This is a genomic window from Lysobacter sp. yr284 (assembly GCF_900107375.1).
Classification (GTDB): Bacteria; Pseudomonadota; Gammaproteobacteria; order Xanthomonadales; family Xanthomonadaceae; genus Lysobacter.
In genome coordinates, this window is the sequence record NZ_FNPT01000001.1 from 341127 (window position 1) to 396959 (window position 55833).

Consider the following 55833-nt stretch of genomic DNA (forward strand, 5'->3'; position numbering starts at 1 on the left):
TCGATGAACGGCGCGAAAACGTCGAGCATCAGCGCCCCGCTCTCGGCCAGGGCCGCGCCGACCTCGCCGTCCATGCAGGAATTGATGACCACCGGGCGCACCCCGTAGGCCACCGCCGCCTCGCGGATCTTGCCCGCGACCTCCTGCGCCCGCTCCACCGTATCCACGAACGCGATGCGGTCGGTGACGAAGCGGGTCTCGGTGAACTGCGTCAGCAAGCTGTGCCCGATGGTCTCGGCGGTGATGCCGGTGCCGTCGGAAATGTAGAAGACCGGGCGGGTTGCTGCCATCGATAACCTCGTCTAAGAAAACGGTGCCAGTCGGAAAAAGCCCGGGGGCCAGTACAAAAAGCCCGCCGGATCAAGCTTGTATGCCCCGGACGCACGGGCGATCATATCGTCTTGGCCGCGCCCTGATGCGTCCCAGTCCCCCTCGGAGATAGTGTGTCTTGAACGAGAACATCCTCTGGCTGCACGCGCTGCGCCTCCACGACCTGGCCCGCGTCGGCGGCAAGAACTCCTCGCTTGGCGAGATGATCGGCAACCTGGCCAACCTGGGCGTCTCGGTCCCGGGCGGCTACGCCACCACCGCCGAGGCCTTCAAGGCCTTCATCGCCCACAACGACCTGCACCAGCGCATCTACGACCGCCTCGCCACGCTCGACGTGGAAGACGTGCCGGCGCTGACCCGGGCCGGCGGCGAAATCCGCGGCTGGGTGATCGACGCGCCGCTGCAGCCGGACCTGGACCAGGACATCCGCACGGCCTACCGCACGCTGTGCGACGAGAACGGCGGCGGCGACGTCGCCGTCGCGGTGCGCTCCTCGGCCACCGCCGAAGACCTGCCCGACGCCTCCTTCGCCGGCCAGCAGGAGACCTTCCTCAACGTGACCGGCGAAGACGACGTCGTGCGCAAGGTCAAGGAAGTCTTCGCCAGCCTCTACAACGACCGCGCCATCGCCTACCGCGTGCACCACGGCTTCAAGCACGAGGACGTGTTCCTGTCCGCCGGCGTGCAGCTGATGGTCCGCTCCGACGTCGGCGCTTCCGGCGTGCTGTTCACCCTGGATACCGAGTCGGGCTTCCGCGAGGTGGTGTTCATCACGTCCAGCTACGGCCTCGGCGAGATGGTCGTGCAGGGCGCGGTGAACCCCGACGAGTTCTACGTCTACAAGCCCACCCTGGCCCAGGGCAAGCCGGCGATCCTGCGCCGCAGCGTCGGCGCCAAGCAGCTGCGCATGGTCTATTCCAGCCAGCCCGGCGAGCGCGTGCGCACCGAGGACACCCCGGCCGAGCTGCGCGCCAAGTTCTCGATCACCGACGAGGACGTGCACGAGCTGGCCAAGCAGGCGTTGGTGATCGAAAAGCATTACGGCCGTCCGATGGACGTGGAATGGGCCAAGGACGGCGTCAGCGGCAAGCTGTTCATCGTCCAGGCGCGCCCGGAAACGGTGAAGTCGCGGGCCAAGGCCACCCAGATCGAGCGCTACCAGCTCGGCCAGCGCGGCCCGGTGATCGCCGAAGGCCGCGCCATCGGCCAGAAGATCGGCAGCGGCGTGGCGCGCGTGGTGCGCAGCCTCGACGACATGGCGCGGGTGCAGCCCGGCGACGTGCTCGTCGCCGACATGACCGATCCCGACTGGGAGCCGGTGATGAAGCGCTCGGCCGCGATCGTCACCAACCGTGGCGGCCGCACCTGCCACGCCGCGATCATCGCCCGCGAGCTCGGCGTGCCGGCCGTGGTCGGCACCGGCAACGCGCTGGACACGATCAAGGACGGCGAGACCATCACCGTCAGCTGCGCCGAGGGCGACACCGGCTTCATCTACGACGGCGCGCTGCCGTTCGAGCGCCACGTCGCCGACCTCGACAAGATGCCGCCGGCGCCGCTGAAGGTGATGATGAACGTCGCCAACCCCGAGCGCGCGTTCGACTTCGCCATGCTGCCCAACGCCGGCGTCGGCCTGGCGCGGCTGGAGATGATCATCGCCAGCCACATCGGCATCCATCCCAAGGCGCTGCTGGAATACGCCTCGCAGGACGCGGCGACCAAGAAGAAGATCGACGAGAAGATCGCCGGCTACGGCGACGACCCGGTGCAGTTCTACGTGGACCGCCTGGCCGAGGGCATCGCCACCATCACCGCCTCGTTCGCGCCGCATCCGGTGATCGTGCGCCTGTCGGACTTCAAGTCCAACGAATACGCCAACCTGATCGGCGGCTCGCGCTACGAACCGCACGAAGAGAACCCGATGATCGGCTTCCGCGGCGCCAGCCGCTACGTCGATCCGTCGTTCTCCGACGCCTTCGCCCTGGAATGCCAGGCGGTGCTGAAGGTGCGCGAGCAGATGGGCCTGACCAACTGCTGGATCATGATCCCGTTCGTGCGCACGCTCGACGAAGGCCGCCGGGTGATCGAGGTGCTGGAGAAGAACGGCCTGCGCAAGGGCGAGAACGGCCTGCAGGTGATCATGATGTGCGAGGTTCCCTCCAACGCGCTGCTGGCCGACGAGTTCCTGGAGATCTTCGACGGCTTCTCGATCGGCTCCAACGACCTGACCCAGCTCAGCCTCGGCCTGGACCGCGACTCGGCCATCGTCGCCCAGCTGTTCGACGAACGCGATCCTGCGGTCAAGAAGCTGCTGGCGATGGCGATCTCGGCCGCGCGCGCCAAGGGCAAGTACGTCGGCATCTGCGGCCAGGGCCCGAGCGACCATCCGGACCTGGCCGAGTGGCTGATGCAGCAAGGCATCGAGTCGGTGTCGCTGAATCCCGACACCGTGGTCGACACCTGGTTGCGCCTGGCCAAGGCCAAGGCCAAGGGCTGAGTCCGGGCATGGCGAAAACCGACGCGTCCCAGGCCGCTGCCAAGGCCGCCGCCGCCAAGGCGCAGGCGTCCGAGCCCGTGATGGGGCTCGGCGCCGGCTTCGACTTCGACAAGCTGATGGGCTGGGCCCAGACCCAGGGCCTGAAGCTGCTGGCCGCGCTGGCGATCCTGCTGATCGGGCTGTGGATCGCCAAGCGCCTGTCGCGCGCGCTGGAGCGGGTCATGACCCGCGCCAACATGGAAGTCACCCTGCGCGGCTTCCTGCGCAACATCGCCTATGCGGTGATGGTGGTGGTGGTCGCGGTGGCCGCGCTGCAGGCGCTCGGCGTGCCGACGACCTCGGTGCTGGCGGTGCTCGGCGCCGCCGGCCTGGCGATCGGCTTGGCGCTGAAGGACTCGCTGTCCAACATCGCCTCCGGGGTGATGCTGATCGTGCTGCGCCCGTTCCGCGCCGGCGACTACGTGCAGGCCGCCGGCGTCGAGGGCACGGTCGAGCAGATCCGGGTGTTCCAGACCCGCCTGCGCACCATCGACAACCGGGTGATCGTGCTGCCCAACAGCCTGATCACCACCGCGGTCATCGTCAATTTCACCGCCAATCCCCGGCGCCGCATCGACCTCACCGTCGGCGTGGGCTACGACGACGATCTGAAGGTCGCCAAGGACACCCTGCTGGCGCTGGCCGCGGCGCATCCCAAGGTGCTCAAGGACCCGCCGCCGGAGGTGCTGGTGACCGCGCTGGCCGAGAGCAGCGTCAACCTGGAGCTGCGCGCCTGGGCCAAGACCGGCGACCTGGTCCACACCAAGAGCGACCTGGTCGAGGGCATCCGCAACGAGCTGATCGGCAAGGGGCTCAACATCCCGTATCCGCAGCGCGACCTGCACGTGTACCACCACGATGCCGATGGCCGGCCGATCGGCGAGGTGCTGGCCAAGTCGGTGGCCGACGACGGCGACATCCCGGCGCCTGCGGTCAAGCCGAAGGCTTGAGCGATTCCACGCAGGGCGCCATGCGCCCTCGCCTTTGCCGCGAATGTGGGTATCCCGCTGTAGCAGCTGCGCGAGCTGCGACCCACGCAGCGGTGTACGCGAGCGCAGTTCGTCGAAGCCGCGCCGCGCAGGTTTTCCGTTTCGATACGCCGCTCAAAGCGCCGGCCGACTGCCAAGGGCTTCGGCGAACCGCGCTCGCGTACATCGCTGCGGTGGGTCGCAGCTCGCGCAGCTCCTACAGTGGCTGCGTTGCGGTCCCGCGCGAGACCGAGGCCAAGACTCAGCCCGCGAGCCCGCCGAGCTTGCCCATGAACCCGCGGTAATGCCGCAGCTCGGCGATCGAGTCGTGCACGTCGCTCAGCGCGGTGTGCTTGCTGTCCTTGTGCATCCCGGCGAGCACCTCCGGCGACCAGCGCCGCGCCAGTTCCTTGACCGTGCTGACGTCGAGGTTGCGGTAGTGGAAGTACTTCTCCAGCTTCGGCATGCAGCGGTGCAGGAAGCGGCGGTCCTGGCAGATCGAGTTGCCGCAGATCGGCGAGGCGTTCGGCGCGACCCACTTGGCCAGGAACTCCAGGGTCGACCGCTCGGCGTCGGCCATCTCCACGCCCTGCTCGACCACCCGCTTCCACAGCCCGGACTTGCCGTGCTGGTTGCGGTTCCACTCGTCCATCGCCTCCAGCCGTTGCAGCGGATGGGCGATGGCCAGTTCCGGGCCTTCGGCGAGCACGTTGAGTTGGGCGTCGGTGACCACCGTGGCGATCTCCAGGATCGAGTCGCGGTCGGTGTCCAGCCCGGTCATTTCCAGGTCGATCCAGATCAACCGGTGTTCGTGTCCGTGCTCGTGTCCGGGGTGTCCGCTCATGGCCTCGCCGTAGGGTTGCAGGTCGCGGCATCATAGCCCACCCGACCCCGATGGCCGCGCCGCGATGACCGCCAACGCCCCCGACGTCCACTACGCGATCCTGACCGCGATGCTGGCGCCCGCGTTCTTCCTGACCGCGACCGCCTCGCTGCTGCTGTCGGCCAACAACCGCCTGGCCCGGGTCATCGACCGCGCGCGGGTCCTGCTCAAGGAACTGGCCGAGACCGAGGACGCCGAAGAGCGCGAACTGATCGAACGCCACATCCTGCGCCAGAAGAAGCGCAGCCGGATCATCCTGCGCGGCAGCCAGCTGCTGTACACCGCGATCAGCTTCTTCGTCGGCACCAGCCTGACCGTGGCCGGCGACGCCGTGCTCGGCTATCGCCTGGGCCTGGTGCCGACCGTGCTGGCCGCGCTCGGGGTGCTGTCGATGTTCGCCGCCAGCCTGCTGCTGGCGCGCGAATCCTCGCTGGCGGTGGAGGCGGTCAACGAGGAGATGGACCACGGCCACGCCAGCGCGGTCAAGCGTTGGGCCAAGCCGCGCAGCTGAGCGGCCGGCGGCCCCACCCGCGCCGGATCGGCTTCGCCCGGTGGGAGGGCCTTCAGGCCCGACGCTTTTCGATCCGCCGCCGCGACCCCATACCGCGCTGCGAGCCGGCCGAAACGCGTCCCACCATCGCGCCTGGCGCCGCCGCTTCCGGCTTGCGGCATGATGGAGGCCCGCGCCGTTCCGCCGCCCCGCTCCACGCCATGGCCATGCCCGATCCGTTGCAGCTGAGTTCGCACTACGCCGTGGTCTCGGCGATGATCACGCCGGCGTTCTTCCTCACCGCCACCGCCTCGCTGCTGGTGTCGTCGAACAACCGCCTGGCGCGCGTGGTCGACCGCATGCGCCAGCAACTGGCGACGCTGGAGGACACCGTCGACGAGCACGCGCGGCAGTACCTGGAGGCGCGCATCATCCTGCACCGCCGGCGCGTGCGCCTGATCCTGACCTGCCTGCAGTTGCTGTACGGCGCGATGACCGCGTTCGTCGGCACCAGCCTGGCCATCGGCATCGACCAGTTCGCCGACTACCGCCTGCGCGGCGTGCCGACCGCGCTGGCGATGTGCGGCGTGCTGCTGGTGCTGGCCGCCTGCATCAACATGGGCCGCGAAGCGCGCATGAGCGTGAGCATGCTCGACGCCGAAGTGAAGCGCGAGTTCGATCGCGACAACGGGCGCAGGAAACGCGAGCGCGACTGACCGGCAACGCGCGCCGCTTCGCGGCGACTCGGCATTGCATCACAAAGCGCGATCGCGCCGGCGCCTTCGCGACGACCGCCGGCATGCGCACGCTTCATGCGCGCATGCGCAGGGCCGGGGCCCGTATCGCCACATCGCCGGCGCAGCGACGCGGCAGGCGATCCGCAGGCGATCCGCGGGCGATGAGCGCGAGCCGATCGACGCAGGTTTTCTGCCGCGCCCGCGCCGCGCATTGCGCATGCGCCCCGCTCCCGCCGGCGCAAGCGTATACGCGATACGGCCGCATCGGCGGCCACGCGCAGGACGCCGCCGTGTGTCGGCCAGCACATGCTGGGTAAGCCTTCCGCACAGTTCGCAAGGTTCGCCGGCGAGCGTGCGGCGACCGCGAATTCTTCTGCGACTGCACGCACGAACCGTCGGCGCGCGCTGCCGATAAGCTGCGCCCACGACCGGCCTGCAACCTGCGCTTGCGCGTGGCGCGCCGACCTTCCCGCCTCACGCGCGCAGCGCATCGGATCCACGGCAACCACCCGCACGCCACACCGTCGGTACGCCGGCCACGTTCGCAGACGCGCTCGCCGCGCCGCTGCGCAGGCCACGAACGCGTTGTGCGACAAAAAACGATGCCGCTATCTTCGGGCCGCCGTCCGGCCGTCGATGCGCATCGGGCAAGGAGCGCCCGCCGCATCGCCCGCGCCAATGCGCGGCTGCGGCCCGAACCGCCTTCATCAACGCGCTCCAGGGGAATGAATCCGATGTTTCTTCACTCGTTGCGGGTGCGCCTGCTGCTGCCCGTGCTGGCGCTGGTGCTGGTCGCGGTGACCGCATTGACCGTCGCGCTCGCCCTGGTCCAGGCGCGCCACGTGCGCGACGACGCCGCCCAGTCGATCGAACGCCGCACCCTGGCGCTGCAGAGCCTGTTCGGCGTCACCCGTTCGGTCATGCTCGAGCGCACCCACGACGCCATGCGCCTGCTGCGCAGCGAAGGCCGCCGGCTCGGCGCGGCCAGCCTGGGCGGGCGCGTCGTCGTCGGCGGGCGCATCGCCAACGACCTGGTGCTCGGCGGGGTGTCGCAGGCCAACAACTTCGCCCTGGTCGACAGCGTCACCGCCATCGCCCAAGGCACCGCGACCTTGTTCGCGCGCGACGGCGAGGACTTCGTCCGCGTCGCCACCAACGTGCGCAAGGACGACGGCAGCCGCGCCATCGGCACCCAGCTCGATCCGCTCGGCCAGGTGATCCCGCACATGCGCAAGGGCGAAAACTTCTACGGCGTGGTCGACATCCTCGGCACGCCCTACGTCACCGGCTACGAGCCGATCTTCGCCGACGCCGACGGCCGGCGCCCGATCGGCGTGTGGTACGTGGGCTACAAGACCGACCTGCAGGCGCTGTCGGAGGTCGTCGACGCCAGCCAGGTGCTCGACTCGGGTTTCATCGCGGTGTTCGACGGCAAGGACACGCTGCGCTTCTACTCCAAGACCGGCGCCACCACCGACCCTGCGCAAATCGTCCGCATCGCCGAGCAGGCCCCGGACGGTTGGGTGGTCAGTCGGCAGGAGGTGCCGAACTGGGGCTTCACCCTGGTCTCGGCCTATCCCAAGAGCGACGTGGACAAGGCGATCGCGCGCCAGTCGCTGTGGATCGGCGGTATCGGCCTGCTGGTGTGCGCGTTGATCCTGGGCCTGCAATGGGGCCTGATCTGGAGCCGCGTGCTCAAGCCGATCCAGCGCCTGACCACGGTCGCCGAGGAGCTGAGCGTGGGCCAGTGGGGCCACGCCATCGAGGAAACCGAACTCAAGGACGAGATCGGCAAGCTCGCCCGCGCCATCTCGCGCCTGTCCTACAGCGTGCGCGTGGCGATGGAGCGGTTGGCCAAGCTCTCGCGCTGATCCGCTCTTGCGCCGATCCGCTCCGCCCCGCCCCCGACAGCGCCCCAGGAAGCGTCGCATGAGCAATGAGTTCCGACCGCTGGTGCAGGTGCTGCGCGAGCTCAAGACGCTGGCGCACAAGCGCGTCTCGGGCTTCGCCTACATCGTCACCGAAGACAACCATTCCTGCATCGTGCGCGTGCACCAGGGCCAGGTGCAGGAAGTGGTGTACCGGATGCTGCGCAACGAAGAGGCGGTGCAGCGCCTGTCGATGGTGGCCGCGGCCAGGGTGCGCTTCGAGAACAGCGGCGTCGCCGCGCTGCCGGCCGGGCGCGCGCCGTTGAGCGAAGGCTCGGTGGAGTGGCTGCTCGGCGGGTTCGAACACGACCTGGGCGGCCAGCGGTATCAATACGCGCCGCCTTCGATGCCCGCGTCGGCGCCACGAGCGAACGGCGCAGGCGCAGGCGCGGCGCCCGCACCCGCGGCGCTGGCGGGCGCGGCGCCGGCGGGCGCGGCCAACCCGCGCGCGCGCCAGGCGCTGGAGCAGGTCGCGCTGAGCTATCTGGGGCCGATCGCCGGCCTGCTGTGCCAGGAAGCCCTGGACGCCAGCGGCGGCGATCCGCACAAGGCCATCGCGCAACTGGCCGGGCAGTTGTATTCGCAGCAGGAGGCGCAGCGCTTCAGCGAGCAGGCGCGCACGGCGCTGGCGGCGTTGCGCTGACGGGCGCGGGCGCGCGGGCGCGGCGCGGGTTTCGTCGTCGTCGGAATGTCGCGGTCGCGACTCGCGTCGCTCCTACAGGGCGAGGCCGCGGCAACGTCCTGCCTGCAGGAGCGACGCGAGTCGCGACCGCGGAGCCTGCCGATCGCCGCGAACCCGCAAACCCGCCCCGCTCACACCGACTTGCCGCGCTTGCGCCGGAAATACGCGCTCAGCCGCGCCCCGGCCTCGTCGCCGAGCACTCCGCCGAGCACCGCCACGCGGTGGTTGTGGCGCGGATCGGCGAGCAGGTCGAACACGCTGCCGGCGGCGCCGGTCTTGGGGTCGAAGGCGCCGAACACCACCCGCGCCACGCGCGCGTGCACCATCGCCATCGCGCACATCGCGCACGGCTCCAGGGTCACGTACAAGGTCGCGCCGACCAGACGGTGGTTGCCGATGCGCTGGCCGCCTTCGCGCATCGCCACGATCTCGGCGTGCGCGGACGGATCGTGCAGGCCGATGTTGCGGTTCCAGCCTTCGCCGAGCGGTTCGCCGGCTTCCGACACCAGCACCGCGCCGACCGGGATCTCGTCGTACTCGCGCTCGGCGCGCTCGGCCAGGTCCAGCGCGCGGCGCATCCAGTACAGATCGATCTCGGCTTGTTGTGGCTCGCTCACGTTCGCTCCCGCAGCGGCGCCGCAGCAACGCGGCGCCCGGGCGCGATTATGGTGCAGCCGCGCGGCGCGCGCATCCGCTGCGTCCGCCGCCGCGGATATGCGCCGCCGCGAACGCAGCGCGCCCGCGGCGGCGCGCGCGATCAGGCCGCGCCGCGCAGATAGTCCGTCTTGCCCAGCGGCACGCCGAGGTGGCGCAGGATGCCGTAGGCGGTGGTGAGGTGGAAATAGAAGTTCGGCAGCACGAAGCCGCGGATGTAGTCGCGGGCGAGGAAGCTCAGTTCGCGGCCGCCGGGACGGATCACGATCTCGCGCTCTTCCTGCCCGTCCATGCTGTCGGCGGGCACGCTGCGCAGGAAGTCCTGGGTCTTGGCGATGCGCTCGCGCAGTTCCTCCAGGGTGGTCTCGTTGTCGGGGAAGCTCGGCGGCGCGATGCCGGCCAGGCGCGCGGCGCCGAACTTGGCCGCGTCGCTGGCCGATTGCACCTGGCCGATCAGGGTGTACATGTCCGGCGCCAGCCGCCCGGCCAGCAGTTGCGCGGGGTCCTGGCCCTGGGCGCGGGCATGCGCGATGCCCTGGTCGAGCAGGTGCTGGAGCACGTCGAGGCCGCGCTGGAACGCGGGCACGGAGATGTCGTAGAGCGAGAGGCTCATGGGGTTTCCTGGGTGGCGTGGCGGGGAAACGAAACGCGCAGCGCCCACGCTGGCGCGGGCCGGACGAGTCTGAGCGCTTGCCCGGCGGGGGTCAACGAATTTAATATCGATCGTTATGAAATTCGGCGTTGCAAATCCGGAACCGTCCGGCGACGCGGGACTGGCCGCCTCGTCGCCCGATCCGGCGACCGGCGCGGACGCCGGCGCTGCAGCCGGCGCTGCAGCCGGCGCCGCCGCGGCCAAGCCGCGCCGCCCGCGTGGCCGCCCGCGCGGCTTCGATCGCGACCAGGCCCTGGAAACCGCGATGCGGATGTTCTGGCAACGCGGCTTCGAAGCGACCTCGATGAGCGAGCTGACCGCCGCCATCGGCGTCGCCGCGCCCAGCCTCTACGCCGCCTTCGGCAGCAAGGACGACCTGTTCCGCGCCGCCCTGCAACGCTACCTGGAGCAGTTCCGGCGCGGACACGGCAGCGTGCTGGCGGCGCCCGGGCTGCCGGCGCGCGAGGCGTTCGCGCGCCTGTTCGACGCCCTCGCCGAGGGCTTCGCCGCCTGCCCGACCCGCTCGGGCTGCATGCTGGTCGCCGCCGAGACCGGCGGCCTCGGCGGCGCGGCGCACCTGCGCGAGGAACTCGGCGCCCACCGCGCCGGCGTCGAGGCCGGCTTCCGCGCGCGCATCCAGCGCGGCCAGCGCGAAGGCGACGTGCCCGCCGGTGCGGATGCGGCCGCGCTGGCCAAGTTCCTGTCGACGGTGGTGCAAGGCCTGTCGATCCAGGCCCGCGACGGCGCCGACGCGGCGCAGTTGCGCGAGGTGCTGCGCACCGCCCTGCGCGCCTGGCCGGCGGCGTAGATCGCGCTTACGGCTGCAGATAGGGCTGCTGGGCGAACCCGACGAAGCCGCGGCGCGCCGCCGCGCGCGAAGCCGACGTCGCCGGCGGCCGCAGCGCGGCGCAGTGCGCGCTCGCCGGCATCGACAGCGCGCGCGGCGGCGCCATCGCCGCAGCCGCGGGCGGCTCGTGCCGGGCCGCGGCGATCGACAGCAGATGCGGCAGGGCCAGCAATGCGGCGGCCACGGGCAGATATCGCTCCATGCGTTTCTCCTGATCGGATTCGGATCGCCGGCCGCGGGGGATGGTTTCGGCCGGCTTCGATACGACGACGAACCGCAAGGCGCTGGATCGACATCGCCGCGGCGGCGGGCGCGCGATGCGCCGCGGCCGTCCGTGTGCCCATAGGCTACGGACCATTGCGGCCTGGAATTGTCCTAATTACGGCAATTGGCGCCGGCTGCGGCGATGGAGCGCAGGCTCGCGGCAGTGACGGCGGCGGCAACGGGCGCGTGCGGCCCGCACTCGCCGGCCAGCCGCGCAAGCGCGCGCCTCAGGCGGCGCGATGCGCAGGATGCGGGAACGCGCGACGGCATCGCCGCGCCGGCGCGGCCTCGCGCCGCGCCCGACGGCAAGGGGGCCGGTCGCCGCCCCCTTGCCGCGATACCGGGGTCAACAGCCCGGCGTGCAGATCGCCCAGCAACGCGAATCGGGCTGGCTCTCGTCGCAGCTGCTGCAGCACGGCCGCGCGAACGCGGACAGGCTGACGGTCAGGCCGAACGCGAACGCACAGCAGGTCAGGAACAGCTTGGCGCGGGACATCCTCTTCATGACGCACTCCTGTCTTCGGTGGCGAAGGCCGTGCGCGCGCATCCGGCGGCGCGCGGCGCGGACGCCGGCGGCGCAGGCCGTCCGGCAGCGGAACCGCGGCTCCGTCCGCGGCACGGCATCGCCGCCGCGAGGGCGTGCGATACGGTTGGTCGCGGCGGGGCGCGCGAGGTCGTGGAGCACGCCATTACGCCGGAGCGGCGCGTCGCCGCCGCACCCGCAGCTCGCAGGCGGGTGCGCGAACGAGGGCATCGGTACCGCGCGCTGGCGCACATGCGGGGCCTCCGGCGCCGCGGCGCAGACAGCTGCGCGCGGGCGAAGCCGCACCGTAACCGCCGCGCCCGCGCGGTAACGCGCCGCATATCACACAACGCGACGGCGGCCCGGCCGCTGCGCGGGCGCGCGCCGCCGCGCTCCCCACCGGCGGGCAAGCATCCGCCGCTGCGCGCACAGTTCGCGCGTTGGCCGCGGCCGGAGCCATGCCGCGTCGCACGGCATCATGCCGCCTGGTGCGGCGACGCGGCTGCGCCGCACTGCGGCCGGCGCAGCCGCGGTCGTTCACGCCTGCGGCACCCGCCTTGCCTGCACGGCTTCGCGCTGCCGCACGGGTATCGATCTCCAGCCTTCGTGCGCGTTCGAACGCAGGCGAACAGGCATCGCCAAACCGCTTCCGGCAGCGACGCGAGCGCCGCCGCCGAACCGCTCAGAACGCCAGCGCCAGCCGCGCCTGCACGCCGTCGATCTGCGGCCCCTCGCGCACGCTCAGGTCGCGGGTGTACTGCAGCTGCACCTGCACGCGCTCGTTGACCTGCTGCGCCCAGGTCAGCATGAGGTTGGTGTCGTTCTTCGACCCGAGCACGCGTTCGCCGTGCAAGCGCTCGCTGGCGCCGAAACTCTGGCGCAGGCTCACCGCGAACCGCGTCGCCGGCGTCGGGTTGTAGCTCAGGTGCGCGGTCGCGCGCAGCGTCGGGTCGCGCCGCACCCGGCTGGTGTCGTCGCGGGTATAGAACTCGGCCTGCCCCATCAGTTCCAGGCTCCAGCGCTCGGCCAGGCGGGTCATGTAGCCGCCCTGCAGTTCCAGCGCGTAGCGGTCCTCGCCGGTGATCAGCCCTTCGCCCGCGCGCGCCGAGGTCGGCAGGCTCAGGTACGCCGCCCAGGTCACGTAGCGGCCGGCGCTTTCGTCGGCGTGGGTCCACAGCGAGGAACCGACGATCAGGTTGCCCACGCCGCTGAGGCCGTCGCGATCGAAGGCATCGCGCTGGCGGTTGCCCGGCAGCACCAGTTCGAAGGTGGTGGTCTTGCCGCCGAGCGCGAAGAAGTGGACGTAGCGCGCCGCGGCCAGATCCACGCGCAGGTCGAGGTCGTCGAGCACGCGCTTGCCGTCGGCGTAGACGCGATCGCCGCGCAGGTGCTGGCCGTACAACAGCAGCACGTCCACGCCCGGCGGCGCCGGCTGGATGTCGCCGGGGTCCGGCGCGCTGATCGCCCAGGCCGCGCCGACCGGCCATGCCAGCGCCAAGGCCAACGCGGCCGGTCCGACGCGCCGGACGCGGCGGCGGTGATTGAGATTCGACATGGTCTTGCCCTCCCCTAGGATTGGAACGGCCGAATCCGGGCCGCACGGAACCGTGCGGGCGCGCGCCGGCGCCCGCGCGGCGAAGCGCTGGGATTCACACGCGTTCCAGGGTCTGGCCGAGGTTGCGGTAGAACTCGGCGCGGCATTGCCGCAGCCACAGCGCATAGGCGCCGCCGGCGATGGCGACGGCGGCTACGCTGGACGGAATGATCGCGACGAAGGATTCGTTGCCGCCGGCCAGCAGCGGCAGGCTGCGCCAGATCAGCGCGATCAGCCCCGACAGCGCCAGCGCCGCGGCCAGCGGCGCGATCACGGTCCGCCACGGCTGCCGCGGCAGCGGCCGCGACAGGAAGAAGAACGGCACCGCGACGCTGGCCAGCACCTGCACGGCGAGCATCGCGATCGAGGCGATCGCCGATCCCAGCGGCAGCACCGCCGCCATCGGATCGGCGCCGAACGCGGCGAACGCCAGGATGCACGCGGCCGAAATCCCGAACTGCAGCGCGCTGGCGGTCGACGGCGTGCGCTGGCGCGGATGCACGCGCGCCAGCCAGCGCCACAGCAGGCCTTCGCGGCCCAGCGCGAACAGATAGCGCGACACCGAGTTGTGCAGGCTCAGCAGCGCCGCGAACAGGCTGGTGATCATCAGCAGGTTCATCGCCGTGGCCAACGCCGGCGACACCAGGGTGCCCGCCAGCGAGAACCAGAAATTGCCGGGATCGGCCTGGGCCGCGGCGACGACGTTGGCCGGCCCGTACGCGACCGTGACCGCCCAGGTCGCCAGCGACAGGAACACGGTGATCGCGCCGAGCGCCACGTAGGTGGCGATGGCGACGCTGCGGCGCGGGTCGCGCGCTTCTTCGGCGTAGATCGCCGTGGTCTCGAAGCCGAAATACGAGCTGGCGACGAACACCAGCGAAACGCCCAGCCCCGCGGTGAACACCTGCGAAGGCAGCAGCGGCGCCAGCGTCAGGCCCTGCGGGCCGCCGCCGTGGAACAGCACCGCGGCCACGAACACCAGCACGATCCCGACCTCGCACGCCATCAGCATCATCAGCAGCTGGCCGCTGAATTCGATGTTGCGGTGCGCGCACACCCGCACCAGCACCGCCACCGCCAGCGCGTTGATCCACCACGGCGCGCCCGCGCCGAACCATTGCTGCTGGGCCTGTTCGAGGAAGAAGCCGATCATGCCGAAACAGGCCAGCTGGATGCCCATGTAGGCCGCCAGGGCGAGGAACGCCGCGACGATGCCGAAACCGCCGCCCAGCCCCGCGGTGACGTAGGAATAAAACGCGCCGGCATTGCCGATGTGCCGGCTCATCGCCACGAAGCCGATGCTGAAGAGCAGATACGCCAAACCGGCCAGCACGAACGCGCCGGTGGTGCCGGCGCCGTTGCCCAGCGCGATCGCCACCGGCACCGCGCCGACCAGCCCGATCAGCGGGCCATTGGTCGCGATCACAAAGAACACGATCTGCGCCCAGCCCAAGGCGTTGCCGCGCAGTTCCCCCGTTTCGGTCTTGCCGCTCACGTTCACCCCCAATTGCCGAAATTGCGGCCGCGCACCGCGTTCACAGCGCGCAGCCGATCGCATCGCCCACGATCCGCGTCCATGCCGCGACGCCCCCGTCCTCGCCCAACAAGTCCTGGCGCACTTCGATCGCCAGCCGGCGCAGCCCGAACGGCCGCGCATGGCGCTCGACCGTGTAGCCGTGCAGCCGGCGGCCGTCGTACGGCGCGTTGTCGCCGACCGGCGCCACCTCGCGGCGCAGCGCCGCCACTACCTGCGCCGCCGGCTCCGGCCGGTCCCAGATCACCGCCACCGGCGGCCGCGCGACGCCGTCGAGCGAGGCCGCGTAGCTGTGCACGGCCACCAGCAGCGGCGCGATGCCGGCGCGGCGTTTGGCCGCGACGGTCTCGCCGACCAGCGCGTGGAACGGCTCGAACACCAGCGCGGCGCGCGCGTGCCGGCCGTCGGCCGACAGCCCGGCGTTGCCGGGGATCGCGGTGCCGTCGGACACCGGCGCGATCCAGTCGGCCTCGAACGGCGCGCGGTTGCAGTCGACGAACAGGCGGCTGGTGGTGCACAGCACCGCCGGCGCATCCAGATGCAGGGCCAGGCCGCGGGTCAGTTCGGCCGCGCCGATGTCCACGGCGATGTGCCGGGCCAGTTCGCGCGGACTGCAGCCCAGATCGGCATAGCCCGGCGGAATGCGGTTGGAAGCGTGCTCGCACACCAGCACCAGCGGCGCGGCGCCGGCGGGGTTGAACACTTCGCCGGCCGGCCAGTGCGGATCGGCGCCGGCCAAGACGACGGACGCGGGCGCGCTCAAGACTGCCCCGCCCGGCGAACGTGCACGGATTTGCATTCGGTCCACTCGTCGAAGCTGGCGCTGCCGCCGATGCGGCCCAGGCCGGAGGCCTTGCTGCCGCCCCACGGCAGATACAGGTCGGCGTGGTCGCAGCGGTTGACGAACACCGTGCCGGCCTCGATCGCGCCGACCAGTTCCGCGGCCGCGTCGAGATCGCGCGTCCACACCGACGCGGTCAGGCCGTAGCGGCTGTCGTTGACCGCCGCCAGCGCCTGCGCGTCGCTCTCCACGGGGGCCAGCGCGACCACCGGGCCGAAGCTTTCCTCGTCGGCGATCGCCATCGGCGCGCGCACGTCGAGCAGGACCTCCGGCGACAGGTAAGCGCCGCGGCCGGCGAGTTCGCCGGCGCGATGGCCCGGCATCGCCGAACGCGCGCCGGCGGCGATCGCCGCGGCGATCTCGCCGCGGATGCGCTCGGCGGCGGCGACGCCGACCACCGGACCGAGGTCGGGCGCAGTGAGCGGATGGTCCAGGCGCAAGGCGCGCGCGCGGTCGACGAAGGCGTCGACGAAGCGCGGATAGACGCTGCGCTCGACGTAGATGCGCTCGACCGAGCAGCACGACTGCCCCGAATTCGAATACGCGCCTTCGACCAGTTGCTGCGCGGTCCAGTCCAGGTCGGCGTCGGCGCGCACATAGGCCGCGTCCTTGCCGCCCAGCTCCAGGCCGGCCGCGACCAGGCCGGCGCCGGCGGCCGCCAGCACCTGGCGCCCGCCGCGTTCGGAGCCGATGAATTGCACCGCGTGGAAGCGCCGCTGCGCCAGCAACCGCGCGACCGCCTCATGCGGCAGATGCAGCGCCTGGAACACGCCCTCGGGCAGGCCCGCCGCAGCGGCGGCGTCGGCCATCAGATCGGCGATCAGCGCGGTCTGCGGCGCGTGCTTGAGCACGAACGCGTTGCCCGCGGCCAGCGCCGTGGTCGCCATCTCCGCGGCCATCGCCACCGGATAGTTCCAGGCGCAGATGCCCAGCGCGATGCCCTTGGGCTCGCGCCGCAGCGTGCGGCGGATGCCGTCGCCGGCGGCCAGCTCGACATCGCCGAGCAACTGCGGCGCCAGCCGCCGGGTTTCGTCCCAACGCGCGCGCACCCGGCCGAGTTCGTCGGCGAACTGCTGCGGCCGGCCGATCTGCCACAGCACCCGCTCGGCGAATTCGGCGCGGCGCGCTTGCATTGCGACGACAAAGCCCTCCACCGCGGCCAGGCGTTGGTCCAGCGCGAGCCCGCGCCAGGCCGGCGCCGCCGCCTGCGCGCGCTGCAGCGCGCGCTCGGTTTCGGCCGCATTTGCGTAGGCAAGCGTCGCGAGCGTGCGCCCGTCGACCGGGGAGACGATGTCGAATGCGTGTGCGGAGGAAGGCATCGGCGCGGGCTCAGGCGAACTCGAAGAAACGGCGCAGTTCCACGTCGGTGACCAGCGCGGCGAATTCCTCGTCCTGGGCGCGCTTGGTCTCGACGTAGGCGTCGACGAAGCGGTCGCCGAACAGCTCGCGCGCCGGCGCCGACGCGTCGAAGCGTCCGATCGCCTCGCCGAAGCTGCGCGGGAAGCGGTGCTTGGGCGCGACCTTGTCGAGGTTCTCGTACACGTTCCAGGTCGATTCCTCGCCCGGCTCGATCTCGCGCTCCATACCCCACAGCCCCGCGCCGAGCACGCAGGCCAGGGCCAGATAGGGATTGGCGTCGGCGCCGGGAACCCGGCATTCGATCCGCTGCGAATGCGGCGAGCCGCCGATCAGGCGCAGCGCGCAGGTGCGGTTCTCCCAGCCCCAACTCGCCGCCACCGGCGAGAAGATCCACGGCTGGTAGCGGCGGAACGAATTCACCGTCGGCCCGAACAGGATCAGGAACTCCGGCAGCAAGGCCTGCAGGCCGCCGACGAAGTGGCGCATGCGCCGGCTCATGTTGCGCGGCTGGGACGGATCGTAGAACAGCGGATCGCCCTGCTCGTCGCGCAGCGAAACATGGATGTGCCCGCTCTGCCCGTCGGCCTGGTTGGACCAGCGCGCCATGAAGGTGATCAGCTTGTCGTGGCGCTGGGCGACGATCTTGGCCGCGGTCTTGAACAGCATCGCGTCGTCGGCCGCGCGCACGCCCTCGCGGTAGGCCAGCGCGGCCTCCATGAAGCCCGCGCCCATTTCCTCGTGCACGCCTTCCAGCGGGATGTCCAGGCATTTGCAGCTGTCCATCAGCGCGTTGTAGAAACCGCTGCCGACGCCCTGGCGCAGCATCAGGTGGTAGGAGCTGTCGAGCGTGGCCAGGCGCAGGTCGCGGTAGTCCTTCTCGCGGATCGAGCGCGGCGTTTCCTCGAACAGGGTGAATTCGTATTCGCTGGAGTGGAACGCGCGCAGGCCCTGGGCGCGCGCGCGGGCCAGCACCCGCAGGTAGAGGTTGCGCGACTGCAGCGGCCCCTCGGGCTCCTCGAAGTCGGCCAGGAACAGAAGATTGCGCGTCGGGCTCTCCCACGGGATCTCGCGCACGCTGTCGGGAACGATCTTGCACAGGCGGTCGCCGAACACCACGCCCTCGCCGGTGCTGACGCCGCGCGCCGGCCGCTGCACGTCGCCGTGGTCCAGCGCCAGCGCCGCGCCGGCGAAACACAGGCCTTTTTCCAGCGCGGCGAGGAAACGCTCGGTGGACACGTACTTGACCCGCAGCTGGCCCGGCATGTCGGCGAAGCCGACGTTGACGTGGTCGGGCTTGCGCGCGTGGATCAGGCGCACGACGTCCTCGACGGTGGCGATCGAACTCAGGCTCGGTCCGGACATTTCGGGATCGTTTCCTTTTAACTAACAATGTTTCCATATGGAAACGGTGCGTGATAGTTTTCGCTCATCCCGATCCGCGTGTCAAACCCCTCTCCGCCGCCCGCCCCGGCCCAGCCGACGGACGGCAGACCGAACCGGCAGCGCTCATCCATGAAAAGAACCTCGTCCGCGTGGGACTACATCGTCGTCGGCGCCGGCTCGGCGGGCAGCGTCCTCGCCCACCGCCTGTCCAGCGACCCGCAGGTGCGGGTGCTGCTGCTGGAAGCCGGGCCCGCCGACCTCTATCCCTATCTCCATGTACCGGCCGGAGAGGAAATGGCGCTGTCCAGCCGCAAGGTGGTCTGGCCCTACCGCACCGAGCCCGACCCCAGCCGCGACGGCCGCAGCGAGGACTGGCCGGCCGGCAAGGTGCTCGGCGGCAGCAGTTCGGTGAACGGGATGATCTATCTGCGCGGTTCGCGCGAGGACTACGACGACTGGGCGCGCGCCGGCAATCCGGGCTGGAGCTTCGACGAGGTGCTGCCGTGCTTCGTGCGCAGCGAGCGCAACTCGCGCGGCGCCGGACCGGGCCGCGGCGGCGACGGGTTGTTGAGCGTGGCCGACGTGCGCAGCCCGCATCCGCTCGCCGGCGCCTTCCTCGACGCGGCCGAAGAACTGGGCCTGCCGCGCAACGAAGACCTCAACGGCGGCGATTCGTACGGCGCCGGCCGCCTGCAGGCGACCCAGCGCCGCGGCTGGCGCCACAGCGCCGCGCGCGCGTTCCTGTGGCCGGCGCGGCGGCGGCGCAATCTCAGCGTGGTCACCGGCGCGCTGGTCGAACGCGTGCTGATCGCCGACGGCGCCGCGCAGGGCGTGGCCTATCGCCATCGCGGCGAGCGCCTGGTCGCGCACGCGCAGCGCGAGACGATCCTGTGCGCCGGCGCGCTGGCCTCGCCGAAGCTGCTGATGCTGTCCGGCATCGGCCCGGCGCAGGAGCTGGCGCGCCACGGCATCGCCGTCGTCCACGACAGCCCCGGCGTCGGCGCGAACCTGCAGGAACACCCCGGCGCGCTGATCGTCGCCGAGGTCAACGTGCCGACCTACAACGTCGAGACCGGCCCCTGGGCGGTGGTCCGCCACGGCCTGGATTTCCTGCTGCGCGGGCGCGGCCCCGGCACTACGCCGATCGGCCACGCGGTCGCGTTCGCCAAGAGCTCGCCCGCGCTCGAACGCCCCGACCTGCAGCTGGTGTTCACCCCGATCGGCTACAACACCGCCGGCGACGGCCCGACCCTGCTGCCGATGCCGGCGGTGGTGATCGCGGTCAACGTCTGCCGCCCGCGCGCGCGCGGCAGCGTGCGGCTGCGCTCGGCCGATCCGGCCGCGCTGCCGGAAATCCGCCTGGAAATGCTGGCCGACCCGCACGACCGCGAGCTGCTGCGCGAAGGCGCGAAGCTGGCGCGGCGGCTGTACGCCACCTCGGCGCTGGGCGCCTTCGTCGAGAACGAACTGCGGCCCGGCGCGGACGTGCGCAGCGACGCACAGTGGGATGCGTTCCTGCGCGCGCACGCGATGCGCTTCAGCCACCCGGCCGGCAGCTGCCGCATGGGTAGCGACGCGGCCGCGGTGGTCGCGCCGGACCTGCGCGTGCGCGGCGTGCGCGGCCTGCGCGTGGCCGACGCCTCGATCATGCCGACCCTGGTGAGCGCCAACACCAACGCCGCGGCGATCATGATCGGCGAGAAGGCGGCCGAGCTGATCCTGGGCGACGGGTCGGGCGCAACCGCCGCTGCCGCGCAACGAGGCTGACGCCTTGGGATGCCGGCCTTGCGCGCGCGCGGCCGTACGAACGCACGGAGCAGCGGCGCCGTTGCGCCCGCCTCAGCGCTTGCGCTTGGGCCGCAGCGCCGCGCTCGTGGCCGGATTCTGCACGCGCGCGCCTTCCGCGCCGACGGTGTTGGACATCAGCAGCACCGCCTCGCGGGTCACCGCGAAATAGGCGTGGCGGGTCTGCGCGTCGAACAGCACGCTGTCGCCGGCGGCCAGCACCAGCGGTTCGTAGGCCTCGGTGTGCAGCGCGACCTTGCCCTTGAGCACGTGCACGAATTCCTCACCGGGGTGCGATACGAACGCGTCCGCGCCGCCCGGCGGCTTGTCGCGCACCGTGACCCGCCAGAACAGGTTGGATTGCCCACTGAGTTCGCCGCACAGCATTTCGTAGGTGCGGTGGCTGTGTTCGAACTTGCGCCCGCCGTCGGCGCGGGTCACCGCGCGCCGCGCGCCGGTGCCGGCCGGGTCCGTGGGCGGACTGAGCAAGGTCGTGGCCGGCACCGCCAACGCCTCGGCCAGCACGATCAGCTCGGGATGGCGCAGGGTCGCCAATCCGTTCTCGACCTTGGACAGCTTGGCGATGGAGATCCCCGCCCGCGCGCTGAGATCGCGCAGCGAGAGCTGCGCTTTCTGCCGCGCTTGGCGAAGCTGGATTCCCAGGGACATGGACGGCCGCGGAGGCTGGACGAGGACGCCCCAAGGCTAGGTCAGGTCCGCGCGCGCGTCCACTGCGCGGCGGCCGGCCTGGGGCGCCCGAAACGACGCCGGCCCGCGAAACGCGGGCCGGCGTCAGGGGTTCATCGACGCGCCAGCGTCATTCCCACTCGATCGTCGCCGGCGGCTTGCCGCTGATGTCGTACACCACCCGCGACACGCCCGACAGCTCGTTGATGATCCGGTTCGACACCGTGCCGAGGAAGTCGTACGGCAGGTGCGCCCAGTGCGCGGTCATGAAGTCGATGGTCTCCACCGCGCGCAGCGCGATCACCCACTCGTAGGCGCGCGCGTCGCCGACCACGCCGACCGACTTGACCGGCAGGAACACCGCGAAGGCCTGGCTGGTCTTGTCGTACAGGCCGGCCTTGCGCAGTTCGTCGATGAAGATGTGGTCGGCGCGGGCCAGCAGGTCGGCGTAGTCGCGCTTGACCTCGCCGAGGATGCGCACGCCCAGGCCCGGGCCCGGGAACGGGTGGCGGTAGACCATCTCGCGCGGCAGGCCGAGTTCGACGCCCAGGCGCCGCACTTCGTCCTTGAACAGCTCGCGCAGCGGCTCGACCAGGCCGAGCTTCATGTGCTCGGGCAGGCCGCCGACGTTGTGGTGGCTCTTGATGACGTGGGCCTTGCCGGTCTTGCTGCCGGCCGACTCGATCACGTCCGGATAGATCGTGCCCTGCGCCAGCCACTTGGCGTTGGCCAGCTTGTTCGACTCCTCGTCGAAGATCTCGACGAACAGGTTGCCGATGATCTTGCGCTTGGCTTCCGGGTCGGCGACGCCTTCGAGCTTTTCGAAGTAGCGGTCGGCGGCGTTGACGCGCACGACCTTGACGCCCATGTGCTCGGCGAACATCGCCATCACCTGGTCGCCTTCGTTGTAGCGCAGCAGGCCGGTGTCGACGAACACGCAGGTCAGCTGCTCGCCGATGGCCTTGTGCAGCAGCGCGGCCACCACCGAGGAATCCACCCCGCCGGACAGGCCGAGGATGACCTCGTCGCTGCCGACCTGCTCGCGCACGCGCGCGATCTGGTCGTCGATGATGTTGGCCGCGGTCCACAGCGTCTGGCAGCCGCAGATGTCGACCACGAAGCGGCGCAGCAGGGTCTGGCCCTGCTTGGTGTGGGTCACTTCGGGGTGGAACTGCACGCCGTACCAGCGGCGCGCGTCGTCGGCGAACGCGGCGATCGGCACGCGATCGGTCTTGGCGGTGACCACGAAGCCTTCCGGCGCCTTCGACACGTGGTCGCCGTGGCTCATCCACACGTCCAGGCGCGGCGGCGAACCCGGGTGGTCCTTGAGCCCGTCGAACAGGTGGTCCTGCGCGACCAGTTGCACCTCGGCGTGGCCGAACTCGCGCTGGCCGGCGGCCTCGGTGTCGCCGCCGAGCTGCTTGGCCATGGTCTGCATGCCGTAGCAGATGCCCAGCAGCGGCAGGCCCGCGTCGAACACCTGCTGCGGCGCGCGCGGCGAGCCGTCTTCGGTGGTCGATTCCGGACCGCCGGACAGGATGATGCCCTTGGCGCCGTAGGCCTCGATCTCCGCCGGATCGTGGTCCCAGGCCCAGATCTCGCAGTAGACGCCGAGCTCGCGGATGCGGCGGGCGATCAGTTGGGTGTACTGCGCGCCGAAATCGAGGATCAGGATTTTGTCGCTATGGATGTCGGTCATGGAACCAGCAACGAATGAAGAGGAGGGGGAAACCGGGTAACGCAAGAACGGGGCCGCAATAGCCGAAGAGGAGCGGGACACGGGTTCCTCGCTCCTCTTCGCTGGTCGCCGGCCTCAGCCCGCCCGATAGTTCGGCGGTTCCTTGGTGATCTGCACGTCGTGCACGTGGCTCTCGCGCGAACCGGCGTTGGTGATGCGCACGAAGCTCGGCTTCTTGCGCATTTCCTCGATGGTCGCGCAGCCCACGTAGCCCATGGTGGCGCGCAGGCCGCCGGCGAGCTGGTGGACCACGCCGCGCAACGGGCCGCGGTACGGCACGCGGCCCTCGATGCCTTCGGGGACCAGCTTGTCGGCATCGGAGGCGTCCTGGAAATAGCGGTCCTTCGAGCCCAGTTCCATCGCGCCGATGCTGCCCATGCCGCGGTAGCTCTTGTAGCTGCGGCCCTGGAACAGTTCGACCTCGCCCGGCGCTTCCTCGGTGCCGGCGAACAGGCCGCCGACCATCACCGTCGACGCGCCGGCGACCAGCGCCTTGCCGATGTCGCCGGAATAGCGGATGCCGCCGTCGGCGATCAGCGGGATGCGGTCCTGCAGCGCCTCGGCGACCATCGCCACGGCGGTGATCTGCGGCACGCCGACGCCGGCGACCACGCGGGTGGTGCAGATCGAACCCGGGCCGACGCCGACCTTGACCGCGTCGGCGCCGTGGTCCATCAACGCCAGCGCGGCGTCGCCGGTGACGATGTTGCCGCCGATGACCTGCAGCTGCGGGAAGCGCTTCTTGACCCACTGCACGCGATCGAGCACGCCCTGCGAATGGCCGTGCGCGGTATCGACCACGATCACGTCCACGCCGGCCGCGGCGAGGGCTTCCACGCGCGCTTCGGTGTCGCCGCCGACGCCGACCGCGGCGCCGACCAGCAAGCGCTCGGCGCTGTCCTTGGCGGCGTTGGGGTTGTCGGTCTTCTTCTGGATGTCCTTGACCGTGATCAGCCCGCGCAGCTCGAAGCCGTCGTTGACCACCAGGACCTTCTCGATGCGGTGCCTGTGCAGCAGCTGCAGCACTTCCTCGTCGTTGGCGCCTTCGCGCACGGTGATCAGGCGCTCGCGCTTGGTCATGATGTGGCGGACCGGATCGTCGAGCTTCTTCTCGAAGCGCATGTCGCGGCTGGTGACGATGCCGACCAGCTGGCCGCCGTCGACCACCGGCACGCCGGAGATGTTGCGCGCGCGGGTCAGCTTGAGCACTTCGCCGATGGTGGTCTCGGGGCCGACGGTGAACGGCTCCTTGATCACGCCGGCCTCGAACTTCTTGACCTGGGCGACCTGCGCGGCCTGCGCCTCCAGGCTCATGTTCTTGTGGACGATGCTGATGCCGCCGAGCTGGGCCAGGGCAATGGCCAGGCGGGCCTCGCTGACGGTATCCATGGCCGCCGACAGGATCGGCAGGCGGATCGTCAGGTCGCGGGTCAGGCGGGTGGAGAGGTTTACGTCCTTAGGCAGGACGATCGAATGCGCGGGGACGAGAGACACATCGTCGTAAGTCAGCGCTTCAGCCTGGATGCGCAGCATAGGCGGGCCCGGGAGGATGAAGCGCGCCATTCTAACCCGAAACCGCCCCGCTCCGCTCGCCGCGCAGGCGGAAAGCGACGTTCCGCGGATGGGTCGCGCGGGGGCCGTTAAGGCTGGCGGAGCGGCCGCTGGCGGCTTGGCTGGTTCGGGCTCAGGCGGGCCTTTCAGGACACGGACGACAGGCGTCCGCCCCCTGCACGAGCGTCATCCCCGCGAAAGCGGGGATCCAGGGACTTCAGCCGGCCGTTTGCCGCAGGCCGCTCAGGCCCGACTTCCAGCGTTCTCGCCCGAAACGCCCTGGATTCCCGCGTTCGCGGGAATGACGGCGGGAAGATCCTCGACATGCCTCACTGGCGCCTTCAGCCCCGCCCGGCCGCCTTGTCCGCGGCCTCGGCCGCTTCCAGCGTGTTCTGCATCAGGGTGGCGACCGTCATCGGCCCGACCCCGCCCGGCACCGGCGTGATCCAGCTGGCGCGCTGCGCCGCGGCGTCGAAGCCGACGTCGCCGACCAGGCGGCCGTCGTCGAGGCGGTTGATGCCCACGTCGATCACCACCGCGCCCGGCTTGACCCATTCGCCCGGAATCAGCCGCGGCCGGCCGACCGCGACCACCAGGATGTCGGCGTTGCGCACCGACTGCTCCAGCACCGCCTGCGGGGTGAATTTGTGGCAACTGGTGACGGTGCAGCCGGCGATCATCAGCTCCAGCGCCATCGGCCGGCCGACGTGGTTGCTGACGCCGACGATGGTCGCGCTCTGCCCGCGCACCGGGCGGTCGGTATAGCCGAGCAAGGTGGTGATGCCGCGCGGCGTGCACGGGCGCAGGCCGAACTGGCGCAGCACCAGGTGGCCGACGTTTTCCGGGTGGAAGCCGTCGACGTCCTTGCGCGGGTCGATGCGATGGATCAGCGCGGTGGCGTCGCGGCGGTCGGGCAGCGGCAGCTGGACCAGGATGCCGTGCACCTCGGGATCGGCGTTGAGCTTGTCGATCAAGGCCAGCAAGGCCTCGTCGCCGGGATCGGCCGGCAGGTCGTAGTCGATCGCGCGGATGCCGACCTTCTGCGCGGCGCGGCGCTTGTTGCGCACGTAGACCGAGGAGGCCGGATCGCTGCCGACCAACACCACCGCCAGCCCCGGCCGCGACAGGCCGCGGGCGACGCGCTGGTCGACCTGGGCCTTGAGGTTGTCGAGCAGTTCCTCGGCGATGCGCTTGCCGTCGAGGATGCGGGCCGGGTGCGAAGGAGGCGTCATGCGGGCTCGGCTGCGGTAGAGTCGGGCCGCGCATTATCGCCGATCCGGCCGGCCGAATTTCGCCGGCGCGCGCATTTCGCCGACGCGGCGCGCAGGCCGGCCGCCGCGCGCCGCGGCCGCATCGGCCCGCCCTCGCCCCTGCCCCGCCCGGAGCCCCGCCATGAACCCGACCGACCCGACCGCCGTCCCGGACGCCGCCACCGAAGCCCTGCAGGCCGCCGCCTTCCGCCGCCTGCTCGCCCATCTGATGCACGAGCGCCGCGACGTGCAGAACATCGACCTGATGATCCTGGCCGGCTTCTGCCGCAACTGCCTGGCCGACTGGTACCGCGACGCCGCTGGCGAGCGCGGGGTCGATCTGAGCAAGGACCAGGCGCGCGAGGCGATCTACGGGATGCCGTTCGCGCAGTGGAAGGCGCAGTACCAGCAAGAGGCGACGCCGGCGCAGCTGGCCGCGTTCGAGGCGGCGCAAAAGCGGCACGGCTGAGGGCGCTTACGCGCGATTGCGGCTCCAGCGCGGTTCCTGCGCACCACCTCCCGACCCCGTCATTCCGGCGAAAGCCGGAATGACGGATTGGAGGGAAGCGACACAGCAACGACGCTGCAACGACCGCCCCTGTAGGAGCGGCGCAAGCCGCGACCGCGACAATCAAAAAATCCACGCAAGCACGAAGCGCCCGCCGCCAAACAAACCGGACACGTCCTCAAGACATCCGGCCCGCGCCGGCTCAGCCGTTGCCGCCGTCGCGGCTCGCGCCGCTCCTACCGGGACGCGTCGCCGCGCTCAGTCCTGCACCGGCGCCTGCCCCTGCGGCTGCAGCGACGGCGCATTCGGATTCGGGCAACGCGGGATTCCCGACCCCACCACGCAGTTGATGCAGCACCCCGACGGCTGCTGCGACGGCGCCTGCTGCGGCGCGAACAGCGGCTGCGGCGGCGCCAGCGTGGCCAGGCTCGCATCGGGCTTGAGCTTGAGCAGCGCCGCCCAGTCGAGCTTGTTCATGTCGCAGGCCGTGGCGGTGTCGGGCGAGCACTCCACCTGGGTCTCGCTGCGCAGCGGCAGCGGCCAGAACTGGCCGCTGCGGTTGACCGCCATCATCCGCATCGTCGCGCCCTGCTGGACGTTGCCGCCGATCAGATAGGCCTTGCCGTCGTTGTCCGGATTGACCGCGACGACCACGTCGCAATGCATCGCCAGCGAACCGTTGCCGCTGTCGAGCGCCGCCATCAACCCCTGGTAACCGTACACGCGCGTGCTCGAACGCACCGCGCACAGCAGGTCGCCCGGCGCCGCCGCGGCGCTGGCCGGGTCCAGGTACAGGAACGGGCTCTGGTCGGGATTGCGATAGGCCTCGCGCACGTAGTCGTAGTGGCTGGCCGAAGGACGGAAGCCCGGCACCGCAGCCTTCATCATCACGTAGGACACGAACGCGGCCGACCACGGATTGTCGACCAGGAACGCGCGGCAGGCCTGGGTCGAATAGCCGCTGCCGAACGGATCGAAGCACTGGTCGGCGCCGGCGAAGCCGCTCATGCGCTGGAGCAGGCCGGTCTCGCGCCAGTAGCCGGCGGTGCGCCGCCAGGTCTCGGTGGCGCCGTCGGCCAGGCGCGCGTTCTCCGACTCGCTCACCGAGGCGCTGGCCAAGCGGCCCTGCAGGTCGATGAAGGGCCGGTACCACAGCAGGTTCTCGCTGCACGCCGCGGCCGCGACGCGGGTCGCGGCCTGGGCCGCGCCGCCCTGGTTGCGCAGCGACGGACAGGCGTCGGCGGCGCGGGCCGCGCTCCACGGCGCAAGCAGCGCCGACACAGCGGCCAGGATGGGCAAAACCATAACGAGACTGCGGGGCATGCGGCGATCTCCGGTCCATCGCAGCGTCCGCGCGGGGGCGCGAAACGCCAAGGTTGTCATGCGGGAAGGTCGTACAGGAGGACGGCGCGTGTGCGGCCGGCCCGCCTGCGCCAGCCTAGCGATCTTCCGTGCAAGTCACGTGAGCGCGCGCGCGCCGCCTCGCGCCGCTGGCGGCGCGCGTGCCCGCGGGGTATCGTCGCAACACGCACCATGCGCCCCACGGCCGCCTGCGGCCGCCCGGCGCTTTCCCGCACCGCATTCCAGGGCCCACGCATCGATGGCACGCAACCCACGCCTGTTCCAATCCTTGGCCGCGATCGCCGGCGTCGCCGCCGCCGGCTACGTCAGCATTTGCGGCTGGATGTACTTCAAGCAACGCGACCTGATGTATTTCCCGCAGAACACCCGCCTGGGCGCCGACATGACCGACTACACGGTCGAGCGCGGCGATGCGGTGCTGCGCGGCTGGCGCCTCAACGCCGGGCGCGAGAAGGCGCTGATCTACTTCGGCGGCAACGCCGAGCGCATCGAGAACATGCGCGAGACCCTCGCCCAGTGGTTTCCCGACCGCACCATCTACCTGCTGTCCTACCGCGGCTTCGGCGCCAGCGACGGCGCGCCGGCGGAACCGGAGCTGTTCGCCGACGCGCTGGCGATCTTCGACCAGGTCGCGCGCGAGCATCCGCGCCAGCCGGTCTCGGTGATCGGCCGCAGCCTCGGCAGCGGCGTGGCCAGCTTCGTCGCCGGCAAGCGCCCGGTCGAACGGCTGGCCCTGGTGACCCCGTTCGACAGCCTCGGCGACACCGCCCAGGCGCACTACCGCTGGCTGCCCACGCGCTGGCTGGTGCGCGACCGCTACGACTCGATCGCCAACCTGCGCGGCTACTTCGGCCCGATCCTGGTGGTGCGCGCGAGCGACGACGACGTGATCCCGCCGCCCAACACCACCCGCCTCGTGCACTCGCTGCAGACCCGCCCGCAAGGCGTGGAAGTGGTGCAGCTCAAGGGCGCGGACCACCACAACATCGGCACCTATCCGGAGTACGGCCAGGCCTTGAGGGAGTTCATCGACTAGCGCGGGATCCGACGGGCGCGGGCGAGGTCTGGCCCGCGATGTGCGCCCGCAGCCGCTCGCGCCTCACTTGGAGGACGCAAAATGCAAATGCAGATGCAACGCAGGGCGATCCAACCCAACGACGTGTCGTACGCGCAAGCGCACGAGATCAGCGGCTTCCGACGATTGTTGTTCATCAGCGGCCAGCTGCCGCAATGCGAGAAGTGCATCCTGCCCAAGGACTTCGAAGGCCAGTGCCGGCGCGCCTGGGCCAACGTCGAGCAGCAGCTCAAGCAGGCCGGGATGGACTTCGGCAACTTGGTCAAGGTCACCACCTTCCTCAGCGAGCGGCGCCTGCGCGAGCGCAACTACGAGATCCGCCGCGAAGTCCTCGGCGAGCACACGCCGGCGCTGACGGTGATCATCGCCGACCTGTACGAGGAAGGCTGGATGGTGGAGATCGAGGCGATCGCGGCGGATTGAGCGCAGCCGCGGCGGCCACCGCACGACCACGGCGCCGGATCGTCGGCGCCGTAAGCCGCGCGCAGGGCCATCCGCGCGCGCAAGCCGCGACGGCGCAGCGCGCTTTCGCCGCCATTGCGGCGCAAGCCCGAATCCATTACGCCGTTGCCGTTGCCCGCCCCGGCCTCAAGGCAACCGGCACAAATCCCCGAACGCACGCGCCAGCGCGGTGCGATGCAGTTCGTCCAGCCGATACCGTTTCGCCGCACGCTTGCGCGCGGCGTACGCGCGCCGCTCGCAATCCTGCCCGCGCGCCTGCGCCAGCGCGGCCGGCAGCGCGTCCAGCAACTGCGCGTTGATCGCGTCCAGCTTCGTCCGCACCGGCGCCAGGTCGACCGCCGGGCCGGCGCGCGCCGGCTCGGCCAGCAGCCGGTACTGCACCAGCTTGTTGGCTTCCATCTGCGCGCGGAAGAACGCCGCCGACGGTTCGGGCGGCAACGCACGCGCCGCCGCTTGTTCGCGCACCCGCGCCAGTTGCTCGCCCTCTCGCTGCGCGTCCTCGACCGGCTTGCCCGAGGCGCGCTTGCTCGCCGCCACTTCGTCGGCCAGCAACAGGCGCTGCGCGCTGAGGTCGGCGATAGGGTCGAAGCCGGGCGCCGCCTGCGATTGCGCCGCCGCCGGCAGGACCGCCGCCAGCAGCGCGAGCGCGGCGAGCGCGGACCGGCCGGTGCTTATGGAGTGCGTTCGCATGGTTCCGCCTCCTGGCCGCGGGCCGCGCTCACGGCGCGGCGCAGAACGCCTGGTAATCGATATAGCCCGGAAACGCGCGGCCCGCCGCGCACACCGGACACTCCGGGTCCGGCCGCAACCGGGTCTGGCGAAAGCGCATGCCCAGCGCATCGAAATGCAGCAGCCGCCCGGCCAGCGATTCGCCCAGGCCGAGGATCAGCTTGACCACTTCGGTCGCCTGCACCAGCCCGATCACGCCCGGCAGCACGCCGAGCACGCCGGCCTCGGCGCAGTTGGGCGCGGCTTCCGGCGGCGGCGGCTCGGGGAACAGGCAGCGGTAGCACGGGCACTGGCCGCGATGGCGGCCGGCGTCGAACACGCTGACCTGCCCTTCGAAACGGTGGATCGCGCCGTACACCAGCGGCTTGGCCAGCTTCACGCAGGCATCGTTGAGCAGGTAGCGCACCGGGAAGTTGTCGGCGCCGTCGAACACCACGTCGGCCGCGCCGATCAATCGCTCGACGTTGCCGGAGGCGATGCGCTCGGCGAAGGTCTCCACCCGCAGCCGCGGATTGAGCGCCTGCAGCGCGATCTTCGCCGACTCGACCTTGGACATGCCGATGCGCGCTTCGGTGTGCAGGATCTGCCGCTGCAGGTTGCTGCGGTCGACCACGTCGTCGTCGGCCAGCACCAGCGTGCCGATGCCGGCCGCGGCCAGGTAGAACGCCGCCGGCGAACCCAGCCCGCCGGCGCCGACCATCGCCACGCGCGCGGCCTGCAGCTTGCGCTGGCCGGCTTCGCCGACCTCGGGCAGGCGCAGGTGGCGCGAATAGCGGTCGTAGAAATCGAGCTCGTCGGCGGACTGGCGCAACTGCGCCAGCGGCAGGCCCTCGGCGATCCAGCGCGCGGTGCCGCCGTCGACCGAGGCCACGTGGGTGTAGCCGGCCTCTATCAAGGTTTGCGCGGCGCGCAGCGAACGCGCGCCGCTCTGGCAGATCAGCAGGATCGGCGCGTCGCGGTCGGCGACGGTGGCGGCGGGATCGGCTTCGAGCGCGTCCTTGGCCACGCCGAGCGCATGTTCGGCCTGCCCGGTCGCGCGCTCGTGCGCCTCGCGCACGTCGATCAGGACCGCGCCGGCCTGCTGGCGGGCGCGCGCCTGCGCGGGGGAAATCTGTTCGATGCTCATGCGGGGATTATCCGCTTTCGCGGCCGGCACGGCGGACGTGGACGGGGATGCAGTGTTGCGGGGGTTGGCGGGTGGCCCTCACCCCAACGCGTAAGGCCAAACCTCCACCACCGCCCCCTCCGCCAACTGCTGCGGCCCCTCCGGCACCACCATCAAAGCATTCGAATCCGCCGCCGCGCGCAGCCGGTGCGAGGCGGTGGCCGGGTTCGGATCGACCCACAACACCCCGTCCTCGTCGCTGCGCAGCCGCGCGCGCACGAACTCGCGGCGCGGATGGCTCTTCTCGATCCCGCCGACCACCCGCGCGCGCAGCGTCGGCCGCGGCTCCACGCGCCCTTGCAGGCCGTCGATCGCCGCGCGGCCGAAACTCAGGTAGGTCGCCAACACCGACACCGGATTGCCCGGCAGGCCGAGGAACCGCGCCTGGTCCATGCTCGCCAGCAGCAGCGGCATGCCCGGGCGCATCTTCACCTTCCAAAAATGGATGCGGCCGAACTGCGCCAGCACCGCCGGGATATGGTCCTTCTCGCCGGCCGACACCGCGCCGCAGGTGAACACCAGATCGAAGGCGCAGGCGGCGTCGCGCAACGCGATCTCGACCTGCCGGGGATCGTCGGGCAGGCGCGGCCACGCGGTCGGCTCCAGGCCGTCGGCGCGCAGCAGGCCCATCAGCAGTTCGCGGTTGCTGTCGTAGATCTGCCCGCGCTGCAGCGGCATGCCCGGCTCGACCAGTTCGTCGCCGCTGGTGAACACCGCCACCGTCGGCTTGCGCCGTACCGGCAGCGAGGACAGGCCCAGCGAGGCGGCCAGCGACACCCGCGCCGGCGTCAGCGCCTGCCCGGCGCGCAGCACGGTCTCGCCGGCGCTCACGTCCTCGCCGGCGTAGCGCACGTGGTGGCCGCGCTTGGCCGGCGGCACCCACACCTGCGCGCCGTCGACGCGCACGTTCTCCTTGATCGCGACCGTGTCGGCGCCGACGGGCAGCGGCGCGCCGGTGGTGATGCGCGCGCACTCGCCGGCGCCCAGCGCCAGCTCCAGCGCGACGCCCGCGAACTGCTCGCCGACCAGGCGCAACGCGGTCTGATCGCCGTGCAGGTCGGCATGGCGCAGGGCGAAGCCGTCCATCGCGCTGTTGTCGAACGGCGGCAACGACAGCGGCGCGACCACGTCCTGGGCGAGCACGCGGCCGTGGCAGCGCGACAGCGCCGGGTGCTCGATCTCGAGGCGGTGCGCGGCGGCGACCTCGGCGGTCAGGGCCATGGCCTCGTCGAACAGCAGGCCGGTGGGGAAATCGGTCATGGCGGGCTCTTGGGTGCGGTGCGCGGCGAAGCCGGGACGGAAACCGGCCGGCACCGCGCGGGACGGACGACCGCGCCGGCGGGCCGGCGTCGGGCGGGACGGACGATCACGCCGGCGGGTCGGCGAGGATGCCGGCCGCGGCCAGATCGGCGGGCGTGTTGAGGTTGCCCAAGCGTAGGCCAGCGAGCGGTGCCGCGGCCATGCCGATCCCGGCTTGCAACGCGCGCACCGCCAGCCGCCGTTCGGCCAGCGCCGGCGCCAGCGCGGCGCGCAGCGGCGCCAGCGGCCACAGCGCGAACAACGGCTGCACGCCGTCGTCGTCGACCGCGTAGGCGCCCTGCCCGGCCTGGACGGCGGCGAGCGCGTCCAGCAGCCAGGGCCCGGCCTGGAGCGCGTCGACCGGCACCGTCAGCAGCCACGGCGTCGCGGCCGCCGCGGCCAGCGCGTCCAGGCCGCCGAGCGGGCCGAGATCGGGGCTGCGGTCGGCGACGGCGCGCAGGCCGTGTTGGGCGTAGCGCGGCAAGTCGCGATTGGCGCTGACCAGGGTTTGCCCGGCGCGCGGCGCGAACGCTTGCGCCAGGCGCAGCACCTGGAATTCGCCGTCGCGCCGCAGCCAGGCCTTGTCGCGCCCGCCCAGCCGGGTGGCGCGGCCGCCGGCGAGCAGGCCGAGGGTCAGATCGGCGGGAGCGATGGGCATGCGGTGCGCGGCGGAACTGGGGGAGGCGCCATTGTGCGCGCTCGGCGGCATCGGCGCTGGCGTCGGCGGTGCCGTCCGGCGCCGGGACGTTGATGGGAACGCAAAGTCAAAATGGATTCCGGCTTTCGCCGGAATGACGGGAAGTGGAGGCGCAACCTCCAATCCGTCATTCCGGCGAAAACCGGAATCCATCTTGACTTCGCCGTCGTCGGCGAAGCGAGCCGAACCAACCGCCGCGCTTACTTCCCGCGCTTCACATGCCGTATCAAGCGCTTCTTCTTCGCCACCTGCCGCTCGGTCAGCACGTTCTTCTTGCCTTCGTACGGGTTGCTGCCTTCCTTGAACACGAACCGCACCGGCGTGCCGACCAGCTTGAAGCGCTTGCGGAAGAAGTTCTCCAGGTAGCGCTTGTAGCTGTCGCTGAGGGTGCGCAGGCGGGTGCCGTGGACGACGAAGGTCGGCGGGTTGATCCCGGCCGGATGGGCGAAGCGCAGCTTGGCGACGTGCCCGCGCACCACCGGCGGCGGGTTGGTCTCGTAGGCGATTTCCATCGCCTTGGTGACCTCGCTGGTGCCGATCTCGGTGGTGGCCGAGGCGTGCGCGCGGTGGATCGCCGCGAACAGTTCCTTCAGGCCCGAGCCGTGCTTGGCGCTGATGCGCACCGGCTCGGCCCACTCGACGAAGGCGAGCTTGCGCTTGAGCAGGTTCTCGGTCTGCTGGCGCTGGTACTCGGTCTGCCCGTCCCACTTGTTGACCGCGACCACCAGCGCGCGGCCGGCGTCGAGCGCGTAGCCCAGCACGCTGGCGTCCTGGTCGGTCACGCCCTCGGTGCAGTCGAGCATGACCACCGCGACCTGGCACTGCTCGATCGCCTGCAGGGTCTTGATGATCGAGAACTTCTCGACCGCTTCCTCGACCTTGGACTTGCGCCGCACGCCGGCGGTATCGACCAGCCGGTACAGGCGGCCGTCGCGCTCCATGTCGACCGCGACCGAATCGCGGGTGGTGCCCGGCACTTCGGAGGCGATCATCCGCTCCTCGCCGAGCAGGCGGTTGACCAGGGTCGACTTGCCCACGTTCGGGCGGCCGATGAAGGCCACGCGGATGCGGTTGGGGTCGTTGTCCAGTTCGGTCGTCGCGCCCTCCTCGGGCACGCGCGCCATCACCTCGGCCAGCAGTTCGTCCAGGCCCTGGCGGTGCGCCGAGGAGATCGCGACGGCGTCGCGGATGCCGTAGCGGGCGAAGTCGTTGATCGCCTCGCGCGCGTCGAGGCCGTCGGTCTTGTTGACCACCAGCAGGGTCGGCCGCGCGGTCTTGCGCAGCCAAGCCAGGATCTCGTCGTCCAGGGCCGAGGCGCCTTCGCGGCCGTCGACCACGAACAGCACCAGGTCGGCCTCCTCGGCCGCGGCGCGCGCCTGGCGCGCGGTGGCGCCGGCCAGGCCCTGCTCCTCGCCGGCGATGCCGCCGGTGTCGACCACCGCGAACGCGCGCTGGCCCTCGGGCCGGCACACGCCGTAGTGGCGATCGCGGGTGACGCCCGGCTCGTCGTGGACGAGCGCGTCGCGGCTGCGCGTGAGCGCGTTGAACAGGGTGGATTTCCCGACGTTGGGGCGGCCAACGAGGGCGACTAGCGGAAGCATGATGGTTTTGGAACCGGGAATGAGGGGAATGGGAAACGGGCGACGCGGGCGGCGCGCCGCGTACGGGCCGGCGGGCCACGGGCGCAAACGCCGCCATAGTGCCAGAGCGGGCGCGAAGCTGCCTTCGCGCCCGCTTCGCCGGCGGCGCCGGCACGGCCGGCGAACCGGCCGCCGCGCCGCAAACGAACGGCCCGGAACGGCTCAACGCCGCCCGGGCCGCGATGCTTCAGGACGCCGGGAGAGGCGTCGGGGGCGCGGCGTCGCCGCCTTTCCCCTGCCCTCGTTCCCGGTTCCCTGCGCTTACTGCAGCTTGAACGCGGTCAGCTCGCCCTTGATGCTCTGCACGATCGCGATGCCGTCGACCACCACCGGGGCGGCCTTGAGCGGCTTGCGGCCGGCGCGGGCGCGGGCGGCGAACTCGCCGGTCGACAGCTTCATCCAGTGCACGTAGCCGTCGAAGTCGCCGACCACGGCGTAATCGCCCTGCACCGCCGCGCCGGTCAGGTCGCGGCGCGCCAGCGAGGGCTGCGACCACAGCGCGGCGCCGCTGGTCTTGTCCAGGCCGAACACGGTGCCGGCCGGGTCGGCGACGATCAGCTTGTCGCTGGCCACGCCCAGGCGGCCGGCGCCGCCGTGCTCGCTGACCCACATCGGCCGGCCGCTCGGCGCGTCGATCGCCACGGTCTGCTTCTTGAAGCTGGTCGCGTACAGCACCGAGCCTTCCAGCACCGGGGCGCCGTCGATGTCGGCCATGCGGTCGAGCTCGCTGCGGCCGTCGGGCTGCCCCACCGGGACGTCCCAGGTGGAACGGCCGTCGCTGGCGGCGAGCGCGCTGACGGTGCCGTCGTCGTTGCCGACGAACACATAGCCCGGACCCAGCGTCGGCGAGCTGTTGCCGCGCAGCGACAGGATCGGCACGTCGCGGTTCCAGAACCAGCGGCGCTCGCCGTTGGCGGCGTCGAAGGCGGTGACGCGGCCGTCGTTGGAGCGCACGAACACCATGCCCAGGCCGATGGTCGGCGCGGCGATCACTTCGTTGGGAACGCTGGCGGTCCACTTCTGTGTGCCGGTGGCCGCGTCGAGGGCGATCACTTCGCCATCGAGGCCGCCGACCACGACCAGGCCGTCGCCGGCGCCGGGACCGCCGGACAGGCGGATTTCCTTGTCCTTCTTCTCGCGGTCCTTCTTGTCCTTGCGGGTCGGCACGAAGTGCCAGACTTCCTTGCCGGTCTGCAGGTCGTAGGCGTGCACGCCGCCCTTGATCGCCGCGGCGTAGACGCGGCCGTCGGCCACCGCCGGAGACTGGCGCACGCCGATGTAGTCCTCGCCCTTGCCGGCGTTGACCGACCAGATCTTGTCGACCTTGACGCTGGCGGTGAAGTCGACCAGTTCGGTCGGCTCGTTGGGCTTGCCGTCGTCCTTCTTCTTGCCGCCGAACCAGCCCTTGACCGTCGAGCATCCGCTCAGGGCGAACGCGAACAACGCGGCGGTGGCGGCGACGCGCACGAAGGCGCCGCCGTGAGACCTTTTCTGGGCTTGGATCATTAAGACTTGGCCTCGGGCTTGACCGGCGTACCGCCGGCTTCGGTGAGCTTGAGTTCGAGCAGGCGGCGGCGCGGCGAGGCTTCGTCGAGCTTGGCCAGCGCGTCGGTGTATTCCTTGCGCGCCAGGTCCTGCTTGCCGAGCGCGAGCTGCGCGTCGCCGCGCACCTCGATCGCCAGCGGCTGGGTGGACTGGGCCAGCAGCTTCAGCGCCTCGGCCGGCTGCTTGGTCTCGACCAGCAGACGCGCCAGGCGTTGGGAGACGATCCCGGCCATCGCGGCGTCGTCGGTCTTGATTCCGCGCAGGGTGGCGATGGCGGCGGCGCCCTGGTTGGCCTCGACCTGCTGCTTGGCCAGCTCCAGCGCGGCCAGGGTGCGGTACATGCCGTCCGGCAGCGCCTTGACCTTGGCCTCGGCGGCCTTGTCCTTGGACTGGACCGCATCGACCGCGGACTGGTACTGGGCGGAGGCCTGCGCGTTCTGCTCGACCTGGTGGTTGCCCCACCACTTCCAGCCGCCGATCGCGGCCAGGCCCAGGGCGATGCCGCCGATCAGGCCGGCGCCGTTGGCGCGCAGCCAGGACAGCACGCGTTCGCTTTGTTCGTGTTCGTCGAGCAGGTCGTCTATCGCCATGATGCGCCGTGGTTATGCTGCCTGGACGGCCCGACGCCGCGCGCAGCGCGGCAAACGGGCCGAACGGGCCATGAAGGAAACAGGCCGGAATCAGGTCGGGAAAACCGGCCGCAGCGCGGCCGGTCGGAAACCTGGAACGGAACGTTCGCGGACCCGCGGCGCGGGTCAGTCGGAGACCGGCGCGAGGGAACCGTCAGAGGATAGCGTAAAGCGCGCCACGTTCGCGCGGCTGAACGGCGTCAGATCGACCGGCTGGCCGGCGTTGAGCACCTGCACCGCCGAGGTGTTGCCGAGGCGGACGTTGGCGACTTCGCCAGGCGCGTAGCTGCGTTCCTGGCCGGCGCCGAGGATGCCTTCCTCGAGCTTGCGGCCGTCGTTGCCGACGATCTGCACCCAGCTGTCGCCGCTGAACTTGAACGTCAGCGCCTGCGGCGCGGACGCGGCCGGCGCGGCCGGCGGCAGGCTCGGGCCGATCGAGGCGATCACCGGGGTGCGCTGCGGCGGCTCGCTGGCCGGGCGCGCGGACTGCGCCGCATCGGCGCCGGCCGGCAATGCGGCCATGTCCAGCGACTGCACCGCGCTGTTGCCGGCCGGATGGCGGGTGGCGATCCAGATCGGCACCGCGATCGCCGCGGTCATGACGATGTAGACGGCGCGGCGGGTGGTCTGTTCGAACACCCGGCGGTAGCGCGGGGTGTGGGTGTGGCTGACCAGCTCCGACGGCGCGGTCGAGGCGATCGGACTGCCGACCAACTGCTCTTCCAGGTCGACCCCGAGCAGGCGCGCGTAGCTGCGCAACTGGCCGCGCACGAACACCGGCGCGCCGATGCGGGCGAAGTCGTCGTGCTCCAGCGATTGGATCGCGCGCGCGGGCATCTTGAGCTTCGCGGCCACGTCTTCGATCGACAGCCCCGCCGCTTCGCGAGCCTGTTTCAGACGCGCGCCGCAGCTTCCGCCGACTTCAGGCGCGAATTCGTTCGACTGCATCATCACTTACCGCCATCCCCCGATTCGGAGCCCTGCGCGTCAGGGAACTCCGCCCTCATTCGCTGAACGTATCTCGCGGCGGCAGCCCTGTCGCCGAGTTTTTCTTCGATTTGTGACGCAGTCATCAGCGCTTCAGCTGAAATAGGCTCAACGGCCAGACGGCGTTCAGAAAATGCGCGCGCCTCGAAGGCCTTGCCCAGGCGCAACTGGCGCGCGGCCATCGCGCTCAGCGCGGTGGCGTTCTCCGGCTCCAGCGACAGCGCCTGGCGCAGTTCGCGCTCGGCGCGGTCGCCCTCGCCGGCGCGGTCGGCGCAGGCGCCGCTGTTGGCCAGCAGCACGGCCAGGTCGGTGTAGGACGGGTCGACGCGGGCGCGGTCGAAATAGCCCAGCGCCTGGCCCGGCTGCCGGTTGGCGCACAGCCACACCGCGTAGTTGTTGAGCGCCGCGCCGCGTTCCGGCGCCAGTTCGGCGGCCTTGCGGTAGTAGCCGCCGGCTTCGGCGCTCTTGCCGTCGCGTTCGGCCATCACCGCCATCACGCTGTAGGCCTCGGCCGACTTCGGGTCGAGCTTGAGCGCCTGGCGCAGTTCCTCGCGCGCCTTGGCGTCCTGGCCGGCCTGCACGTAACGCTGCGCGGCCAGCACCCGCGAGGTCGCGGCGGCCTGCCCGCTCGAGCCGCGCTGGTCGTTCTTGAAGTCGAAGGTGGGGCCGCTCGAGTCGGAGCCGCGGCGCTCCAGGTTGGGCTTGATGAAGGTCAGGCGATTGCAGGCGGCGGTGCCGGCCAGCACCAGCGCGGACAGGACCAGGCCGCCGAGTAGGCGGGCGCGGGCCGAACGGATCGGCCGGTCAAGCGGCATCGCCGATCTCCCCGCCGCGGCCCGCGTCCTGGTCGAGGCCCTGCGCCTGCAGGCGCTTGCGGAACTCGGCCTGGCGCCGGGTGCGGTCCAGCACCTGGCCCTTGAGCTGGCCGCAGGCGGCGTCGATATCGTCGCCGCGGGTGCGCCGCACCGGCGCGATCATGCCGGACTCGTTGAGCAGCTTCTGGAAGGCGCGGATGGCCGCGTCGTCCGGGCGCTCGAAACGGGTGCCGGGGAACGGGTTGAACGGAATCAGGTTGACCTTGGCCGCGTCCTTCATCTGCACCGCGTTGTCGAACTGGCGCAGCAGCCGCACCAGTTGCCGCGCGTGCTGCGGTTGGTCGTTGACGCCCTTCATCAGGGTGTATTCGAACGTCACCGAGGTGCCGCGCTTGCGCAGCGCGTAGCGCACGCAGGCCTCCATCAGCACGGCGATCGGGTATTTCTTGTTCAGCGGGACCAGCTCGCTGCGCAGCTCGTCGTTGGGCGCGTGCAGCGACACCGCCAGCGACACGTCGGACACTTCGCCGAGCTTGTCGATCATCGGCACCATGCCGGCGGTCGACAGGGTCACGCGCTTGTTGGCCAGGCCGTAGCCGAGGTCGTCGCGCATGATGCTCATCGCGCGCACGACGTTGTCGAAGTTCGCCAGCGGCTCGCCCATGCCCATCATCACCACGTTGGTGAGGCGGCGCTGCTGGTGCGGGACGTTGCCGAGGTGGCGCGCCGCGACCCACACCTGGCCGATGATCTCGGCGGTGGACAGGTTGCGGTTGAAGCCCTGGGTCGCGGTCGAGCAGAACTGGCAGTTGAGCGCGCAGCCGACCTGCGAGGACACGCACAGCGTGCCGCGGCCCTTGTCGGGGATGTACACCGCCTCGATCGCGTTCTTCGGGTCCATGCCGAGCAGCCACTTGTGGGTGCCGTCGGTGGAGGGCTTGTCGAACACGACCATCGGCGCGCGCACTTGCGCGTTCGCCTCGAGCTTGGCGCGCAGCGCCTTGCCCAGGTCGGTCATTTCGGCGAAGTCGGTGACGTAGCGGTGGTGGATCCACTTCATCACCTGGTGCGCGCGGTAGCGCTTCTCGCCCAGGGTCTGTTCGAAGAAATCCTCGAGCTGGGTGCGGTCGAGGTCGAACAGGTTGGTCTTGCCGTTGTCGGGCACGGCGGCGGCGGGTTTGGCCGCCGCCGTGGCCGGAACCGCTGCGACGGCGTCCGCGGCCGCATCGACGCGCACGGCGTCGATGGGCTCGTTCCCTGCGGCCTGCGCGTCGGCGGCGGAAGGGGCGTCGATGTTGTCGCGGATATCGTTCACTGCGGTCTCGTGTTTGCTGCTGCGCTCAGCGCCTGGCGATCAGCGCGCGTAGACGTCGGTGGCCGGGAAGAAGTACGCGATCTCGATCGCGGCGTTCTCCAGGCTGTCCGAACCGTGCACGGCGTTGGCGTCGATGCTGTCGGCGAAGTCGGCGCGGATGGTGCCCGGCGCGGCGTCCTTCGGGTTGGTGGCGCCCATCAGGTCGCGGTGCTTGAGCACGGCGTTGTCGCCCTGCAACGCCTGGATCATCACCGGGCCGCTGATCATGAACTCGACCAGCGCGGCGAAAAACGGACGTTCGCGGTGGACGGCGTAGAAACCTTCCGCTTCCTGCTTCGACAGGTGCTTCATCTTGGCGGCGACGACCTTGAGGCCGGCCTTCTCGAAGCGGGTGTAGATCTCGCCGACCACGTTCTTGGCGACGGCGTCGGGCTTGATGATGGACAGGGTGCGCTCCAGCGCCATGGAATCTCTCCGGGTAGGCGGGCCGCTTGCGGTCGGCCCTGAGAATAACAGAAAACCCGCGACGGGACGCGGGTTTAGCCGATATGGCTGCGGTAATTCTACATGCAAGCGCGGCGATTCGGGAGTGGGCGCGACGGCCGACGCGGCGATTTCCCGCCCTGCCCGGCTTTGCCGTTCGCCGCCGTCGGCGGCCCGACATACGCCACCGGATTGACCGCGGCCCGGCGCCCGGACTAGCATCAAACAAGCGTTTGATTCATGGCCACCCCTGGCCGCGTCCCGGAGCCGCCCGTCCGCATGTCCAGCACCGCCCATTTCTCGACCAAGGACCGCATTCTCGGCGCCGCCGAGGAGTTGTTCGCCCAGTTCGGCTTCACCGGCACGTCGCTGCGCCAGGTCACCAGCCGCGCCGACGTCAACATCGCCGCGGTCAACTACCACTTCGGCAGCAAGGAAAACCTGGTCAACGAGGTGTTCCGCCGGCGCATGGACGAGATGACCGCGCAGCGCCTGAGCGCGCTCAAGGCCGCCCTGGCCGAGCATCCGGGCGAACTGGAGCCGATCCTGGCCGCCTTCGTCGAACCCGCCCTGGCCCTGGCCCAGGACCGCAACGGCGGCGGCGCCTTCGTCCGGGTCATCGCCCGCGCCTACGCCGAGAAGAACGACAGCCTGCGCAAGTTCCTGTCCGACCACTACGGCCACGTCCTGCGCGAGTTCGCCAAGGCCATCGCCACCGCGGTGCCGGGGCTGAGCAAGGAGGAACTGTATTGGCGCCTGGACTTCCTGGCCGGCTCGCTGACCTATGCGATGGCCGACTTCGGCCTGATCAAGCGTCCCGCCGGTGTCACCGAACAGGCGCACCGTGAACGCGCCGCGCGCGAACTGATCCGCTTCGCCGCCGCCGGCTTCAAGAGCTGAGCGGCGCAGGCGCCGGCCCCGGCGGGGGCCGCGCCGCCGGACGGCCGCGAACCCGGCCCCGGTCCCGAACCTCCCCCGCCGCCGGATTCCCCGCCACCCACCATTCCCGCGTTACCTGAAGCCGCTTCGTGCAGCGCACTGTCCCAGCCCGCTCGCGAATCTCTATTCCTTCAAGGAGTTGTAGACGATGTCCAACCAATTGCTAGTCCGCCGCGCCGCGGTCCTCGGCGCCGGCGTCATGGGCGCCCAGATCGCCGCGCACCTGACCAACGCCGGCGTCGACACGGTCCTGTTCGACCTGGCCGCCAAAGATGGCGACCCCAACGGCATCGTCAACAAGGCCATCGCCAACCTGGCCAAGCTGAGCCCGGCGCCGCTGGCGAGCAAGACCCTGGCCGAACGCCTGACCGCGGCCAACTACGACACCGGCCTGGAACAGCTGCGCGGCTGCGACCTGGTGATCGAGGCCATCGCCGAGCGCATGGACTGGAAGCAGGACCTGTACAAGAAGATCGCCGACTACGTGCCCGAGCACGCCGTGCTGGCCTCCAACACCTCCGGCCTGGGCATCAACAAGCTCGCCGAGGTGCTGCCCGAGCAGCTGCGCCACCGCTTCCTCGGCGTGCACTTCTTCAACCCGCCGCGCTACATGCACCTGGCCGAGCTGATCCCGGCCAAGACCACCGACGCGGCGGTGCTGGAAGGCCTGGAAACCTTCCTGACCACCACCCTCGGCAAGGGCGTGGTGATCGCCAAGGACACCCCGAACTTCATCGGCAACCGCATCGGCGTGTTCTCGATGCTGGCCGCGATGCACCACACCGAGCAGTTCGGCCTGGGCTTCGACACGGTCGACGCGCTGACCGGCCCGGCGATCGGCCGGCCGAAGTCGGCGACCTACCGCACCGCCGACGTGGTCGGCCTGGACACCATGGCCCACGTCATCAAGACCATGGCCGACACCCTGCCCGACGACCCGTGGCACTCGTACTTCAAGGCGCCCAAGTGGCTGAGCGCGCTGGTCGAGAAGGGCGCGCTGGGGCAGAAGGCCGGCGCCGGCTTCTACACCAAGAAGGGCAAGGACATCCTGGTCCTGGACCTGAAGGCGCAGGACTACCGCGTCTCCGCCGGCGAGCTCGATCCCGAGGTCGCGGCGATGCTGAAGGAGAAGGACCCGGCCAAGAAGTTCGCCGCGCTGCGCGCCAGCCAGAACCCGCAGGCGCAGTTCCTGTGGGCGGCGTTCCGCGACACCTTCCACTACAGCGCCTATCACCTGGAATCCATCGCCGACACCGCGCGCGACGTCGACTTCGCCATGCGCTGGGGCTACGGCTGGTCGCTGGGCCCGTTCGAGACCTGGCAGGCCGCCGGCTGGAAGCAGGTCGCCGACTGGATCGCCGAGGACATCGTCGCCGGCAAGGCCATGGCCAGCGCGCCGCTGCCGAACTGGGTGTTCGACGGCCGCGAGGGCGTGCACGACGGCAAGGGCAGCTACAGCCCGGGCCGCGGCGCGCAGGTGCCGCGTTCGTCGAATCCGGTGTACGCGCGCCAGCGCTTCCCCGACGCGCTGCTCGGCGAGAAATTCTCGCAGGGCCAGACCGTGTTCGAGAACGACGGCATCCGCCTGTGGGCCGACGACGGCGACGACATCGCGGTGATCAGCTTCAAGACCAAGATGCACACGGTCAACGACCATGTGCTCAACGGGATTCAAGAAGCCATCGGCATCGCCGAGAAGAAGTTCAAGGGCGTGGTGATCTGGCAGCCGAAGGAGCCGTTCTCGGCCGGCGCCGACCTGTCCGGCGCGCTCGGCCTGCTGCAGGCCGGCGACATCAAGGGCTTCGAGGCGATGGTCGCCAACTTCCAGGCCACCAGCCAGCGCATCAAGTACTCGCTGGTGCCGGTGGTCGCGGCGGTGCGCGGGCTCGCGCTCGGCGGCGGCTGCGAGTTCCAGATGCATTCGGCGCGCGCGGTGTTCGCGCTGGAAAGCTATGTCGGCCTGGTCGAGGCCGGCGTCGGCCTGCTGCCGGCCGGCGGCGGGCTCAAGGAGCTGGCGGTGCGCGCGTCCGATGCGGCCGGTCCGGGCGGCGACGTGTTCGCCCACCTGAAGACCGCGTTCGAAAGCGTGGCGATGGGCAAGGTCGCGACCTCGGCGTTCGAAGTGCGCGAGCTCAAGCTCGCCCGCCAGGACGACATCGTCGTGTTCAACGCGTTCGAGCTGCTGCACGCCGCCAAGGCGCAGGCGCGCGGCCTGGCCGAGGCCGGCTACCGCCCGCCGCTGCCGGCACGGCGCATCCAGGCCGCCGGCGACGTCGGCATCGCCACCTTCAAGATGCTGCTGGTGAACATGCTCGAAGGCCGCTTCATCTCCCCGCACGACTACGAGATCGCCAGCCGCATCGCCACCGTGATCTGCGGCGGCGAAGTCGACCGCGGCGCGCTGGTCGACGAGGAATGGCTGCTCAAGCTCGAACGCGAGCATTTCGTCGCCCTGGCGCAGATGCCCAAGACCCAGGAACGCATCGCGCACATGCTCAAGACCGGCAAGCCGCTGCGCAACTAAGCCGACGACGACATAGGACTAATCGAGATGACCAAGCAAATCCAAGACGCCTACATCGTCGCCGCCACCCGCACCCCGGTCGGCAAGGCTCCGCGCGGCGTGTTCCGCAACACCCGTCCCGACGACATGCTCGCCCACGTGCTCAAGGCCGTGGTCGCGCAGGCGCCGGGCATCGACCTGAGCCGCATCGACGACGCCATCATCGGCTGCGCCATGCCCGAGGGCGAGCAAGGCATGAACGTGGCGCGCATCGGCGTGCTGCTGGCCGGCCTGCCCGACACCGTCGCCGCGCAGACCGTCAACCGCTTCTGCTCCTCCGGCCTGCAGGCCGTGGCGCTGGCGGCCAACGAGATCCGCCTGGGCAACGCCGACCTGGTCCTGGCCGGCGGCACCGAGTCGATGTCGATGGTGCCGATGATGGGCAACAAGGTCGCGCTGTCGCCGTCGGTGTTCAAGGACGACCACGTCGCCATCGCCTACGGCATGGGCATCACCGCCGAGAAGGTCGCCGAGGAGTGGAAGGTCTCGCGCGAGGAGCAGGACGCGTTCGCCGCCGCTTCGCACCTCAAGGCGCTGGCGGCGCAGGCCGCCGGCGAGTTCAAGCGCGAGATCACGCCCTATGAGGTGATCTCGCACGTGCCCGACCTGTCGTCGAACGCGATCAAGCTGCGCCAGCTGCTGGTCGAGAACGACGAAGGCCCGCGCGCCGACACCTCGGCCGAAGGCCTGGCCAAGCTCAAGCCGGTGTTCCGCAACGGCCAGTTCGGCGGCACCGTCACCGCCGGCAACAGCTCGCAGATGAGCGACGGCGCCGCGGCGATCCTGCTGGCCTCGGGCCAGGCGGTGAAGGACTACGGCCTGACCCCGCTGGCGCGTTTCGTCAGCTTCTCCGTCGCCGGCGTGCGCCCGGAAGTGATGGGCATCGGCCCGATCGCCGCGATCCCGAAGGCGCTCAAGCAGGCCGGCCTGAGCAAGGACCAGCTCGACTGGATCGAGCTCAACGAAGCCTTCGCCGCGCAGGCGCTGGCGGTGATCCGCGACAGCGAACTCGACCCGTCCAAGGTCAACCCGCTCGGCGGCGCGATCGCGCTCGGCCACCCGCTCGGCGCCACCGGCGCGATCCGCACCGCGACCATCGTGCACGGCCTGCAGCGCCGCAAGCAGAAGTACGGCTTGGTGACGATGTGCATCGGCACCGGCATGGGCGCGGCGGGGATTTTCGAAGCGCTGTAAGCGCCCGCTGCGTCGAACGCAAAAAACCCCGGGAATTCCCGGGGTTTTTTGTTGCCGCGGAAGCCGCCTGCAGGAGCGGCGCAAGCCGCGAGCGCGCCAACGCAATCGCGGCGAAGACTCGGCCGGCGCGAAAGAGCATCGGCCGCTGGCCGGACGAAGGCATGCCAAGCGTTCGTCGCGGCGGCCTTGGCGCGGTCGCGGCTTGCGCCGCTCCTACAGGGGGCGAGCGAGGATTCGGAAAAACAAAAACCCCGGCGCCGGGCTAGGCCGTGCGCCGGGGGCCGCGCGACGCCACCCACAAGACAGGCGCGCGCGAACGACGAAAACGATGGCAGCGCGGCCGCCGCGTCGCGGCGGCCGGGAACGGGCCGGCGCGCGGCGCTAGGGTCGCCGCGCGCGGGCAAGGCTCACTTCGGGCAGGCGGTGAATTTGCCCTTGGCGTCGCGGCAATGGGTGGCCTCGGCCTTCTTGGCGCAGGCGATGAACTTGCCCTTGGCGTCGCGGCAGCGTTCGGTCGCGGCCTTGGCCGGGGCGGCCTTGGCGGGCGCGGCCGTGGCGGCGGCGGACGCGGGCTTGGCCGCGGGCATCGCCGCCGGCGCGGACTTGGTCGCGGTGGCCGGCTGCGCGGCGGGCGCGGCCTGCGGCGCGGCGATCGCGCCCAGGCTCAGGGACAGCAGGACGGAAGCGAGCGAAACGGCGAGCGTGCGGCGCATGGCGAGACTCCCTGAAGGACGACCGGAAGGTGGGTCGCAGGGGGATGCTAGCGCCGGGCTGCGCGCGGGGGTGTGTTTGGCGGATTAAATTTACTTAATGAAGGTGCGCAGAAGCGGCGCCGAATGTGCGGTTTCGCGGTCGCGGCTTGCGCCGCTCCTACAAGGGGCGCTCGTAGCGACGTCGCCGACTGTAGGGGCGGTGCAAGCCGCGACCGCGAAACCCCGACCTGCGTCGCAAACGACGGCCACCCTCGCCGCTTCAGGCCGCCCCGCTCCACTGCGCCGCCGCCCCGCCTCAGGCCAACCGCGTCCCGTTCGGCACCGGCCGCTCGATCGCGGTCACCACCACGCCCTCGTCCGTCGGGAAACCGGTCAGCAGGAACTCCGACACGAACGGCCCGATCTGCTTGGGCGGAAAGTTGATCACCCCGACGATCTGCCGCCCGACCAGGGCCTCGGCCGAATACAGCTGGCGGATCTGCGCGCTGGTCTTGCGTATCCCGTACGGGCCGAAGTCGACCCACAGCTTCCACGCCGGCTTGCGCGCCTGCGGGAATTCCTCGACCTGGGTCACCGTGCCGGCGCAGATCACCACTTTCTCGAAATCGCCCCAGCTGATCGGTTCGTGCGCCGGTGCGGCGCCGTGTTCGTTCTCGCTCATCGATCGCGTCTCTCGCTCTTGTCCTTGAACCAATCCTTGAACTGCGCCCAGGCGTAGCTGGTTTGCGCGGCGACCAGCCCGGCGGGCTTGAACGCCGAGACCACGCCATAGCCGGACAACTCGCGCCAGCGCTCGTCGCCGTCGGCGATGGCCGCGGCCAGCAGTTCGCCGGCGAACGTGGTCGGCGCGACGCCGTGGCCGCCGAAGGCCTGGGCCAGCCACAGGCCCTCGCCGATGCGGCCGACCTGCGGCATCTGGTGGCGGGCGTAACTCATCAGGCCCGACCACGCATAGTCGATGCGCACGCCCGACAGCTGCGGGAACACCCGCAGCAGGTCGCGGTACAACAGCGCCTGCACCTGCCGCGGCGAACGGTCGCGCACCGAGATGCGCCCGCCCCACAGCACGCGGCCGTCGCGCAGGGGCCGATAGTAGTCGAAGGCGAAACGACTGTCGTAGACCGCCGCGCGGGTCTGCAGCGCGCTGTCGAGCAGTTCGCCCAGCGGCTGGGTGACCATGACGTAGGTCGCGATCGGCATCACCGCCGCGTCGACCTCGCGCCGCAGTCCGGCCAGGTAACCGCCGCAGGCCAGCACCACCTGCTCGGCGCGGACCTCGCCGCGCTCGCTGCGCACCCGCCAGCCCTCGCCGTCGCGCGCCAGCGACAGCGCGGGCGAGCCCTCGTGCACGCGCACGCCCCGCGCCTGCGCCTGCGCGGCCAGGCCCTGGGCGTACTTGAGCGGGTGGAAGTGGAAGGCCTGCGGTTCGAACAGCGCATCGTGATAGCGCTGACTGCGCACGCGTTCGCGCAGGCGCTCGCGCGGCCACCACTGCCATTCCACGCCGAAATGCTCGGCCAGCAGGCGCTGGCGCGCGCGCAGCACCTCGGGGTCGCGGAACCAGTTGGCCCAGATCACCCCGGCCTCGGTGGCGTCGCAGTCGATGCCGTAGCGGCGGATGCGCGCGCGGATCAGTTCGACCGCGTCGAGCGTGCCCTGGTACAGCGCCCTCGCACGCTGCGGCCCGAGTTCGCGCAGCAGCGCGTCCTCGCCGCGCGAAAAACCGCCGAACACGAAACCGCCGTTGCGCCCGGACGCGCCGTAGCCGACCCGCTGCGCCTCCAGCAGCACGACCTCGCCGACGCCGCGTTCGGCCAGCCCGAGCGCGGTGTTGAGCCCGGCGAAGCCGCCGCCGATCACGCACACCCGCGCGCGCGTGGGTTCCTCCAGCGCCGGCCAGGCGCGGTCGGCGTCGAGGCTGGCGCGGTAGTAGTGGTCGGCGAGTATGGACATGGACGGCCCGCGGCGCTTTGATGGCGGCGAACCCGCGCCGCACCCGGTCTGCGGGACCGCGCGGCCGTTCGACCGAGGATGGATTCGAGCCTGACGATGGACATCCACCGTGCCGACCTAGCCTACCGCAGACGCAGCCTGTGGCTGCTGCTGGCCATCGCCGCCGGCTGCGCGCTGGCGCTGTGGCAGTTGCACGGCTGGCTGCGCGACGTGCAGGCCCATGTGGCCACCGCCGATGCGGCCGAAGCGCGGCGCTGGCTGCGGCGCGCGCTGGCCGGATTGGCGCTGGCGCCGGCCGCGCCGCTGTGGCTGTGGGGCCGCGGCCTGCGCCGGCTGGGCCGCGCCGCCGGCGAACAGCGGCGCTTCCCGCCGCGCGACTGGAAGACCTACCGCGACGTGCGCGTGCTGCGCGACGCCGCCGCAGCCGCGTGGGCGGCGCGCAGCGAGCGCGCGGGCCGGTCGGCGCAGTACGCGGCCGCGGCCTGCGTGGCGGCGGCGCTGGCGTTGTGGGCGTGGCTGGGGTAATCGCCGGCGCGGTTCGCCAGGGCGGCGCCCGGCCCGCGACGAAGCGCAGCGCAACCGGCGCCCGGCGGGCGCGGCGGACCTGCGCATACGAAAAGGCCGCCGCTCCTCGCGCAGCGGCGGCCCGGTATCGCGGCGAATCCGGCGGCCGGCGAACCGGCGCGGCTCAGGCCAGGTCTTCGACGCCGAGTTCGTTGAGCGCGCTCTGCATCATCTGCCGCGCCGAGTCGCTGAGCTTCTCGTGGTCGAGCGCGTAGCGGATGGTCGCCTCGATCAGGCCGATGTGGGTGCCGCAGTCGAAACGCGTGCCCTGGAAGCGGTAGGCGTTGACCGCCTCCTGCTGCAGCAGGGTGGCGATCGCGTCGGTCAGCTGGATCTCGCCGCCGGCGCCCGGCGTGGTGTTCTCCAGCAGTTCGAAGATGCGCGGGTTGAGCACGTAGCGGCCGACCACGGCGAGGTTGCTCGGCGCCACCTCGGGCTTGGGCTTCTCGACGATGGCGGTGATGCGGCCCTGGCGCGCGTCGAAGTTCGAAGTCGCAACGATGCCGTAGCTGCCGGTCTGCTCGCGCGGCACGTCCTGCACGGCGATCGTGCTGGCGCCGCTGGCGGCGGACGCGTCGGCCATCTGCTTGAGCGCGCCGGCGCCGCCGCGGTTCCAGATCAGGTCGTCCGGCAGCAGCACGGCGAAGGGCTCGTTGCCGATCACGTCCTTGGCGCACAGCACCGCATGGCCCAGGCCCAGCGCTTCGGCCTGGGTCACGAACACCGCGCGCACGCCCGGCGGCAACACGTTGCGGATCAGTTCCAACTGCTCGGTCTTGCCCGAGCGTTCGAGCTTGTGCTCGAGCTCGTAGGCCTTGTCGAAGTAATCGGCGACCGCATGCTTGTAGCGGTTGGTGATGAACACCAGCGTGTCGCAACCGGCCTCGATGGCCTCGTCGACCGCGTACTGGATCAGCGGCCGATCGATGATCGGCAGCATCTCCTTGGGCACGGTCTTGGTCGCGGGGAGGAAACGGGTGCCGAGGCCGGCGACGGGAAACACGGCCTTGCGGATGCGTGCAGGCATCAAATCTTCCTGGCGTTGCGGGCGGGAAAGGCCACCACGGTAGCCGATTCCTTGTAATCCGGATGTTCACCGATCGGCTGGAACTCCGGAACCGCGACGCGCAGCAAGGCGCTGAGGGCTTCGCGGTCGTAGCGCACCGAGGCCTCGCGCAGCTGCTGCAGCGAATGCTCCAGCGTCGCGGCCGACACGTCGCGCGGCTCGGCCTGCAGGATCTTGGGATGCACGGTCGGGCGGTAGCGCTCGTCGGCGTGGAACAGGGTCTCGTGCAGTTTCTCGCCCGGACGCAGGCCGGTGTAGACGATGGCCACGTCGCGCCCCGGCTGCTTGCCGGCCAGGCGGATCATCTGCTCGGCCAGCAAGCGGATCGGCACCGGCTCGCCCATGTCCAGGGTATAGATGGCTTCGTGGGTGCCGATCGCCGAGGCCTGCAGGATCAGCTGACAGGCTTCGGGGATGGTCATGAAGAAGCGGGTCACTTCCGGATCGGTCACGGTGACCGGGCCGCCGGCGCGGATCTGTTCGCGGAACAGCGGCACCACGCTGCCGGCCGAATCGAGCACGTTGCCGAAGCGCACGGTGACGAAGCGGGTCTTGCGCTGGTCGGCCAGGGCCTGGCAGGTCATTTCGGCCAGGCGCTTGGTCGCGCCGAGCACGTTGACCGGATCGACCGCCTTGTCGGTGGAGATCAGCACGAAGGTGCCCACCCCGGCGGCGCGGCAGGCGCGCGCGACGGTCTCGGTGGACAACACGTTGTTGCGCACCGCTTCGCGCAACTGCGCTTCCAGCAGCGGCACCTGCTTGTAGGCGGCGGCGTGGAAGGCGGCGTCGGGTTCGGACAGCTTGAGCGCGTACTCGATCACCGCGCGGTCGCCGCAATCGCCCAGCACCGGGATGAATTCGACGTCGGGGAAGTCGCGGCGCAGCGCGGTCTCGGTGGTGACCAGGGCCAGTTCGTCGATCTCGATCAGGGCGATGCGGCCGGCGCCGTGGCGCGCGCACTGGCGCACCAGTTCCGAACCGATCGAACCGCCGGCGCCGGTGACCAGCACCGAGCGTCCGCCGAGCCAGCCGCGGATCGCCTTCCAGTCCGGCAGCACCGGCTTGCGGCCGAGCAGGTCCTCGATCGCGACTTCCTTGAGTTCGCCCGGCAGCGAACGGCCTTCGAGCACGTCCTGCAGGCGCGGGACCATGCGGAACGGCAGGCCAGTGCGCTCGCAGGCCATGACGATGCGCTGCATCGCGTTGGCGTCGGCCGAGGGCATCGCGATCACCAGCAGCTTGGCCGCGGTCTCGCGGGCGATGTCGGCCACGTCCTCGACCTTGCCCAGCACCGGCACGCCCTGCACCTTGCTGCCGCGCAGGCGCACCGCGTCGTCGAGGAAACCGATCGGGTGGTAGGTGCCGAAGCGGCGCAGGTCGCGCACCAGCGCTTCGCCGGCGCGGCCGGCGCCGAGGATCAGGATCCGCACCGAGACCGCGTTGACGCTGTCGATGCGGCTGTCCTTCCACGCGCGATAGAGCAGGCGCGGCGCGCCGAGCATGCCCATCAGCACCAGCGGATACAGCACCAGCACGGTGCGCGGCACCTGGTCGACGCGGTTGTAGAGGAACAGCCCGAGCACGATCGCGAACAGGCCGAGCATGCAGGCCTTGAAGATGTTCCAAAGGTCGGGCACGCCGGCGAAGCGCCACAGCCCGCGGTACAGGCCGACCTGCCAGAACACCAGGCCCTGCGCGGCCAGCACCAGCGCGATCTCGGTCGACCACAGCGGCAGCGGCGGCGGTTGCGCGATGACCCCGAAGCGCAGCTTGTGCAGCGCTTGCCAGACCAGCCAGACCATCGCGAGATCGTGCGCGACCACCGCCAGACGCGGCAGTCCGCTCTTGAGTCGATCACGCAATGAGCTCATTCCTGCCTCGCCTGTAAATCAATTTTGAGTTCGGTCGGTGCGCTCGCCGACCCCGCCGCTCACGGCGCGGACCGCTCGGTCCGTTGGATCAGCCACCACAAAAAAGCGGCGGATATATACCATCCGGCCCCCATACACAGCATGAAACCGATCCGGACTTCGGTCACAAGGTGCAGCGAGACTAGGGACAGCAGCGTGAAAATCGCATAGGCGAGGGTGACCCGGACATGCCCCATCCGGCGCGCCCAGACCTGGTAGGCGTGCTGGGTGTGCGGGGTCCACCAGCGCTCGCCGCGGCGCACCCGGCGCAGCAGGGTCAGGCTGGAATCGACCATGAATGCGGCCAGCGGGATCAGCAGGACCAGCGCCCGCGCCGGCTCGGCCTGGGCGGTCGCGGCCAGGGCGCCGAGGCCGGCGACGGCGTAGCCGATCGCGCCGCTGCCGACGTCGCCCATGAAGATCCGCGCGCGCGGAAAGTTGAACGGCAGGAACCCGGCGCAGGCCGCCAGCAGGGCCAGCGCCAGCCAGCTCCAGACCGGGCCGCCGAACCCGGCCAGGGCCAGCGCGACCAGGGCTGCCTGCGAAGCCGCCAGGCCGTCGATGCCGTCCATGAAGTTCCACACGTTGGTCAGCCCGACCGCGAACACGAAGGCGCCCAGGGCCAGCCACAGGTCGCCGCGCGCGTGCCAGACCGCCGCCGCCAGCAGCGCCGCGGCAAGGATGTGCACGGCCAGGCGCAGCCACGGCGACAGCGGGCGGTGGTCGTCGACCCAGCCGATCGCCGCGATCGCGGTCAGCCCCAGGCCGAAGGCCAGGGCCAGCGGCGCATAGGCGGGAAACTTCAGCCCCAGCGACACGGTCGCCGCCAGCAGCGCGATGACGATGGCGATGCCGCCGCCGCGCGGCGTCGCCACGCTATGGCTGCGGCGCTCGCCGGGTTGGTCGATCAGACGGCTGCGCAGCGCGTAGGCGCGCGCCAGCCAAGTACCGGCCGCGGCCAGCACGGCATGGATGGCGAGCCACGCCCACATCGCTCAGACCACCGCGTAGTTGAGCAGCGGCTTGACCGTGCCCCACTCCTTGCAGCTCGGGCATTGCCAGTGGTGGCTGCGCGCGCCGAAGCCGCAGCGGTTGCAGCGGTAGCTCGGGTTGCGCACCAGCAACTGGTCGGTGATGTGCTTGAGGTCGTGCAGGGTCGCCAGCGGATCGGCGCCCTCGGCCAGGGTCAGGTCGATCAGCGCCGCTTCGCCGCGCACCGACGGACGGTCCTTGAGCTGGCGCGCCAGGTAGGCGCGCGCCGCCGGCACGCCGTCCTCGGCCTCGACCATGCGGGTCAGCGCCAGCACCGGCGAGATGCCGCGGTAGTGCTCGCACATCTCGGCCAGGAACGCGCGCGCGCCGGTCGGGTCGCCGTTGCGCTCGTAGCAGCTCAGCAGCGTCGGCAGCACTTCGGGCAGGTAGTCCGGGTCGGCGCGGGCGACGCGCTCGAACGCGCGGATCGCCGCGGTGTCGTTGCCCGCCTCCACTTCGATCCGGCCTTCGAGCATGCCCGCGCGCACCGAGTTGGCGTCGGCCTCGTAGGCGCGCTTGACCGCCTCGCGCGCGGCCTGGGCGTCGCCGGCGGCGCGGTGGCGGTCGGCCAGCTCGCATTCGAACTGGGCGATCAGCTTGCCCATCGGCTCGCCGGTGGCGGCTTCGAAGCGCTGCGCGTTCTCGATCGCCTTGCCCCAGTCGCGCTCGGCCTGGTAGATGCCGATCAGGTGGCGCAGCGCCAGCGGCGCGCGCATGTCCAGCGCGACCAGGTCGCTGAAGACGGTCTCGGCGCGGTCGAGCAGGCCCGAGCGCATGTAGTCCTCGCCCAGCGCCAGCAGCGCCTGCACCTTCTGCTGGTCGCTCAGGCCCGGGCGCTGCACCAGCGCCTGGTGCAGGCGGATCGCGCGGTCGACCTCGCCGCGGCGGCGGAACAGGTGGCCCAGCGCGACCTGGGTCTCGAAGGTGTCCTTGTCGAGCTCGGCGATGTGCAGGAACAGCTCGATGGCCTTGTCCGGCTGCTCGTTGAGCAGGTAGTTCAGGCCGCGGAAGTAGGTGGTGGACAGGTGGCTGACCTGGTTGTCGCTGTGGCGCTCGCCGCCGCGGCGGCCGATCACCCAGCCGCTGAGCGCCGCGATCGGCAGCAACAGGAAGAACCAGAACCACTGACTGATGAATTCCATGCGCTCAGTTCTCGGCAGCGATGACGGCCGGCAGGCCGGAGCCGGCGGCGGAGTCGGCGCGCGCGCGCTCGGCGCGGGCGAGGCGGCGGCGCAGCGGCAGCACCACGCTGGCGCTGATCGCCAGCCCGCCGATCAGCGCGCCGGCCAGCAGCGACACGATCAGCACGATGCCCAGCGAAGTCGCCGGGACGAAGCCGAAGCCCAGGTCGATGCTGACGCTCTGGCGGTTGAGCGCGCCCAGGACCGCTCCGGCGGCCAGGCACAGCACAGCGATGAGTACGCGGATCAGGCGCATGAGGACTCCCGGGGTTCGTGTACGCGCGACGCGTGCGGCAGGCTAGAGAGTAGCCGACGCGACGCAGGGGCGCGTAGAGGCGACGGATCGCGGTTGCGGGCGGCCGCGAAGGCCCGTGCCCTCGCCCGCCAGCGGGTCGGCGAGGCGCCGCGCGCACGCCGCGCGATCGCGGTCGTGGCCGGCGGCGGCCGACTCAGCCTTCTTCGTCCAGCGGGGTCACGCCGCTGACGCGCTCGCGCAATTCCTTGCCGGGCTTGAAGTGCGGCACGTGCTTGCCGGGCAGCGCGACCGATTCGCCGGTCTTGGGATTGCGGCCCAGGCGCGGCGGACGGTAGTGCAGCGAGAAGCTGCCGAAGCCGCGGATTTCGATCCGCTCTCCGGCCGACAGGGCGCCGCCCATCATTTCCAACAAGGCTTTCACCGCCAGATCCACGTCGTCGCCCTTGAGGTGGGCCTGACGCTGGGAAAGGATCTCGATGAGCTCGGACTTGGTCATGCGCAGTGTTGCCTGGCCTTATGCAAAGGTCTTTGGTGAAGATGCGGCCTCGCGCCGCGCGCGATCCCCTGCCGCTGGCCCTGACGCGTTCCGGCCGTGCCGGCCCGCCGGGCCCGCTGTCTCGTCCCGATTGCGGGACGCGGCAGCGAATGATTCGTGGAACCGGTGTTGCGGTGGAGCGTGTCGCGCTGGAGCGGGTGTCGCATCGGCTTGCCCATCGTCCGACGGCGCCGGCGAGCGGCGCCGCGGAGGATGGCCGCCGCCCCGGCGGACCGGGACGGCGGCGTACCACGTGTCGCGATTACTCGGACTTGCCGCTCAGCCGCTCGCGCAGCAGCGCGCCCAGGCTGGTGGTGCCGCTGGCAGCGTCGCCGGCGTGACGGTTGTAGTCCGCCATGGCTTCCTGCTGGTCGGCTTCGTCCTTGGCCTTGATCGACAGCTGCATGCTGCGGCCCTTGCGGTCGGTGCCGATGATCTTGGCCTCGACGTCCTGGCCGACCTTCAGGTACGTGGAAGCGTCTTCGACGCGCTCCTTGGCGATGTCGCGCGCGGCGACGTAGCCTTCGATACCGTCGGCCAGCTCGATCACGGCGCCCTTGGCGTCGACTTCCTTCACCACGCCCTTGACGATCGAGCCCTTGGCGTTGGAAGCGACGTACTGACCCATCGGGTCCTGCTCGAGCTGCTTGACGCCCAGGCTGATGCGCTCGCGCTCCGGATCCACGGCCAGGACGACGGCTTCCAGCGTGTCGCCCTTCTTGTAGTTGCGGACCACGTCTTCGCCGGTGGTGTTCCAGCTGATGTCGGACAGGTGGACCAGGCCGTCGATGCCGCCGTCCAGGCCGATGAAGATGCCGAAGTCGGTGATCGACTTGATCTGGCCTTCGACCTTGTCGCCCTTCTTGTGGATGGCCGCGAAGGTCTCCCACGGGTTCGAGGTGACCTGCTTCATGCCCAGCGAGATGCGGCGACGCTCTTCATCGACGTCGAGCACCATGACCTGAACTTCATCGCCGACCTGCACGATCTTGGACGGGTTGACGTTCTTGTTGGTCCAATCCATTTCCGAGACGTGGACCAGGCCTTCGACGCCCGGCTCGATCTCGACGAACGCGCCGTAATCGGTGACGTTGCTGACCTTGCCGAACACGCGCGTGTTGGCCGGGTAGCGGCGGGCGATGTTGTCCCACGGATCCTCGCCCAGCTGCTTGAGGCCGAGGCTGACGCGGTTGCGCTCGCGGTCGTACTTGAGCACGCGCACGTCGAGCTCCTGGCCGACTTCCACGACTTCCGACGGGTGACGCACGCGCTTCCACGCCATGTCGGTGATGTGCAGCAGGCCGTCGATGCCGCCGAGGTCGACGAACGCGCCGTAGTCGGTGAGGTTCTTGACCACGCCCTTGAGGATCGCGCCTTCCTGCAGCTTCTCCATCAGCTGCTCGCGCTCGACGCTGTACTCGCTCTCGACCACCGCACGGCGGGAGACGACGATGTTGTTGCGCTTGCGGTCGAGCTTGATGAGCTTGAACTCGAGCTCCTTGCCTTCCAGGTACGCCGAGTCGCGCACCGGACGCACGTCGACCAGCGAACCGGGCAGGAAGCCGCGGACGTCCTTGATGTCGACGGTGAAGCCGCCCTTCACCTTGCCGCTGATGCGGCCGGTGATGGTCTCGTTCTTTTCCAGAGCCTGTTCGAGCTCGTCCCACACCATCGCGCGCTTGGCCTTCTCGCGCGAGAGCACGGTTTCGCCGAAGCCGTTCTCGATCGAGTCGAGGGCGACCTTGACTTCGTCGCCTTCGGCGACGTCGATCTCGCCGGCGTCGTTACGGAACTGTTCGATCGGCACGATGCCTTCGGACTTCAGGCCGGCGTTGATCACCACCACGTCGCCGCGGACTTCCACGACGACGCCGGTGACGATGGCGCCCGGCTTCAGCTTGGCCAGGTATTGCTGGCTCTGTTCGAACAGTTCGGCAAATGATTCGGTCATTGGATTTGATTACTCGGTTGAACACACGGATCGCACCGTTTGACATCGT

General features: G+C 70.7%; 52 protein-coding genes (1 of these 52 cut by a window edge). 15 read left to right on the top strand and 37 right to left on the bottom strand.

Features of this window, described 5'->3' with window-relative positions; translation table 11 throughout:
• On the bottom strand, positions 1 to 290 hold the start of the coding sequence (locus tag BLV01_RS01330; protein ID WP_091793373.1) for a posphoenolpyruvate synthetase regulatory kinase/phosphorylase PpsR. 532 nt of this gene lie to the left of the window's left edge; only the first 290 of its 822 coding nucleotides appear in the window; its start codon is at positions 288 to 290; the stop codon falls past the left edge of the window.
• A 158-nt stretch (positions 291 to 448) separates the two neighbouring features.
• Between BLV01_RS01330 and ppsA the strand changes: the two genes are divergently transcribed.
• Positions 449 to 2827, top strand: a complete 2379-nt coding sequence (gene ppsA / locus BLV01_RS01335; RefSeq protein ID WP_091793375.1) for a phosphoenolpyruvate synthase — start codon at positions 449 to 451, stop codon at positions 2825 to 2827.
• 8 nt (positions 2828 to 2835) lie between these two features.
• On the top strand, positions 2836 to 3816 hold the full coding sequence (locus BLV01_RS01340) for a mechanosensitive ion channel family protein (protein WP_175485727.1): 981 nt from the start codon (positions 2836 to 2838) through the stop codon (positions 3814 to 3816).
• 280 nt (positions 3817 to 4096) lie between these two features.
• On the opposite strand, the gene orn is transcribed toward BLV01_RS01340, so the two are convergent.
• Positions 4097 to 4678, bottom strand: coding sequence for an oligoribonuclease (gene orn / locus BLV01_RS01345; RefSeq protein WP_091793377.1), 582 nt, complete (start codon positions 4676 to 4678; stop codon positions 4097 to 4099).
• A 64-nt stretch (positions 4679 to 4742) separates the two neighbouring features.
• Between orn and BLV01_RS01350 the strand changes: the two genes are divergently transcribed.
• From BLV01_RS01350 to BLV01_RS01365, 4 genes are all read left to right on the top strand, one after another.
• The gene (locus BLV01_RS01350; RefSeq protein WP_091793379.1) at positions 4743 to 5228 is read left to right on the top strand and encodes a DUF2721 domain-containing protein; all 486 of its coding nucleotides are present in this window, start codon (positions 4743 to 4745) and stop codon (positions 5226 to 5228) included.
• 200 nt (positions 5229 to 5428) lie between these two features.
• Positions 5429 to 5923, top strand: coding sequence for a DUF2721 domain-containing protein (locus BLV01_RS01355; RefSeq protein ID WP_254782474.1), 495 nt, complete (start codon positions 5429 to 5431; stop codon positions 5921 to 5923).
• Positions 5924 to 6678: 755 nt separating this feature from the next.
• Positions 6679 to 7815 (top strand): Cache 3/Cache 2 fusion domain-containing protein, encoded by a 1137-nt coding sequence (locus BLV01_RS01360; RefSeq protein WP_091794584.1) that lies wholly within the window; start codon positions 6679 to 6681, stop codon positions 7813 to 7815.
• A 58-nt stretch (positions 7816 to 7873) separates the two neighbouring features.
• Complete coding sequence (locus tag BLV01_RS01365; RefSeq protein ID WP_091793381.1) at positions 7874 to 8515, top strand: DUF8082 domain-containing protein; 642 nt, start codon at positions 7874 to 7876, stop codon at positions 8513 to 8515.
• 170 nt (positions 8516 to 8685) lie between these two features.
• Here the strand turns inward: BLV01_RS01365 and tadA are convergent, their stop codons facing one another.
• On the bottom strand, positions 8686 to 9171 hold the full coding sequence (gene tadA, locus BLV01_RS01370) for a tRNA adenosine(34) deaminase TadA (RefSeq protein ID WP_343124235.1): 486 nt from the start codon (positions 9169 to 9171) through the stop codon (positions 8686 to 8688).
• A gap of 140 nt (positions 9172 to 9311) precedes the next feature.
• On the bottom strand, positions 9312 to 9821 hold the full coding sequence (locus tag BLV01_RS01375; RefSeq protein ID WP_091793383.1) for a DUF1993 domain-containing protein: 510 nt from the start codon (positions 9819 to 9821) through the stop codon (positions 9312 to 9314).
• 115 nt (positions 9822 to 9936) lie between these two features.
• On the opposite strand from BLV01_RS01375, the gene BLV01_RS01380 reads away from it, so the two are divergent.
• A complete protein-coding gene (locus BLV01_RS01380) occupies positions 9937 to 10668 on the top strand; it encodes a TetR/AcrR family transcriptional regulator (RefSeq protein WP_091793386.1) in 732 nt (243 codons plus the stop codon).
• Positions 10669 to 10675: 7 nt separating this feature from the next.
• Here BLV01_RS01380 and BLV01_RS01385 read toward each other — a convergent pair whose 3' ends face one another.
• The 7 genes from BLV01_RS01385 to BLV01_RS01410 form a co-directional block, all read right to left on the bottom strand.
• The gene (locus tag BLV01_RS01385; RefSeq protein WP_139178379.1) at positions 10676 to 10987 is read right to left on the bottom strand and encodes a hypothetical protein; all 312 of its coding nucleotides are present in this window, start codon (positions 10985 to 10987) and stop codon (positions 10676 to 10678) included.
• 330 nt (positions 10988 to 11317) lie between these two features.
• Positions 11318 to 11476 carry a hypothetical protein gene (locus BLV01_RS26010; protein WP_175485728.1) on the bottom strand — a complete coding sequence of 53 codons (159 nt, stop codon included), beginning with the start codon at positions 11474 to 11476 and terminating at the stop codon, positions 11318 to 11320.
• A gap of 700 nt (positions 11477 to 12176) precedes the next feature.
• A complete protein-coding gene (locus BLV01_RS01390) occupies positions 12177 to 13049 on the bottom strand; it encodes a transporter (RefSeq protein WP_175485729.1) in 873 nt (290 codons plus the stop codon).
• A 94-nt stretch (positions 13050 to 13143) separates the two neighbouring features.
• The gene (locus BLV01_RS01395; protein ID WP_175485730.1) at positions 13144 to 14583 is read right to left on the bottom strand and encodes an APC family permease; all 1440 of its coding nucleotides are present in this window, start codon (positions 14581 to 14583) and stop codon (positions 13144 to 13146) included.
• 40 nt (positions 14584 to 14623) lie between these two features.
• Complete coding sequence (locus BLV01_RS01400; RefSeq protein ID WP_175485731.1) at positions 14624 to 15385, bottom strand: N-formylglutamate amidohydrolase; 762 nt, start codon at positions 15383 to 15385, stop codon at positions 14624 to 14626.
• On the bottom strand, positions 15382 to 16782 hold the full coding sequence (locus BLV01_RS01405; protein WP_091793394.1) for an aldehyde dehydrogenase family protein: 1401 nt from the start codon (positions 16780 to 16782) through the stop codon (positions 15382 to 15384). The genes BLV01_RS01400 and BLV01_RS01405 overlap by 4 nt, the downstream gene beginning before the upstream one ends.
• 10 nt (positions 16783 to 16792) lie before the next feature.
• Entirely contained in the window at positions 16793 to 18184 is a 1392-nt protein-coding gene (locus BLV01_RS01410) for a glutamine synthetase family protein (RefSeq protein ID WP_091793396.1), read from the bottom strand.
• Positions 18185 to 18334: 150 nt separating this feature from the next.
• Here BLV01_RS01410 and BLV01_RS01415 point away from each other — a divergent pair, with 150 nt between their 5' ends.
• Positions 18335 to 19972 carry a GMC family oxidoreductase gene (locus tag BLV01_RS01415; protein WP_091793398.1) on the top strand — a complete coding sequence of 546 codons (1638 nt, stop codon included), beginning with the start codon at positions 18335 to 18337 and terminating at the stop codon, positions 19970 to 19972.
• Positions 19973 to 20044: 72 nt separating this feature from the next.
• Here BLV01_RS01415 and BLV01_RS01420 read toward each other — a convergent pair whose 3' ends face one another.
• The 4 genes from BLV01_RS01420 to folD form a co-directional block, all read right to left on the bottom strand.
• The gene (locus tag BLV01_RS01420) at positions 20045 to 20659 is read right to left on the bottom strand and encodes a helix-turn-helix domain-containing protein (RefSeq protein WP_091793400.1); all 615 of its coding nucleotides are present in this window, start codon (positions 20657 to 20659) and stop codon (positions 20045 to 20047) included.
• A gap of 148 nt (positions 20660 to 20807) precedes the next feature.
• Complete coding sequence (gene guaA / locus BLV01_RS01425) at positions 20808 to 22376, bottom strand: glutamine-hydrolyzing GMP synthase (RefSeq protein WP_091793402.1); 1569 nt, start codon at positions 22374 to 22376, stop codon at positions 20808 to 20810.
• A 114-nt stretch (positions 22377 to 22490) separates the two neighbouring features.
• On the bottom strand, positions 22491 to 23948 hold the full coding sequence (gene guaB, locus BLV01_RS01430) for an IMP dehydrogenase (RefSeq protein WP_091793404.1): 1458 nt from the start codon (positions 23946 to 23948) through the stop codon (positions 22491 to 22493).
• 359 nt (positions 23949 to 24307) lie between these two features.
• A complete protein-coding gene (gene folD, locus BLV01_RS01435) occupies positions 24308 to 25198 on the bottom strand; it encodes a bifunctional methylenetetrahydrofolate dehydrogenase/methenyltetrahydrofolate cyclohydrolase FolD (protein WP_091793406.1) in 891 nt (296 codons plus the stop codon).
• A 160-nt stretch (positions 25199 to 25358) separates the two neighbouring features.
• On the opposite strand from folD, the gene BLV01_RS01440 reads away from it, so the two are divergent.
• A complete protein-coding gene (locus BLV01_RS01440; protein ID WP_091793408.1) occupies positions 25359 to 25685 on the top strand; it encodes a DUF1244 domain-containing protein in 327 nt (108 codons plus the stop codon).
• Between the two features lie 297 nt (positions 25686 to 25982).
• On the opposite strand, the gene BLV01_RS01445 is transcribed toward BLV01_RS01440, so the two are convergent.
• On the bottom strand, positions 25983 to 27029 hold the full coding sequence (locus tag BLV01_RS01445) for a DUF2272 domain-containing protein (protein WP_175485732.1): 1047 nt from the start codon (positions 27027 to 27029) through the stop codon (positions 25983 to 25985).
• Positions 27030 to 27324: 295 nt separating this feature from the next.
• Here BLV01_RS01445 and BLV01_RS01450 point away from each other — a divergent pair, with 295 nt between their 5' ends.
• Positions 27325 to 28122, top strand: coding sequence for an alpha/beta hydrolase (locus tag BLV01_RS01450; RefSeq protein ID WP_091793412.1), 798 nt, complete (start codon positions 27325 to 27327; stop codon positions 28120 to 28122).
• A gap of 81 nt (positions 28123 to 28203) precedes the next feature.
• Entirely contained in the window at positions 28204 to 28584 is a 381-nt protein-coding gene (locus BLV01_RS01455) for a RidA family protein (protein ID WP_091793414.1), read from the top strand.
• A gap of 165 nt (positions 28585 to 28749) precedes the next feature.
• On the opposite strand, the gene aroQ is transcribed toward BLV01_RS01455, so the two are convergent.
• From aroQ to ndk, 11 genes are all read right to left on the bottom strand, one after another.
• Entirely contained in the window at positions 28750 to 29313 is a 564-nt protein-coding gene (gene aroQ / locus BLV01_RS01460; protein ID WP_091793416.1) for a gamma subclass chorismate mutase AroQ, read from the bottom strand.
• Positions 29314 to 29341: 28 nt separating this feature from the next.
• Positions 29342 to 30478 (bottom strand): molybdopterin-synthase adenylyltransferase MoeB, encoded by a 1137-nt coding sequence (gene moeB / locus BLV01_RS01465; RefSeq protein WP_091793418.1) that lies wholly within the window; start codon positions 30476 to 30478, stop codon positions 29342 to 29344.
• A 78-nt stretch (positions 30479 to 30556) separates the two neighbouring features.
• Complete coding sequence (gene glp / locus BLV01_RS01470; protein WP_091793420.1) at positions 30557 to 31777, bottom strand: molybdopterin molybdotransferase MoeA; 1221 nt, start codon at positions 31775 to 31777, stop codon at positions 30557 to 30559.
• 106 nt (positions 31778 to 31883) lie between these two features.
• Positions 31884 to 32474: a molybdenum cofactor guanylyltransferase gene (locus BLV01_RS01475; protein WP_091793422.1), complete on the bottom strand. Its 591-nt coding sequence runs from the start codon at positions 32472 to 32474 to the stop codon at positions 31884 to 31886.
• Between the two features lie 239 nt (positions 32475 to 32713).
• A complete protein-coding gene (gene der / locus BLV01_RS01480) occupies positions 32714 to 34114 on the bottom strand; it encodes a ribosome biogenesis GTPase Der (RefSeq protein WP_091793424.1) in 1401 nt (466 codons plus the stop codon).
• A 300-nt stretch (positions 34115 to 34414) separates the two neighbouring features.
• Complete coding sequence (gene bamB / locus BLV01_RS01485) at positions 34415 to 35659, bottom strand: outer membrane protein assembly factor BamB (protein ID WP_091793426.1); 1245 nt, start codon at positions 35657 to 35659, stop codon at positions 34415 to 34417.
• Entirely contained in the window at positions 35659 to 36288 is a 630-nt protein-coding gene (locus BLV01_RS01490; protein WP_091793428.1) for a YfgM family protein, read from the bottom strand. Before BLV01_RS01490 ends, bamB begins: the two co-directional genes overlap by 1 nt.
• Before the next feature lie 165 nt (positions 36289 to 36453).
• Positions 36454 to 37278: a helix-turn-helix domain-containing protein gene (locus tag BLV01_RS01495; protein WP_091793429.1), complete on the bottom strand. Its 825-nt coding sequence runs from the start codon at positions 37276 to 37278 to the stop codon at positions 36454 to 36456.
• Positions 37278 to 38129 (bottom strand): type IV pilus biogenesis/stability protein PilW, encoded by an 852-nt coding sequence (gene pilW / locus BLV01_RS01500; RefSeq protein ID WP_091793431.1) that lies wholly within the window; start codon positions 38127 to 38129, stop codon positions 37278 to 37280. The genes BLV01_RS01495 and pilW overlap by 1 nt, the downstream gene beginning before the upstream one ends.
• The gene (gene rlmN, locus BLV01_RS01505; RefSeq protein WP_175485777.1) at positions 38119 to 39294 is read right to left on the bottom strand and encodes a dual-specificity RNA methyltransferase RlmN; all 1176 of its coding nucleotides are present in this window, start codon (positions 39292 to 39294) and stop codon (positions 38119 to 38121) included. The genes pilW and rlmN overlap by 11 nt, the downstream gene beginning before the upstream one ends.
• Positions 39295 to 39483: 189 nt before the next feature.
• Positions 39484 to 39909 carry a nucleoside-diphosphate kinase gene (ndk, locus tag BLV01_RS01510; RefSeq protein WP_091793433.1) on the bottom strand — a complete coding sequence of 142 codons (426 nt, stop codon included), beginning with the start codon at positions 39907 to 39909 and terminating at the stop codon, positions 39484 to 39486.
• A 297-nt stretch (positions 39910 to 40206) separates the two neighbouring features.
• On the opposite strand from ndk, the gene BLV01_RS01515 reads away from it, so the two are divergent.
• The 3 genes from BLV01_RS01515 (at position 40207) to BLV01_RS01525 (ending at position 44623) form a co-directional block, all read left to right on the top strand.
• Positions 40207 to 40827, top strand: a complete 621-nt coding sequence (locus BLV01_RS01515; protein ID WP_091793435.1) for a TetR/AcrR family transcriptional regulator — start codon at positions 40207 to 40209, stop codon at positions 40825 to 40827.
• A 187-nt stretch (positions 40828 to 41014) separates the two neighbouring features.
• Positions 41015 to 43390, top strand: coding sequence for a 3-hydroxyacyl-CoA dehydrogenase/enoyl-CoA hydratase family protein (locus BLV01_RS01520; protein WP_091793437.1), 2376 nt, complete (start codon positions 41015 to 41017; stop codon positions 43388 to 43390).
• A gap of 27 nt (positions 43391 to 43417) precedes the next feature.
• Positions 43418 to 44623 (top strand): acetyl-CoA C-acyltransferase, encoded by a 1206-nt coding sequence (locus BLV01_RS01525; RefSeq protein WP_091793439.1) that lies wholly within the window; start codon positions 43418 to 43420, stop codon positions 44621 to 44623.
• 407 nt (positions 44624 to 45030) lie between these two features.
• Here the strand turns inward: BLV01_RS01525 and BLV01_RS26555 are convergent, their stop codons facing one another.
• From BLV01_RS26555 to BLV01_RS01540, 3 genes are all read right to left on the bottom strand, one after another.
• The gene (locus BLV01_RS26555) at positions 45031 to 45336 is read right to left on the bottom strand and encodes a hypothetical protein (protein WP_217633426.1); all 306 of its coding nucleotides are present in this window, start codon (positions 45334 to 45336) and stop codon (positions 45031 to 45033) included.
• A gap of 295 nt (positions 45337 to 45631) precedes the next feature.
• Positions 45632 to 45997 (bottom strand): tRNA-binding protein, encoded by a 366-nt coding sequence (locus BLV01_RS01535; protein WP_091793443.1) that lies wholly within the window; start codon positions 45995 to 45997, stop codon positions 45632 to 45634.
• A complete protein-coding gene (locus tag BLV01_RS01540) occupies positions 45994 to 47289 on the bottom strand; it encodes an NAD(P)/FAD-dependent oxidoreductase (RefSeq protein WP_091793445.1) in 1296 nt (431 codons plus the stop codon). The genes BLV01_RS01535 and BLV01_RS01540 overlap by 4 nt, the downstream gene beginning before the upstream one ends.
• Before the next feature lie 96 nt (positions 47290 to 47385).
• Between BLV01_RS01540 and BLV01_RS01545 the strand changes: the two genes are divergently transcribed.
• Entirely contained in the window at positions 47386 to 47814 is a 429-nt protein-coding gene (locus BLV01_RS01545) for a hypothetical protein (RefSeq protein WP_139178383.1), read from the top strand.
• 163 nt (positions 47815 to 47977) lie between these two features.
• Here the strand turns inward: BLV01_RS01545 and galU are convergent, their stop codons facing one another.
• From galU to rpsA, 7 genes are all read right to left on the bottom strand, one after another.
• A complete protein-coding gene (gene galU / locus BLV01_RS01550; protein ID WP_078995787.1) occupies positions 47978 to 48880 on the bottom strand; it encodes a UTP--glucose-1-phosphate uridylyltransferase GalU in 903 nt (300 codons plus the stop codon).
• Positions 48880 to 50790 (bottom strand): polysaccharide biosynthesis protein, encoded by a 1911-nt coding sequence (locus BLV01_RS01555; protein ID WP_091793449.1) that lies wholly within the window; start codon positions 50788 to 50790, stop codon positions 48880 to 48882. The genes galU and BLV01_RS01555 overlap by 1 nt, the downstream gene beginning before the upstream one ends.
• 59 nt (positions 50791 to 50849) lie before the next feature.
• Positions 50850 to 51821: an MraY family glycosyltransferase gene (locus BLV01_RS01560; protein WP_091793450.1), complete on the bottom strand. Its 972-nt coding sequence runs from the start codon at positions 51819 to 51821 to the stop codon at positions 50850 to 50852.
• A gap of 3 nt (positions 51822 to 51824) precedes the next feature.
• Positions 51825 to 53003 carry a lipopolysaccharide assembly protein LapB gene (gene lapB, locus BLV01_RS01565; protein WP_091793451.1) on the bottom strand — a complete coding sequence of 393 codons (1179 nt, stop codon included), beginning with the start codon at positions 53001 to 53003 and terminating at the stop codon, positions 51825 to 51827.
• A gap of 4 nt (positions 53004 to 53007) precedes the next feature.
• Entirely contained in the window at positions 53008 to 53298 is a 291-nt protein-coding gene (locus tag BLV01_RS01570) for a LapA family protein (RefSeq protein WP_091793452.1), read from the bottom strand.
• A gap of 193 nt (positions 53299 to 53491) precedes the next feature.
• The gene (locus BLV01_RS01575; RefSeq protein ID WP_057947915.1) at positions 53492 to 53794 is read right to left on the bottom strand and encodes an integration host factor subunit beta; all 303 of its coding nucleotides are present in this window, start codon (positions 53792 to 53794) and stop codon (positions 53492 to 53494) included.
• Positions 53795 to 54095: 301 nt separating this feature from the next.
• Positions 54096 to 55784, bottom strand: coding sequence for a 30S ribosomal protein S1 (rpsA, locus tag BLV01_RS01580; RefSeq protein ID WP_091793453.1), 1689 nt, complete (start codon positions 55782 to 55784; stop codon positions 54096 to 54098).
• Positions 55785 to 55833: the final 49 nt, after the last annotated feature.

Coding starts and splice junctions, on each gene's coding strand:
- BLV01_RS01365 (WP_091793381.1), top strand. CDS start 7,874: ATGAGCAATGAGTTCCGACCGCTGGTGCAGGTGCTGCGCGAGCTCAAG.
- BLV01_RS01555 (WP_091793449.1), bottom strand. CDS start 50,790: ATGAGCTCATTGCGTGATCGACTCAAGAGCGGACTGCCGCGTCTGGCG.
- BLV01_RS01495 (WP_091793429.1), bottom strand. CDS start 37,278: ATGATGCAGTCGAACGAATTCGCGCCTGAAGTCGGCGGAAGCTGCGGC.
- folD (WP_091793406.1), bottom strand. CDS start 25,198: ATGACGCCTCCTTCGCACCCGGCCCGCATCCTCGACGGCAAGCGCATC.
- BLV01_RS01515 (WP_091793435.1), top strand. CDS start 40,207: ATGTCCAGCACCGCCCATTTCTCGACCAAGGACCGCATTCTCGGCGCC.
- BLV01_RS01390 (WP_175485729.1), bottom strand. CDS start 13,049: ATGTCGAATCTCAATCACCGCCGCCGCGTCCGGCGCGTCGGACCGGCC.
- aroQ (WP_091793416.1), bottom strand. CDS start 29,313: ATGCGAACGCACTCCATAAGCACCGGCCGGTCCGCGCTCGCCGCGCTC.
- BLV01_RS01420 (WP_091793400.1), bottom strand. CDS start 20,659: ATGTCCCTGGGAATCCAGCTTCGCCAAGCGCGGCAGAAAGCGCAGCTC.
- orn (WP_091793377.1), bottom strand. CDS start 4,678: ATGAGCGGACACCCCGGACACGAGCACGGACACGAACACCGGTTGATC.
- galU (WP_078995787.1), bottom strand. CDS start 48,880: ATGCCTGCACGCATCCGCAAGGCCGTGTTTCCCGTCGCCGGCCTCGGC.
- BLV01_RS01560 (WP_091793450.1), bottom strand. CDS start 51,821: ATGTGGGCGTGGCTCGCCATCCATGCCGTGCTGGCCGCGGCCGGTACT.
- moeB (WP_091793418.1), bottom strand. CDS start 30,478: ATGAGCATCGAACAGATTTCCCCCGCGCAGGCGCGCGCCCGCCAGCAG.
- bamB (WP_091793426.1), bottom strand. CDS start 35,659: ATGATCCAAGCCCAGAAAAGGTCTCACGGCGGCGCCTTCGTGCGCGTC.
- glp (WP_091793420.1), bottom strand. CDS start 31,777: ATGACCGATTTCCCCACCGGCCTGCTGTTCGACGAGGCCATGGCCCTG.
- BLV01_RS01475 (WP_091793422.1), bottom strand. CDS start 32,474: ATGCCCATCGCTCCCGCCGATCTGACCCTCGGCCTGCTCGCCGGCGGC.
- BLV01_RS26555 (WP_217633426.1), bottom strand. CDS start 45,336: ATGCGCCGCACGCTCGCCGTTTCGCTCGCTTCCGTCCTGCTGTCCCTG.
- BLV01_RS01410 (WP_091793396.1), bottom strand. CDS start 18,184: ATGTCCGGACCGAGCCTGAGTTCGATCGCCACCGTCGAGGACGTCGTG.
- BLV01_RS01380 (WP_091793386.1), top strand. CDS start 9,937: ATGAAATTCGGCGTTGCAAATCCGGAACCGTCCGGCGACGCGGGACTG.
- BLV01_RS01360 (WP_091794584.1), top strand. CDS start 6,679: ATGTTTCTTCACTCGTTGCGGGTGCGCCTGCTGCTGCCCGTGCTGGCG.
- BLV01_RS01545 (WP_139178383.1), top strand. CDS start 47,386: ATGGACATCCACCGTGCCGACCTAGCCTACCGCAGACGCAGCCTGTGG.
- BLV01_RS01575 (WP_057947915.1), bottom strand. CDS start 53,794: ATGACCAAGTCCGAGCTCATCGAGATCCTTTCCCAGCGTCAGGCCCAC.
- ndk (WP_091793433.1), bottom strand. CDS start 39,909: ATGGCGCTGGAGCGCACCCTGTCCATCATCAAGCCCGACGCCGTCGCC.
- BLV01_RS01540 (WP_091793445.1), bottom strand. CDS start 47,289: ATGTCCATACTCGCCGACCACTACTACCGCGCCAGCCTCGACGCCGAC.
- BLV01_RS01535 (WP_091793443.1), bottom strand. CDS start 45,997: ATGAGCGAGAACGAACACGGCGCCGCACCGGCGCACGAACCGATCAGC.
- BLV01_RS01525 (WP_091793439.1), top strand. CDS start 43,418: ATGACCAAGCAAATCCAAGACGCCTACATCGTCGCCGCCACCCGCACC.
- BLV01_RS01405 (WP_091793394.1), bottom strand. CDS start 16,782: ATGCCTTCCTCCGCACACGCATTCGACATCGTCTCCCCGGTCGACGGG.
- BLV01_RS26010 (WP_175485728.1), bottom strand. CDS start 11,476: ATGAAGAGGATGTCCCGCGCCAAGCTGTTCCTGACCTGCTGTGCGTTC.
- lapB (WP_091793451.1), bottom strand. CDS start 53,003: ATGGAATTCATCAGTCAGTGGTTCTGGTTCTTCCTGTTGCTGCCGATC.
- der (WP_091793424.1), bottom strand. CDS start 34,114: ATGCTTCCGCTAGTCGCCCTCGTTGGCCGCCCCAACGTCGGGAAATCC.
- BLV01_RS01520 (WP_091793437.1), top strand. CDS start 41,015: ATGTCCAACCAATTGCTAGTCCGCCGCGCCGCGGTCCTCGGCGCCGGC.
- guaB (WP_091793404.1), bottom strand. CDS start 23,948: ATGCTGCGCATCCAGGCTGAAGCGCTGACTTACGACGATGTGTCTCTC.
- BLV01_RS01340 (WP_175485727.1), top strand. CDS start 2,836: ATGGCGAAAACCGACGCGTCCCAGGCCGCTGCCAAGGCCGCCGCCGCC.
- guaA (WP_091793402.1), bottom strand. CDS start 22,376: ATGACCGACATCCATAGCGACAAAATCCTGATCCTCGATTTCGGCGCG.
- BLV01_RS01350 (WP_091793379.1), top strand. CDS start 4,743: ATGACCGCCAACGCCCCCGACGTCCACTACGCGATCCTGACCGCGATG.
- BLV01_RS01450 (WP_091793412.1), top strand. CDS start 27,325: ATGGCACGCAACCCACGCCTGTTCCAATCCTTGGCCGCGATCGCCGGC.
- BLV01_RS01570 (WP_091793452.1), bottom strand. CDS start 53,298: ATGCGCCTGATCCGCGTACTCATCGCTGTGCTGTGCCTGGCCGCCGGA.
- BLV01_RS01445 (WP_175485732.1), bottom strand. CDS start 27,029: ATGGTTTTGCCCATCCTGGCCGCTGTGTCGGCGCTGCTTGCGCCGTGG.
- BLV01_RS01355 (WP_254782474.1), top strand. CDS start 5,429: ATGGCCATGCCCGATCCGTTGCAGCTGAGTTCGCACTACGCCGTGGTC.
- BLV01_RS01455 (WP_091793414.1), top strand. CDS start 28,204: ATGCAAATGCAGATGCAACGCAGGGCGATCCAACCCAACGACGTGTCG.
- BLV01_RS01375 (WP_091793383.1), bottom strand. CDS start 9,821: ATGAGCCTCTCGCTCTACGACATCTCCGTGCCCGCGTTCCAGCGCGGC.
- BLV01_RS01490 (WP_091793428.1), bottom strand. CDS start 36,288: ATGGCGATAGACGACCTGCTCGACGAACACGAACAAAGCGAACGCGTG.
- pilW (WP_091793431.1), bottom strand. CDS start 38,129: ATGCCGCTTGACCGGCCGATCCGTTCGGCCCGCGCCCGCCTACTCGGC.
- BLV01_RS01415 (WP_091793398.1), top strand. CDS start 18,335: ATGAAAAGAACCTCGTCCGCGTGGGACTACATCGTCGTCGGCGCCGGC.
- rpsA (WP_091793453.1), bottom strand. CDS start 55,784: ATGACCGAATCATTTGCCGAACTGTTCGAACAGAGCCAGCAATACCTG.
- BLV01_RS01440 (WP_091793408.1), top strand. CDS start 25,359: ATGAACCCGACCGACCCGACCGCCGTCCCGGACGCCGCCACCGAAGCC.